The organism is Dermatophilus congolensis (genome assembly GCF_900447215.1).
GTDB classification, from domain to species: domain Bacteria; phylum Actinomycetota; class Actinomycetes; order Actinomycetales; family Dermatophilaceae; genus Dermatophilus; species Dermatophilus congolensis_A.
Genome location: NZ_UFYA01000001.1, coordinates 633,108 through 690,778 on the forward strand (window position 1 = coordinate 633,108; position 57,671 = coordinate 690,778).

The 57,671-nt window shown below is 59.9% G+C and carries 46 protein-coding genes and 4 pseudogenes (2 of these 50 cut by a window edge); 28 read left to right on the forward strand and 22 right to left on the reverse strand.

Annotation, left to right across the window (positions count from 1 at the left end; all coding sequences use genetic code 11):
* Positions 1 to 1,669 carry the 3' portion of an aspartate--tRNA ligase gene (aspS, locus tag DXZ77_RS02690; protein WP_115029735.1) on the forward strand. 155 nt of this gene lie to the left of the window's left edge, so only the last 1,669 of its 1,824 coding nucleotides appear in the window; its start codon lies beyond the left edge, outside the window; its stop codon occupies positions 1,667 to 1,669.
* 113 nt (positions 1,670 to 1,782) lie between these two features.
* Positions 1,783 to 2,415, forward strand: coding sequence for an HAD family hydrolase (locus DXZ77_RS02695; protein ID WP_181816002.1), 633 nt, complete (start codon positions 1,783 to 1,785; stop codon positions 2,413 to 2,415).
* A gap of 14 nt (positions 2,416 to 2,429) precedes the next feature.
* On the opposite strand, the gene DXZ77_RS02700 is transcribed toward DXZ77_RS02695, so the two are convergent.
* Together DXZ77_RS02700 and DXZ77_RS11995 are read right to left on the reverse strand one after the other, a co-directional pair.
* Complete coding sequence (locus DXZ77_RS02700) at positions 2,430 to 4,712, reverse strand: putative bifunctional diguanylate cyclase/phosphodiesterase (protein WP_115029739.1); 2,283 nt, start codon at positions 4,710 to 4,712, stop codon at positions 2,430 to 2,432.
* On the reverse strand, positions 4,705 to 6,951 hold the full coding sequence (locus tag DXZ77_RS11995; protein ID WP_181816003.1) for a putative bifunctional diguanylate cyclase/phosphodiesterase: 2,247 nt from the start codon (positions 6,949 to 6,951) through the stop codon (positions 4,705 to 4,707). The genes DXZ77_RS02700 and DXZ77_RS11995 overlap by 8 nt, the downstream gene beginning before the upstream one ends.
* Positions 6,952 to 7,112: 161 nt before the next feature.
* Here DXZ77_RS11995 and DXZ77_RS02710 point away from each other — a divergent pair, with 161 nt between their 5' ends.
* The 4 genes from DXZ77_RS02710 to DXZ77_RS02725 all read left to right on the forward strand — a co-directional run bounded on the left by DXZ77_RS02710 (position 7,113) and on the right by DXZ77_RS02725 (position 10,267).
* A complete protein-coding gene (locus DXZ77_RS02710) occupies positions 7,113 to 8,546 on the forward strand; it encodes a replication-associated recombination protein A (protein WP_258553093.1) in 1,434 nt (477 codons plus the stop codon).
* 44 nt (positions 8,547 to 8,590) lie between these two features.
* On the forward strand, positions 8,591 to 9,166 hold the full coding sequence (locus DXZ77_RS02715) for a DUF6226 family protein (protein ID WP_115029741.1): 576 nt from the start codon (positions 8,591 to 8,593) through the stop codon (positions 9,164 to 9,166).
* Between the two features lie 230 nt (positions 9,167 to 9,396).
* A complete protein-coding gene (locus tag DXZ77_RS02720) occupies positions 9,397 to 9,840 on the forward strand; it encodes an ATP-binding cassette domain-containing protein (protein ID WP_115029743.1) in 444 nt (147 codons plus the stop codon).
* Positions 9,800 to 10,267: an ATP-binding cassette domain-containing protein gene (locus DXZ77_RS02725; RefSeq protein WP_181816004.1), complete on the forward strand. Its 468-nt coding sequence runs from the start codon at positions 9,800 to 9,802 to the stop codon at positions 10,265 to 10,267. Before DXZ77_RS02720 ends, DXZ77_RS02725 begins: the two co-directional genes overlap by 41 nt.
* A 107-nt stretch (positions 10,268 to 10,374) precedes the next feature.
* Here DXZ77_RS02725 and DXZ77_RS02730 read toward each other — a convergent pair whose 3' ends face one another.
* The 11 genes and pseudogenes from DXZ77_RS02730 to DXZ77_RS02770 all read right to left on the reverse strand — a co-directional run bounded on the left by DXZ77_RS02730 (position 10,375) and on the right by DXZ77_RS02770 (position 22,359).
* Positions 10,375 to 11,424: an ABC transporter ATP-binding protein gene (locus tag DXZ77_RS02730; protein ID WP_115029747.1), complete on the reverse strand. Its 1,050-nt coding sequence runs from the start codon at positions 11,422 to 11,424 to the stop codon at positions 10,375 to 10,377.
* The gene (locus DXZ77_RS02735; protein WP_115032455.1) at positions 11,421 to 12,542 is read right to left on the reverse strand and encodes an ABC transporter ATP-binding protein; all 1,122 of its coding nucleotides are present in this window, start codon (positions 12,540 to 12,542) and stop codon (positions 11,421 to 11,423) included. Before DXZ77_RS02735 ends, DXZ77_RS02730 begins: the two co-directional genes overlap by 4 nt.
* A gap of 29 nt (positions 12,543 to 12,571) precedes the next feature.
* Complete coding sequence (locus tag DXZ77_RS02740) at positions 12,572 to 13,528, reverse strand: ABC transporter permease (RefSeq protein WP_115029749.1); 957 nt, start codon at positions 13,526 to 13,528, stop codon at positions 12,572 to 12,574.
* A complete protein-coding gene (locus DXZ77_RS02745) occupies positions 13,521 to 14,447 on the reverse strand; it encodes an ABC transporter permease (RefSeq protein WP_115029751.1) in 927 nt (308 codons plus the stop codon). Before DXZ77_RS02745 ends, DXZ77_RS02740 begins: the two co-directional genes overlap by 8 nt.
* Positions 14,448 to 14,585: 138 nt before the next feature.
* Complete coding sequence (locus DXZ77_RS02750) at positions 14,586 to 16,199, reverse strand: peptide ABC transporter substrate-binding protein (protein WP_115029753.1); 1,614 nt, start codon at positions 16,197 to 16,199, stop codon at positions 14,586 to 14,588.
* Between the two features lie 347 nt (positions 16,200 to 16,546).
* Positions 16,547 to 16,831, reverse strand: a complete 285-nt coding sequence (locus tag DXZ77_RS12655; RefSeq protein WP_371667045.1) for a hypothetical protein — start codon at positions 16,829 to 16,831, stop codon at positions 16,547 to 16,549.
* A 54-nt stretch (positions 16,832 to 16,885) separates the two neighbouring features.
* Positions 16,886 to 17,047 (reverse strand): annotated as a pseudogene (locus DXZ77_RS12660) (hypothetical protein); the annotation flags it as partial.
* On the reverse strand, positions 16,972 to 18,258 hold the full coding sequence (locus DXZ77_RS02755) for an ABC transporter substrate-binding protein (RefSeq protein WP_258553094.1): 1,287 nt from the start codon (positions 18,256 to 18,258) through the stop codon (positions 16,972 to 16,974). The gene DXZ77_RS02755 and the pseudogene DXZ77_RS12660, both read right to left, overlap by 76 nt.
* A pseudogene (locus DXZ77_RS02760) lies at positions 18,251 to 20,424 on the reverse strand (ABC transporter ATP-binding protein). Before DXZ77_RS02760 ends, DXZ77_RS02755 begins: the two are co-directional and overlap by 8 nt.
* Positions 20,421 to 21,371, reverse strand: a complete 951-nt coding sequence (locus DXZ77_RS02765; RefSeq protein WP_115029755.1) for an ABC transporter permease — start codon at positions 21,369 to 21,371, stop codon at positions 20,421 to 20,423. The pseudogene DXZ77_RS02760 and the gene DXZ77_RS02765 overlap by 4 nt, the downstream one beginning before the upstream one ends.
* Positions 21,371 to 22,359, reverse strand: a pseudogene (locus tag DXZ77_RS02770) (ABC transporter permease). The gene DXZ77_RS02765 and the pseudogene DXZ77_RS02770 overlap by 1 nt, the downstream one beginning before the upstream one ends.
* A gap of 557 nt (positions 22,360 to 22,916) precedes the next feature.
* Between DXZ77_RS02770 and DXZ77_RS02775 the strand changes: the two are divergent.
* The 8 genes from DXZ77_RS02775 (at position 22,917) to aroB (ending at position 32,753) form a co-directional block, all read left to right on the forward strand.
* Positions 22,917 to 23,177 (forward strand): hypothetical protein, encoded by a 261-nt coding sequence (locus tag DXZ77_RS02775; protein ID WP_115029757.1) that lies wholly within the window; start codon positions 22,917 to 22,919, stop codon positions 23,175 to 23,177.
* A gap of 153 nt (positions 23,178 to 23,330) precedes the next feature.
* Positions 23,331 to 26,021, forward strand: coding sequence for an alanine--tRNA ligase (gene alaS / locus DXZ77_RS02780; protein WP_115029759.1), 2,691 nt, complete (start codon positions 23,331 to 23,333; stop codon positions 26,019 to 26,021).
* A 32-nt stretch (positions 26,022 to 26,053) separates the two neighbouring features.
* A complete protein-coding gene (gene ruvX / locus DXZ77_RS02785; protein ID WP_115029761.1) occupies positions 26,054 to 26,566 on the forward strand; it encodes a Holliday junction resolvase RuvX in 513 nt (170 codons plus the stop codon).
* Positions 26,563 to 28,833: an endolytic transglycosylase MltG gene (gene mltG / locus DXZ77_RS02790; protein ID WP_115029763.1), complete on the forward strand. Its 2,271-nt coding sequence runs from the start codon at positions 26,563 to 26,565 to the stop codon at positions 28,831 to 28,833. Before ruvX ends, mltG begins: the two co-directional genes overlap by 4 nt.
* 1 nt (position 28,834) lies before the next feature.
* Positions 28,835 to 29,776: a shikimate dehydrogenase gene (locus DXZ77_RS02795; protein WP_258553095.1), complete on the forward strand. Its 942-nt coding sequence runs from the start codon at positions 28,835 to 28,837 to the stop codon at positions 29,774 to 29,776.
* A gap of 63 nt (positions 29,777 to 29,839) precedes the next feature.
* Positions 29,840 to 31,060, forward strand: coding sequence for a chorismate synthase (gene aroC, locus DXZ77_RS02800; protein ID WP_115032459.1), 1,221 nt, complete (start codon positions 29,840 to 29,842; stop codon positions 31,058 to 31,060).
* A complete protein-coding gene (locus tag DXZ77_RS02805; RefSeq protein ID WP_306746499.1) occupies positions 31,057 to 31,605 on the forward strand; it encodes a shikimate kinase in 549 nt (182 codons plus the stop codon). Before aroC ends, DXZ77_RS02805 begins: the two co-directional genes overlap by 4 nt.
* Positions 31,602 to 32,753, forward strand: coding sequence for a 3-dehydroquinate synthase (gene aroB / locus DXZ77_RS02810; RefSeq protein ID WP_115029765.1), 1,152 nt, complete (start codon positions 31,602 to 31,604; stop codon positions 32,751 to 32,753). The genes DXZ77_RS02805 and aroB overlap by 4 nt, the downstream gene beginning before the upstream one ends.
* Before the next feature lie 15 nt (positions 32,754 to 32,768).
* Here aroB and DXZ77_RS02815 read toward each other — a convergent pair whose 3' ends face one another.
* Positions 32,769 to 34,442 (reverse strand): peptide ABC transporter substrate-binding protein, encoded by a 1,674-nt coding sequence (locus tag DXZ77_RS02815; RefSeq protein WP_115029767.1) that lies wholly within the window; start codon positions 34,440 to 34,442, stop codon positions 32,769 to 32,771.
* 140 nt (positions 34,443 to 34,582) lie between these two features.
* Here DXZ77_RS02815 and efp point away from each other — a divergent pair, with 140 nt between their 5' ends.
* From efp to DXZ77_RS02830, 3 genes are all read left to right on the forward strand, one after another.
* Complete coding sequence (gene efp / locus DXZ77_RS02820; RefSeq protein ID WP_028327977.1) at positions 34,583 to 35,143, forward strand: elongation factor P; 561 nt, start codon at positions 34,583 to 34,585, stop codon at positions 35,141 to 35,143.
* On the forward strand, positions 35,143 to 35,643 hold the full coding sequence (gene nusB / locus DXZ77_RS02825; protein ID WP_084441436.1) for a transcription antitermination factor NusB: 501 nt from the start codon (positions 35,143 to 35,145) through the stop codon (positions 35,641 to 35,643). The genes efp and nusB overlap by 1 nt, the downstream gene beginning before the upstream one ends.
* Before the next feature lie 188 nt (positions 35,644 to 35,831).
* Positions 35,832 to 36,767 (forward strand): LysR family transcriptional regulator, encoded by a 936-nt coding sequence (locus DXZ77_RS02830; protein WP_181816005.1) that lies wholly within the window; start codon positions 35,832 to 35,834, stop codon positions 36,765 to 36,767.
* Here DXZ77_RS02830 and buk read toward each other — a convergent pair.
* The 8 genes and pseudogenes from buk to DXZ77_RS12665 form a co-directional block, all read right to left on the reverse strand.
* On the reverse strand, positions 36,757 to 37,818 hold the full coding sequence (gene buk / locus DXZ77_RS02835; protein WP_115029771.1) for a butyrate kinase: 1,062 nt from the start codon (positions 37,816 to 37,818) through the stop codon (positions 36,757 to 36,759). The genes DXZ77_RS02830 and buk overlap by 11 nt on opposite strands.
* Positions 37,815 to 38,714: a phosphate acyltransferase gene (locus DXZ77_RS02840; RefSeq protein WP_147279168.1), complete on the reverse strand. Its 900-nt coding sequence runs from the start codon at positions 38,712 to 38,714 to the stop codon at positions 37,815 to 37,817. Before DXZ77_RS02840 ends, buk begins: the two co-directional genes overlap by 4 nt.
* A 40-nt stretch (positions 38,715 to 38,754) precedes the next feature.
* Complete coding sequence (gene lpdA, locus DXZ77_RS02845; RefSeq protein ID WP_115029776.1) at positions 38,755 to 40,167, reverse strand: dihydrolipoyl dehydrogenase; 1,413 nt, start codon at positions 40,165 to 40,167, stop codon at positions 38,755 to 38,757.
* A gap of 5 nt (positions 40,168 to 40,172) precedes the next feature.
* On the reverse strand, positions 40,173 to 41,435 hold the full coding sequence (locus DXZ77_RS02850) for a dihydrolipoamide acetyltransferase family protein (RefSeq protein ID WP_115029778.1): 1,263 nt from the start codon (positions 41,433 to 41,435) through the stop codon (positions 40,173 to 40,175).
* 9 nt (positions 41,436 to 41,444) lie between these two features.
* Entirely contained in the window at positions 41,445 to 42,422 is a 978-nt protein-coding gene (locus tag DXZ77_RS02855; protein ID WP_115029779.1) for an alpha-ketoacid dehydrogenase subunit beta, read from the reverse strand.
* A gap of 2 nt (positions 42,423 to 42,424) precedes the next feature.
* On the reverse strand, positions 42,425 to 43,537 hold the full coding sequence (gene pdhA, locus DXZ77_RS02860) for a pyruvate dehydrogenase (acetyl-transferring) E1 component subunit alpha (RefSeq protein ID WP_115029781.1): 1,113 nt from the start codon (positions 43,535 to 43,537) through the stop codon (positions 42,425 to 42,427).
* Positions 43,538 to 43,725: 188 nt separating this feature from the next.
* Positions 43,726 to 45,411 carry a glucose-6-phosphate isomerase gene (gene pgi / locus DXZ77_RS02865; protein WP_115029783.1) on the reverse strand — a complete coding sequence of 562 codons (1,686 nt, stop codon included), beginning with the start codon at positions 45,409 to 45,411 and terminating at the stop codon, positions 43,726 to 43,728.
* 214 nt (positions 45,412 to 45,625) lie between these two features.
* Positions 45,626 to 45,905: pseudogene (locus tag DXZ77_RS12665) on the reverse strand (GrpB family protein).
* Positions 45,906 to 46,104: 199 nt separating this feature from the next.
* Here DXZ77_RS12665 and pyrR point away from each other — a divergent pair.
* The 11 genes from pyrR to gmk all read left to right on the forward strand — a co-directional run.
* Positions 46,105 to 46,701: a bifunctional pyr operon transcriptional regulator/uracil phosphoribosyltransferase PyrR gene (gene pyrR, locus DXZ77_RS02875; protein ID WP_115029785.1), complete on the forward strand. Its 597-nt coding sequence runs from the start codon at positions 46,105 to 46,107 to the stop codon at positions 46,699 to 46,701.
* Positions 46,701 to 47,657, forward strand: a complete 957-nt coding sequence (locus DXZ77_RS02880) for an aspartate carbamoyltransferase catalytic subunit (protein WP_115029787.1) — start codon at positions 46,701 to 46,703, stop codon at positions 47,655 to 47,657. The genes pyrR and DXZ77_RS02880 overlap by 1 nt, the downstream gene beginning before the upstream one ends.
* On the forward strand, positions 47,654 to 49,003 hold the full coding sequence (locus DXZ77_RS02885) for a dihydroorotase (protein ID WP_115029789.1): 1,350 nt from the start codon (positions 47,654 to 47,656) through the stop codon (positions 49,001 to 49,003). The genes DXZ77_RS02880 and DXZ77_RS02885 overlap by 4 nt, the downstream gene beginning before the upstream one ends.
* A gap of 41 nt (positions 49,004 to 49,044) precedes the next feature.
* Positions 49,045 to 50,355: a glutamine-hydrolyzing carbamoyl-phosphate synthase small subunit gene (carA, locus tag DXZ77_RS02890; protein WP_115032463.1), complete on the forward strand. Its 1,311-nt coding sequence runs from the start codon at positions 49,045 to 49,047 to the stop codon at positions 50,353 to 50,355.
* Entirely contained in the window at positions 50,355 to 53,687 is a 3,333-nt protein-coding gene (gene carB / locus DXZ77_RS02895; RefSeq protein WP_115029791.1) for a carbamoyl-phosphate synthase large subunit, read from the forward strand. The genes carA and carB overlap by 1 nt, the downstream gene beginning before the upstream one ends.
* Positions 53,684 to 54,568, forward strand: a complete 885-nt coding sequence (locus DXZ77_RS02900; protein WP_115029793.1) for a dihydroorotate dehydrogenase electron transfer subunit — start codon at positions 53,684 to 53,686, stop codon at positions 54,566 to 54,568. Before carB ends, DXZ77_RS02900 begins: the two co-directional genes overlap by 4 nt.
* The gene (locus tag DXZ77_RS02905; RefSeq protein WP_115029795.1) at positions 54,568 to 55,587 is read left to right on the forward strand and encodes a dihydroorotate dehydrogenase; all 1,020 of its coding nucleotides are present in this window, start codon (positions 54,568 to 54,570) and stop codon (positions 55,585 to 55,587) included. The genes DXZ77_RS02900 and DXZ77_RS02905 overlap by 1 nt, the downstream gene beginning before the upstream one ends.
* 40 nt (positions 55,588 to 55,627) lie before the next feature.
* Positions 55,628 to 56,494, forward strand: coding sequence for an orotidine-5'-phosphate decarboxylase (gene pyrF / locus DXZ77_RS02910; protein WP_115029797.1), 867 nt, complete (start codon positions 55,628 to 55,630; stop codon positions 56,492 to 56,494).
* A 1-nt stretch (position 56,495) separates the two neighbouring features.
* Entirely contained in the window at positions 56,496 to 56,843 is a 348-nt protein-coding gene (locus DXZ77_RS02915; RefSeq protein ID WP_115029798.1) for a chorismate mutase, read from the forward strand.
* 253 nt (positions 56,844 to 57,096) lie between these two features.
* Positions 57,097 to 57,414 carry an integration host factor, actinobacterial type gene (gene mihF, locus DXZ77_RS02920; RefSeq protein ID WP_028327960.1) on the forward strand — a complete coding sequence of 106 codons (318 nt, stop codon included), beginning with the start codon at positions 57,097 to 57,099 and terminating at the stop codon, positions 57,412 to 57,414.
* A 1-nt stretch (position 57,415) separates the two neighbouring features.
* Positions 57,416 to 57,671, forward strand: partial view of a guanylate kinase gene (gene gmk, locus DXZ77_RS02925; RefSeq protein WP_115029800.1) — the beginning only. Its footprint extends 302 nt past the window's final position; the window shows 256 of its 558 coding nt (coding positions 1-256); it begins with the start codon at positions 57,416 to 57,418; its stop codon lies beyond the right edge, outside the window.

Sequence of the window (57,671 nt, forward strand, 5' to 3'; positions counted from 1 at the left end):
TGAGGCACTCGCCGGGGGTGTTCGTGCCCTCCGCAACGAGTTCTGCATCCAAGTCACAGGGACAGTCACCCCTCGTGACGCTGAAAACGTCAACCCCGAACTGCCTACCGGGCAGATCGAGATTGTTGCTTCATCTCTCGAAGTGTTGAGCGAAGCAGCTCCACTACCTTTCCAGATTGATGAGCGCATCAATGTCGGTGAAGAAGCCCGGTTGAAGTACCGCTACCTTGACATGCGCCGCCAGCGCCAACACGACGCTCTCGTGCTTCGCTCGAAAGTGACGCACACCATCCGGGAAGTGCTAGCCGCCCACGATTTCTACGACATTGAAACTCCTACCCTGACGCGCTCAACCCCCGAGGGCGCTCGCGACTTCCTTGTGCCGGCTCGGTTGTCGCCGGGCTCGTGGTACGCACTGCCGCAGAGTCCGCAGCTGTTCAAACAGCTCCTCATGGTCGGTGGGATGGAGCGGTATTACCAGATTGCTCGCTGCTACCGCGATGAGGATTTCCGTGCTGACCGGCAGCCTGAGTTCACACAGCTCGACCTCGAGATGAGCTTTGTGGACCAGGAAGACGTCATCGCGATTGCTGAAGAAGTGATGGCAGCGGTGTGGAAGCTTATTGGGGTGGAGCTGCCCCGGCCAATGCCACGCATCACATGGCACGAAGCGATGGACAAGTACGGCTCAGACAAGCCTGACCTGCGCTTTGGTAACGAGCTTGTCGAAATGACTGAGTTCTTTGCACAGACACCTTTCCGGGTATTCCAGAACGAATACGTAGGTGCGGTAGTGATGCCTGGTGGTGGCTCGTTGCCTCGTCGCCAGTTCGATGCCTGGCAGGAGTGGGCACGTCAGCGTGGAGCAAAGGGACTGGCGTACGTCACGATCGGTGAAGATGGTGCGCTTGGCGGACCGGTCGCTAAAAACATTTCCGAAACAGAGCGTGAAGGGTTGGCCGCGAAAGTTGGCGCCAACCCAGGGGATGCAATCTTCTTCGCGGCGGGTGAGCGTGAGGCAAGCCAGGAGCTGCTGGGAGCGGCGCGTCTGGAGATTGCACACCGCACCGGCATGATCCCTGAAGATTCTTGGGCGTTCTGCTGGGTTGTCGACGCGCCAATGTTCAAACCGGTTGAGCGCGCTGTAGCTGAAGGCGATGTGGCTTTGGGTGCAGGTAAATGGAATGCGGTGCATCACGCGTTCACGTCGCCGAAGCCGGAGTTCCTGGACACCTTTGACACTGACCCGGGTTCGGCATTGTCGTACGGGTACGATTTTGTGTGTAACGGCGTGGAAGTCGGTGGCGGATCTATCCGTATTCACCGCCGTGATGTGCAGGAGCGGGTCTTCTCTGTCATGGGGCTTAGCGAAGAAGAAGCATCTGAGAAGTTCGGCTTCTTGCTTGAGGCGTTCAGCTTTGGTGCACCCCCGCATGGTGGTATTGCGTGGGGTATCGACCGGTTGGTGATGTTGCTCGGTGGTTTTGAGACCATCCGGGATGTCATTGCGTTCCCTAAGTCCGGAGGCGGTTACGACCCGTTGACCGATGCTCCTGCTCCGATCACGGTGCAGCAGCGGCGTGAGGCTGGCGTAGATGCCAAGCCGAAGAAGAAGGATGAGGCAAACGCCTCGGATGCTGCTTCGGCAGGAGCTGCTGCGGGTAACTGATGGGTGTGCTGTGCGGCTCGAGTCGAGGTCGACTCGGGCCGCACACGTGTGTCGGGCGCGTTCGGATGGGCGTGTCTGGGTGTTGGAATCTCAGAATTTCTGAAGGAGTTTTCGTGGCTGTTATTCACACGGTTTTGTTTGATGCTGATGGGGTGCTGCAGGCGCCGTCTGCAGAGTTGGCTAAGCGGTGGGGGCGTTATTCCATAAAGGACGGCCGGGAGGCATTAGCGGAGGAACTCTTTCGGATCGAGTTGCCGTCATTGGCGGGGCAGGAGCGTATTGAGGACGCGGTGGAGCGTTTCGTGGCTGAACGTGGGCTTCCTGCAGAAGCTGTGGAGGACATTCTTGCGGGGTGGGCCTCGATTGATGTTTTTGCGGAGTCGTTTGCTTTGGTGGATGCGGTGCGTGCGGCGGGGGTGAAGGTGCATTTGGCGAGTAACCAGCAGAGTTTTCGCCGTGATGTGATGTTGGGGCTTGGGTATGCGGATCACTTTGATGAGTTGTTTTTTTCGTGTGATTTAGGGGTGGCCAAGCCCTCTGCGGAGTATTTCCGGAGGTTGCTTGACCGGTTGGGGATTGGGCCGGAGGGGGTTTTGTTTATTGATGACAGGGCTGACAATGTGGCTGCTGCTCGCCAGGTTGGGTTGGCGGCGCGGGTGCATGCGCGGCATGACAGCCCGGATCAGGGGATTGGTGATTTGGTGTCGTTGCTGCGTGAAGAGGGACTGGTGTTTGAGCTGGGGTGAGTTAGGTAGGGGGGTTATTCGGCGATGGTGGGGGTTGCTTGGGTGAGGATGTCGGTGGGGGATTGGGGTATGGCGAAGTAGTTGCCTTGGGCCATGTGGCATCCGGCTTCTTCGAGGACTGTGGCTTGTTCTGCGGTTTCGACGCCTTCGGCGATAGCGGTGTCGAGTTTGAGTGCTTGGACTAGGCGGATCATTGCTCGGACTTGGGTGGCGCCGCGGGGGTCCTGTCCGATGCGGCTAATGAGGGAGGGGTCGAGTTTGACGCCGTTTGCGGGTGTGCGTAGAAGGGAGGTGAAGGAGGAGTGGCCGGTTCCGAAGTCGTCGATGACGACGTTGATGCCGGCGCGGCGGAGGCGGGCGAGGTTTTGGAGGGGGACGTTTGCTGGTGATCCTGGAGGTGAGGTGTGGGTGGGGAGGCGTTCGGTGACTTCGATGGTGAGTGCGGGGTGGGGCAGTCCGGTGGTGGCTAGTTCGGTAAATACGTCGTCTGCGTAGTCGGTGCGTTGTAGTTCGAGGGGGGAGACGTTGATGGCGATGGTGCGGTTGCTGTGTTGGGGGAGTTTGCGTAGGAGGGTGAGGTGGTGCAGGGCGGTGCGCAGGACGTGTTGTCCGATGGGGTGGATGAGGACGAGTTCTTCGGCGAGGGGGATGAAATCGGTGGGTGGGATGTCGCCGAGGGCGGGGTGGGTCCAGCGGGCGAGTGCTTCCCATCCGATGGTTTGGGTGTATGAGGGGCCGGCCATGATGGGTTGGAAGTGGACGGTGATTTGTTTGTGGTGGAGGGCGGTGCGGAGTGCTTCGCTGAGTTGTTTGCGTCGTTTTTGGCGTGCGCGGAAGATGTCGTCGAATACGGCGTATTGAGCGCGGCCTTGTTCTTTGGCGGAGTAGAGGGCTAGGTCGGCGCGTTCGAGGAGTTCGGTGGCGGTGCATTGTTCGGGTGGGGTGGTGATGGCGATGCCGATGGAGGGGGTGATGCGGTGGGTGGTGCGGGGGGCGAGGGTGAAGGGGGTTTCGAAGTAGGTGAGGATGCGGTGGGCGAGTTGGTGAGCGTCGGTGGGGGAGGTGACGGTGGCGACGATGACGAATTCGTCTCCGCCGATGCGTGCGATGACGTCGTCGGCGCGTAGTTGGCGGGGCAGGCCTGTGGAGATGCTGGTGAGGAGTCGGTCTCCGGTTGCGTGGCCCCAGGTGTCGTTGACTTCTTTGAAGTGGTCGCAGTCGAAGAAGAGGAGGGCGGTGGAGTGGTGGTGGTTGTTGTCGCGGTTGAGGCGTTGTTCGAGTACTTCGAAGAGGGCGGAGCGGTTGAGTAGTCCGGTGAGGGAGTCGTGTCGGGCGCGGTGTTGGCTTTCGTTTTCTGCGCGGGAGAGGTCGTTTGTGGTGCCGATGAGGCGTAGGTAGATGAGGATGAGGAGGAGGAGGGTGAGGGTGACGCGGACGGTGGTGTCGATGCGGTCGGTGGTGGGTAGGGAGATGTAGATGACAGCGGGGATGAGGGGGAAGTAGAGGAGTGCGTGGCGCCAGGGGTGGGGGGAGAGTGGTTGGGGTGGCATGGTCAGGTCGCGCATGGTGGCGATGGAGGGGTGTGCGCAGGCGATGGCGAGTAGTCCGTATCCGGTGGCGGTCAGTGCGGAGGGGAGGGTGTGGTTGGTTAGTCCTGCGTCGAGTCCGTATCGGGCCCAGGTGAGGTCGGCGGCGAGTTGGACGGTCATGGATGCGCAGACCCAGTACCAGGCGTGGATGTAGGTGCCGATGCGGTAGGCGATGTGGCCGGTGAGTACGACGATGGTGGCGTCGAGGACGGGGTATGCGGTCCATTGCAGGACTAGGAGGGGGTTGTCGAGGCTGGTGCGTAGGGCGGGGATGGTCCACAGGAGGAGGATGACGGAGGTGGTGACGGCGATGGCGTCGAAGACGGCGCGGTAGGTGAGTACTTTTCCGGCTTGGTTGTTGAGTTGGGCGAACCAGATTCCGAAGGAGAGGTATCCGAGGGTGAAGAGGATGTCGACGTGGGGGTTTCCGTCTGTGCGGGGCCATTGGAGGTCGATGATGCGGGCCGAGCCGAGGAAGAGGATGCCTAGGGGTACGAAGCCCCAGATGCGTAGGGGCATGTGTGCGTGGGTGAAGGGGGCGATGGCGATGGTGAGGAAGGCGATGGTCAGGGTGGTTGCGTGGGTGAGGGGTCCGATGCCGTAGGGGTTGTTGATGGTGATGATGCTTTGGGCGGTGAGGAGGGTGAGTGCAAGGAGGGTGAGGATGGGGTGGCGTTTGCGGTGGGGGATGGTGTGGGTTTTAGGCATGGGTGTGTCTCGCGATGAGGTTGCTTGGTGGTTCGGCTCGGCCGAAGTACCAGCCTTGGGCGTGGTGGCAGCCGAGGCTGGTGAGGATGTGGGCTTGTTCGGCTGTTTCGACGCCTTCGGCGGTGACGGAGGGGATGCCGAGGCTGGTGACGACTTCGATGGCTGCTGAGACTTGGGCGATGCCGTCGTCGGTGGTGTCGAGTCGTGCGGTGAGTGAGCGGTCAATTTTGACGGTGTCGGCGGGGGTTTGGAGTAGGGCGGTGACGGAGGAGTAGCCGGTTCCGAAGTCGTCGATGCTGACGGCTACTCCGGCTGCGCGTAGCTGGACGAGGGTTTTGTGTGCGATGGAGCCTTCGATGAGTGGGATGGATTCGGTGACTTCGAGGGTGAGTGCGGTGGGTGGGAGGTTGGTTTCGTGGAGGGTGGTGAGGACTTTTTCGACGAAGTCGGGGCGGCGTAGTTGGATGACGGAGACGTTGACCGAGACGATGGTGTGTTCGTATCCGGGGAGTGTGCGCAGGGTGTGTAGTTCGCGGCATGCGGTGCGTAGTACGTGGGCGCCGAGGGGTTCGATGAGGCCGATTTCTTCGGCGAGGGGGATGAAGACGTCGGGGGCGATGGGGCCGAGGGTGGGGTCGTTCCAGCGGGCGAGTGCTTCCCAGCCGAGGATGGTGGTGAAGTTGGGACCGGTCATGAGGGGTTGGAAGTGGACGGTGATGGCGTTGGTGGTGACGGCTTGGCGTAGGGCGGCGAGGGTGAGGCTTCGGGTTCGGGCGGTGGCGCCGAGGTCGTCGTCGAAGATGGCGTAGCGGGCGCGGCCGCGTTGTTTGGCGGAGTAGAGGGCGATGTCGGCGCGTGCGGTGAGTTCTTCGGGGGTGATGTTTTCGGTGGGGGTTGCGGTGGCGACGCCTATGGAGGGGGTGATGTTGTGGAAGACTCCGGGGGCGATTTCGATGGGGGTGTCGAAGGAGTGGAGGGTGGTGTGGGCGATGGTTTTGGCGTGTTCGGGGTGGGGGATGGGGGTGATGAGGATGAATTCGTCGCCGCCGTTGCGTGCGGTGATGTCGTTGGGGTGGGTGGTGCGTAGGCGGTGGGCGATGGTGGTCAGGACGACGTCGCCGGCGGAGTGACCCCAGGTGTCGTTGACGTATTTGAAGTGGTCGCAGTCGATGAAGAGCATGAGGGTGTGGTGGCCGTTGATGCGGTTGCGGCGTAGGGCGTTAGTGCAGGCATGGAGGAGTCCGGATCGGTTGAGTAGTCCGGTGAGGGGGTCATGGGTGGCGCGGTGTCGGCTGTCTGCTTCGGTGGCGGACAGTTTGGTCATGGCGCGGAGGAATCGGATGAACAGGAGGATGAGTAGGGCAGTGACGAGGCAAGTGCGCAGTATTTGGTCGGGGGTGTTGTTGCTGTGGATGGCGAGGCTGGCGACGCCGGGGATGGCGCTGAGGTAGAAGGCTGCGTTGATGCCGCGGTTGAGGGTGCGGTGGGTGTTGGTGGTGTGGGGGTGGGTGATGGTGAGGATGTCGGGGTGGGTGAAGGCGAGGGCCAGGGTGGTGGTTGCGATGAAGGTGGCGGCGTTTGACCAGGTGGGGATGGGTTGGTTGGTGAGTTGGGTGCTGGCTTTGATGGTGTCGCTGGCTAGGAGGATGCCGAAGGTTGCGGTGAGCCAGTGTGCGGTGGGGGTGTGTTGGTTGGGGTGGTTGGCGTGGGTGGCGAAGTAGGCGCATAGGAGGGCGTCGAGGGTGGGGTGGATGGTCCATTGGAGGGTGTTGATGGCGGGTGGGCAGTGGGGGAGTGCTAGGGGGATGGACCAGAGGATGAGGAGGGTGGCGATGGCTGCTGCGGCGGTGTCGAGGTTGATGATGGGGTGTGGGTGGGGGTTGTTGCGGGTGTGGTTGGTGAAGAAGAAGAGGGTGATGAGTAGGTAGCCGGTGAGGTGGAGGGTTTCGGTGAGGGGGTGGGGGGTGTTTGGGGTGGTGGTGTTGAAGATGGTGGCGAGGATGAGGGTGATGGTTCCTGCGATGAAGGTGGCCCAGTGGGTGGGGGGGTGGGGTTTTCGTCGGAGGGGGCTGAGGGTGGTGATGGTGAGGGTTGCGCATTGGGCGATGCTTAGGGGGGTGGTCATGAATGTGGGGTGGCGTAGGTAGGTGAGGGTGATGAGGGTGGTGGCGCCGAGGGCGATGGCGATGGCGAGGGGGCGGTGTGTGGGGCTGGTGTGTGGGGGTGTTGGGGTTTTCACTCGGTCTCCTCTCGCACCACCGTGTGACCGAGGTGTCGGTACTTCACAGGTCGTCTGGTGTGGTGGGTTTCTGAGGGGTACGGGGGTGAGTTGTGTGGTGTGCGTGTGTAGGTCGGTTGGCGGGGTGGAGGGGTGGTGGAGGTCGGTTTAGCCTGTCGGGTGTGAGTGATGATTTGTTTGGTGTAGCTGCTGAGGCTGGTCGTGGTGGGGTGGGGGCGGTGCCGTTGGCGGTGCGGATGCGGCCGCGGTCGTTGGATGAGGTGCGTGGTCAGGGTGATGTGTTGCGGGTGGGTAGTCCGTTGCGGCGGTTAGTGGAGGGTGCTGTTGGTGGTGGGGTGGGGCCGTTGTCGGTGATTTTGTGGGGGCCGCCGGGGACGGGGAAGACGACGTTGGCGCATTTGGTGGCTGGTGGTGAGCGCAAGTTTGTGGAGTTGTCTGCGTTGAGTGCGGGGGTGCGTGATGTGCGGGCGGTGATGGAGGCTGCGCGTCGGGATAAGGATGTCTGTGGGGTGGAGACGGTGTTGTTTCTTGATGAGATTCATCGGTTTTCGAAGGCGCAGCAGGATGCTTTGTTGCCGGGGGTGGAGAATCGCACGGTGATTTTGGTGGCGGCGACGACGGAGAATCCGAGTTTTTCGATTGTTTCGCCGTTGTTGTCTCGGTCGATGGTGGTGACGTTGACGTCGTTGTCGGATGAGGATGTTGCGGGTGTGGTGGGTGCGGCGTTGGTGGATGAGCGTGGTTTGGGTGGGGTTTTTGTGCTGGAGGAGGGGGCGTTGGGGCATGTGGTGCGGATGGCGGGTGGTGATGCGCGTCGGGCGTTGACGGAGTTGGAGGCGTCGGCGGGGGTGGCGTTGGATGATTTGCCGGCGGGGCGGGGGTATCCGACGGTGGATGAGCCTGCTGTTATTACGTTGGCGCATGTGGAGCGGGCGGTGGCGCGGTCTGCGGTGCGGTATGACCGGGCTGGTGGGCAGCATTATGACGTTGCGAGTGCGTTTATTAAGTCGATGCGTGGTTCGGATGTGGATGCGGCGTTGCATTATTTGGCGGTGATGTTGGAGGCGGGTGAGGATCCTCGTTTTATTGCGCGTCGGGTGGTGATTTCGGCCTGTGAGGAGATTGGGATGGCTGATCCGGGGGCGTTGCAGACTGCGGTGGCGGCGATGCATGCGGTGGCGCAGGTGGGGATGCCGGAGGCTCGGCTGATTTTGGCGCAGGCGGTTGTTCATAATTGTTTGGCGCCGAAGTCGAATGCGGTGTATTCGGCGGTGAATGCGGCGATGGCGGATGTGAAGGCGGGGCGGGGTGGGCAGGTGCCGCCGGCGTTGCGGGGGTCGGCGTTTTCGCGGGCGGCTGGGTCTGCGACGAGGCAGGTGGGGGTGGGCAAGGATGCGTATGTGTATGCGCATGATGAGGTGGATTCGGTTGCTCGTCAGCAGTATTTGCCGGATGAGTTGGTGGGGGTTGATTACTATCACCCCAAGCCTCATGGGTATGAGGAGCGGTTGGTGGGGCGGTGGGCGTGGTTGCGGGAGCGTTTGGGTAAGCCAGGGGCTGAGGGTGGGTCTTCGAATTCTTCGAGAGAGGGGTGATGGTGTCGTATTTTTGCGGGTGGTTGGGTGTTTAGGCTGGGTGGATGGTTACGTGGTTTGACGTGCGGGATGCGGTTGAGGCCCGCTATGAGGTGTTGGGGCCTTTGGTGTGGGATAGCCCGCATGAAGATGGTGATCCGTTGCCTGAGTCGTATGAGCGTACGAGTGATTTTCGTCGTTTTGAGGCTCCGGTGTTGCGGGTGCGGGCGTGGGTGGATGCTTTGGTTGGGTTGGGTGTGGCTTCTGCTGTGGAGGTTGGGTATGTGCAGCAGGGTGAGAAGAGGTTGCGTCGTGAGCTGGTGCGTGCGAAGCGTTCGGGGACTTTAGCGTTGTGGGTGACTACGGGTGTGCAGGAGCCGACGACGTTGGCTGTTGCTCATCCTCAGCTTGTGATTGAGTCTGAGCCGCGTTGTGGGTGTGATGGGTGTGATTTTGGTAGTGAGTCGTTGCTGGGGCTTTTTGATTGTGCGTTTGAGTCTGTGGTGACTGGTGATGTGACTGTGCGGCAGGATGAGCAGGATCGGTATGTGTATTTGTCGCAGTTCAGTAGTCAAGGTGGCGCGCATTTTCTTGACCATCCGTTGGTGGGGCAGAGGCATGGGGCGGCGTGGGTGGATTAATTCTCGTGGACGCGAAAGCATAGGAAATGCGTGAAGCATAGTAGCTGAAAAGCGCGCCTACAGGTCATGAAAAAGGATTTAGTCTTTAAGTCGCATGCCTGTTTACTGTCAATTTAGGATTCGAGTACGCCGTTAATGTCTGACGGGGTGCCTGTTAGGCTCGCGCTCTTTGTTCTTATAGTGGGGGCGGAGGGGGTCTGGGTAGGAATTTTTCTCTGAAGGGGGTTTTGATGGCAATTAGAGTAGAAAATATCAAAAAGACATTAGGTCGCAAAGAGGTTATTCGAGATATTTCTTTCACTGCTCCGACTGGGAAGATAACAGGAGTATTGGGGCCCAATGGAGCAGGTAAGACAACCACATTTAAGATTATGCTGAATATAATGAGTTCAGATAATTCTGAAAGCTGTGTTACTTATGGAGGTGATCGGCTCGCATCTTTCTCTCTTCCATTGACCAGGGTGGGATTTTCAATGGAAATCGACGCGATGGACAAAAGGAGAAAGGCAGTTGATCATTTACGGTCCTACGCGCCGCTGGCAGATTGTTCGGATTCTCGCATCGATGAACTGCTGGAACAAGTTGGGTTGGGGTATGCAAAAAAAGCAGCAGGTCGGCTCGTATTCCATGGGCATGAAGCAGCGGCCATCTCTAGCGATGTCCTTACTGGGTGACCCGGATTTCCTCATACTAGATGAGCCCACTAATGGCCTAGATCCTGATGGAATAATCTGGATAAGGGACTATCTAAAGAAGCTTGCAGATGATGGGAAGACTATAATCGTTTCTTCTCACCTTCTCAATGAGGCGCAAAAATTTATTGACTGTGTAGTTATTATCAAAGAGGGAAGTGTTGCCTATGAGGGGGATGTTTCTGACCTAAAGGAGGCGTGCAGTAAATACTCTGGTCGAGAAAACTTAGATCTTGAGGAATTGATGCAATTCTTGGAGGTGGGTTTCTGGGAAGATCTTTGGGGTTTCCCCTCTGTCTCAAATGACTGCTCTAGGGGTTATGGCTTTGGCGGCTATCTCAATTGCTCTAGTGGGGTGGGGTCAATTCAGGAAGAAAGAGTTTTAAGCACACGTGGGTTAGGTGCTTAGTGATGCTCGTGAATGATTTTTAGGGGTGCCTTTGGGTTTTAGAAGTGTGGTTTTGGGGTGACATGCCTTTACCTGTCACGTGTGGTGACAGGTAAAGGCATGTGGGGTTAGATTCCGGCAGGTTCACTCAAGGGTGGGGTGGGTTTGCTGTTGATGATGGCGTTTTCCTTGGCGTAGTGGCATGCGCTGCGGTGTGCGCCAGTAGTGGTGGTGTCTGGGCGGTCGATGAGTTCTGGGTCATCAGTGGCACAGATGTCGGTGGCGATGGGGCAGCGGGTGTGGAATCGGCAGCCGCTGGGTGGGTTCGCGGGGGAGGGGACATCGCCGGTAAGGATGATTTGGTTTCCTAAGCCGCGCACGGTGGGGTCAGGGACGGGCACGGCGGACAGGAGTGCCTGGGTGTATGGGTGGGTGGCGTGTTCGTAGATTTCTTCTTCGGTGCCGAGTTCAACCATCTTGCCCAGGTACATGACGCCGATGCGGTCAGAGATGTGGCGGACGACGGATAGATCGTGGGCAACGAAGATGTAGGCCAGCCCGAGCTCATCTTGGAGTCGTTCCATGAGGTTGACGACTTGGGCCTGGACGGAAACATCAAGGGCCGAAACTGGTTCGTCACAGACAAGTACTTTGGGGCGCAAGGCGATGCCGCGGGCGATGCCGATGCGTTGTCGCTGACCGCCAGAGAATTGGTGGGGGTATCGGTTGATGTGTTCGGGATTGAGGCCGACCATGTCGAGCAGTTCTCGTACGGCGGCTTTTTTGCCTTCTTTAGGGGTAGCGGTGGGGTGGATGTCGAAGGGTTCGCCGATGATGTCGCCGACGGTTTTGCGTGGATTGAGTGAGGTATAGGGGTCTTGAAAGACGATTTGGATGTCGCGGCGCATTTTTCGTAGGGCGGCGCCGGTGGCAGTGGCCAGGTCTGCTCCGTCGAAGTCAACGCTGCCGGAGGTGGGGTGTTCGAGGCGAACGAGCATGCGACCGAGGGTGGATTTTCCGCATCCGGATTCGCCGACGATGCCCAGGGTTTCGCCTTTGCGTAGTTCGAAGGAGACGCCGTCGACGGCTTTGACTTCTCCGACTTTGCGGCGCAGAACACCTTTGCGGATGGGGTAGTGCTTGACGAGGTCGTTGGCACGGAGGATGACGTCGTTCATCGTGTTTCTCCGTTCGTGGGGGTGGTTGAGGTGGGCACGGTGCGGATGCTGCCGGTGGTGGTGACTTCGGCGCGGGGGGTGAGTTTGCCCTCGAAGAGGGAGTCTGCGTAGTGGCAGGCCGAGGTGTGCGGGTGGGTGGGGTCGTCTTCGACGGTGTGCAGTTCTGGGCGGGTGCGGGTGCATTCGCTGGTGGCGTAGCGGCAGCGGGGTTGGAATTCGCAGCCGGGGGGCATGGCGAGCAGGTTGGGCGGCAGTCCACCGATGGCGGCGAGTTGTTCGCCTCGACCGTCCATGCGGGGGATGGAGTCGAGGAGACCTTTGGTGTAGGGGTGTGCGGGGTAGGCGTAGGCGTCGAAAACGTTGGCCTGTTCCATGATGCGTCCGGCGTACATGACGGCGATGCGGTCGGCGACGTCGGCCACGACCCCTAGATCGTGGGTGATGAGGATGAGGCCCATGTGGCGTTCTTCTTGGAGTTCGGCCAACAGGCGCATGATTTGGGCTTGGACGGTGACGTCCAGGGCGGTGGTGGGTTCATCGGCGATGAGGACTGCTGGGTCTAGCGCGATGGCCACGGCGATCATGATGCGTTGGCGCATTCCGCCGGAGAATTGGTGGGGGAATGCTTTGACGCGTTGTTTTGCGCCGGGGATGTGGACGCGTTCCATGAGTCGGATGGCTTGGTCGAGGGCGTCTTTGCGGTTCATGCCGCGGTGGACGCGGAGCATTTCAGCGATTTGCCAGCCGACGGGGAAGACAGGGTTAAGGGCTGATAGGGCGTCCTGGAACACCATAGAGATGTCAGGTCCGCGTAGTTTGCGGCGTTCGCTTTCGGGCAGGGTGAGGATGTCACGGCCGCGGTAGCGCACGGATCCGGAGGCGATGCGTGCTGGTGGTGTGTCGAGGATGCCCATGATGGCTTGGGCGGTGACAGATTTCCCGGATCCGGATTCGCCGAGGATGGCGAGGGTTTCGCCTTCGGCGACGCTGAATGAGGCGCCGTTGATGGCGTGTGCGACGCCGTCGTCGGTGTGGAAGTCGACGTGGAGGTTATCGACTTCCAGGAGGGTTTGGCCGACGTTGCGGTGGGTGGCGTGTTTGGTGTGTGTGGTGGTCATGGGCGGGGCTTCTTTGCGCTTGGGGGCGGTCATCGGGCCTTGGGGTCGAACGCGTCACGGACGGCGTCGCCGAGGAGGATGAAGGCCAGGACGGTGATCGACAAGAACAGGCTCGGGAAGAGCAGGATGTGGGGTGCGGCGTAGATGGCGTCGGTGCCGGTTGAGATTGCTAGTCCCCAGCTGATGGCGGGGGAGGTCAACCCGATGCCGAGGAAGCTCAGGGTTGCTTCGGCGGCGATGAAGGTGCCTAGGTTGATGGTGGAGACCACCAGGGCGGGTGCGAATGCGTTGGGCAGTAGGTGGCGGAAGATGATGCGCCCTGTTCCTGCCCCGAGGGCGCGGGCTGCCATGACGTATTCGCTGTCTTTGATTTGGAGGATGGCTCCGCGCATGAGTCGGGCGATGCTGGGCCAGCCGAAGAGAGACAAAACGAGGACCACTTTCCCTACGACGACCCAGAAACTGGCGTCGGGTGGGTTGGGGAAAGAGGTCATGAACAGGATGCCGCCCAGCAGCATGGGGATGGCGAAGAAAACATCGGTGACGCGCATGAGCAGGGTGTCCCAGATGCCGCCGAAGTAGGCGGCGAGGGTGCCGACGATGGCGCCGATGAGGAGGGTGGCGATGGTGGTGAGGACACCGACGAGGATGGAGGCGCGCGCGCCGTAGATGGTGAGGGTGTAGATGTCTGCGCCTTGGATGTCTCGGCCGAACCATGCCTCGGCGCTGGGTTCGGCGCGTGATTGGGATAGGTCGGCGGCGTAGGGGTCGCCGTGGGCGAAGAGGCTGGGCGCTATGGCCATGAGCACGAGGGTGATGATCATGATTGTGGAGACCCAGAACAGGGGGCGTCGGCGCAGGTAGAGCCAGGCGTCGGAGGTCAGGGACCGTGCGGGGGCCTCTGCGGTGGTGGTGGGTTTCATGGTGGGTTCCTGGGCGACGCTGCTGGGGGTGGTGCCGGTGGGGGTGGTGTTGGTGTCAGTCATGGCTGATCCTCGGGTCGAGAACGCCGTACAGCAGGTCGACGATCAGGTTGACGAGCAGGAAGACCAGGACGAGCATCGTGACGGCTGAGACGACGGCGATGCCGTCACGGTTGGCGATGCTTTCGAAGATGTATCCGCCTACTCCGGGGATGTTGAAGATGCGTTCGGTGACGATGGCCCCGCCTAGGAGGGCACCGAAGTCGGCGCCGATGAAGGTGATGACTGGGATGAGTGAGTTGCGCAGTACGTGGATACCAACGACGCGTTTTTGGGTGAGGCCTTTGGCGCGTGCGGTGCGGGCGTAGTCAGCGCGGAGATTTTCGACGAGGTTGGTGCGGGTGAGTCGGGCGACGTAGGCGATGGATAGGGATCCGAGGACGAATCCGGGCAGGAGGAGCTGGTACCAGCCGGGTTCGTAGCCGACGGTGACGGGGAACCATTGGAGTTGGATCCCGAACACGAGTTGCATGATGGGGGCGATGACGATGATCGGGATGGAGATGACGAATAGGGTTCCGACCATGACGAGGGCGTCGATGAATCCGCCTTTGCGGATTCCAGCCAGGATTCCGGCCAGGACACCGATGATGATTTCGACGGTGACGGCGACGATGGCTAGTTGCCCGGTGACTGAGTAGCGTTCGGTGAGCTCTTCGCTGATGGGGTTGCCGAAGTAGTTCTTTCCGAAGTCGCCTTGGAGTACATTTCCTCCCCACTTCGCGTATTGGATGATCAGGGGGTCATCCAGGTTGTGTTGGGCGCGGAATTCAGCAACGAATTCGGGTGAGCATGGGCGCTCACCGCATTTACCGACAGTGGGGTCTCCGGGTAGTGCGAAGACCATCGCGAAAATGAGGAAGGTTGCGCCCAGTACGACAGGGATCATCTGTAGTAGTCGGCGCAGAACATAGGTGCCCACAGTTTTGGCTCCTGCTCTGTGGCGGTGTGTGGTGTGGCGTGGTGGGGGTGTAGGCCGTGATGGTGCGGCTTTGTGGGGTGCCGCGTCGTTGTAGACGCGGCACCCCGGAGGTGCGCGGGGGTGTTACTGGGGCTGTTGTCAGCCTTTAACTTTGAGTGAGGCCCAGTCGATGGTGCCTTTTTTGGTGATTTTGATGTCGCTGATGCGGTCGCTGTATACGACTTGGCGGATGTAGTCGAACATCGGGATGCTGGGCATGTCGTTGGCGAGCATGCTTTCTGCTTCTTGGTATTCCTTGTTCGCTTCTTCCAAGGAGGGCGCTTCGACGGCTTCAGCGAGTTTCTTGTCGAATTCGGGGTTGCTGTATTTGCCGTCGTTGCTGGATCCGCCGGTGGAGAACTGGGGGGTGAGGAAGTTTTCGATGGAGGGGTAGTCCATCTGCCATCCGGCGCGGAACATGCCTTTCATTTCATGTTTGGTGATTTGGGTGCGGAATGTTTTGAAGTCGACTACGGGGGTGGAGACGCAGTTGATGCCGAGGTTCTGCTGGATGTTGTTGCAGACGGCTTTGGTCCAGGGGCCGTGGTCGGAGTCGGCGTTGTAGCTGAAGGTGAGGGTGCCTGTGTAGCCACCGGCTTCTTCGAGGAGTTGTTTGGCTTTGGTGGGGTTGTAGGTGCAGTATTCGCCGCAGCCGCCAGCTTTGTGGCCGTCAACGGCTGGGGGGACCCACCCGGTGGCGGGGACGCGAGCGCCAGCGAAGATCTGTTTGCTGATGGTTTCGCGGTCGATCGCCATGGATAGCGCTTGGCGCAGTTTGGGGTTTTGGATGCTGGGGTCGGTTTCTTTGGGCGCGAACGCGATGGTGCCGTTGCCGGCGATGGGCGCCGAGATGTTTCGGTTTTTGAAGTCGTTTTTGTACTTCTCGTTGATGAGGGATGACTGTGGCGGGTCGTTGTCGATGTCGAGGTTGCCGGCTTGGGCGTCTTTGTAGGCAGCGTCAGAGTTCTGGTAGATGCGGAACGTGACTTTGCCGACCTGGGTTTTGTCTGGGCCGTCGTAGTGCGGGTTTTTCGCCAGCACGATTTCTCGGTTGGGGGTCCAGTTTTCGACCATGAGGGGGCCAGCAGAGATGGGTTTTTTGCCGTATGCCTCGGTGTCTTTGAAGAAGACGTCGGGTAGCGGCATGAAGGGGGCGTGGCCGAGGCGGACTTCGAGGTTGGCGATTTTTTGGGTGGTTTCGATGGTGAAGGTGTGGTCGTCAACAACCTTCAGGCCGCTCATCTCTTTGGCTTTGGGCTGTGCACCTTTGTCGCCTTGGAGGTCTTCGTAGCCTTTGATGGGTTCGAAGAAGTAGGAGTTGATTTGGGCGTTGGGTCCGTATGCGCCCCAGTTCCAGGCGTCGACGAAGTTTTTGGCTTTGACTTCGGTGCCGTCGGAGAATTTGCGGCCTGGTTTGAGTTTGACGGTGAAGTGCTGATTGTCCGTCGTCTCGATGGATTCGGCCATGTCTTTTTCGGGCGCTCCGCTTTGTGCGCTGTATCGCACGAGCCCGGAGGAGACCGCGTCGAGGACGTCGCCGCCGCATACCTCGCTGGTGGAGGTGGTGATGAGGGGGTTCTGGGGGTTGCAGCCGCGCATGGTGACTGCCCCGCCTTCCACCTTTGAACCGTTGGAGCCTCCGCCGCCGCAGGCGGCCAGAAGCGTGGTGAGGGAGAGGCCGACTGCGAGGGCGGCGCGTGTGCGGATAGGCATCTGCACTTCCTTTCTGCGTCAACGGGGAGCGCATCGTTGCGTTCTCCGAAGGGCGCCCGGGTGTCGTTGATGACATCGGGCGCGGTGCCGCGGGGGCACAGGATGAGGGCGCGCCGGGGCATATGTGGGGTGACCAGCGGACGCGCAAAAATTCATCCGATTGCGTAAAGGTACGCTATGTCCGCTTTTTGTCCACTCCGATTAGTGCGACGGCACGCCGGTGAATGTGGTTATTGGGGTGTTATGCCTGATTTTGGGCGTAAAGACGGCCAAGAAATCCAGTGTCCGAAATATGGTCACGGGGATTCCTTGGCTGCAAAGAAAGGACCCTCAAGCAATAAGTTGGGTCACCCTTTCTTGAAGCCTTTCTGCCATCCGACTTCTTCCCATTTCGGGGTCAGTTCTTGGAACAAACTGGGCCCCCAGTTGGCTAGCCCTTCACGCGTGGCGGTGATCTTCGGTCCATTCCATAGCGAAAGTTGACCGTACGTTGCGGCCATCCATTCCTTTTCCACAGCGTTCATCTCTTTGGCTTGTTCTTCTTCATCTGTGATGGACCCAAGCTTTTTGAGACGGGTATCAATCTCTGGGCTGCCTGCGGCAGAGAAGTTGCTACTGGAATCGGAGCACATTGATTGACACATTCCCCCCAGGGGGCTGTTCGTACTTGCCGTCCATGCCATGGGGAGGAAGTCGAAGTCTTTCTTTTCGACTGTGCTTCCAAACTGTGCGGACGGGCGGATATCGAGTTGCAGGTCGATACCAATGGCTTTCAGCTGGGACTGGACGGTCTGCGCCAGCGCTGCTTGCAGTGGGGCATCGCCAAAAGTTGTGTAGCGAACCGACAGCTTCGTGCCATTTTTCGCGACGATCCCGTCGGCCTGGGAAGATACCCCGCATCCTGCAGCGTTTTCCGTGCAGCCTGCGGGTCGAACTTCACTGGCATATTGTTCTCAGCTCGTGGGTCGAAGGAGAAGAACAACCCAGACTCGACCGGTTTCTCGGTGTAGTCGATCCCATTGAATCGGATTTTCCGTAGCTGCTCCCGGTCCAATCCCTGCCAGATGGCTTTACGCACAGCTATGTCTTTGAGGCTCGGTGAGTTCGCGTTGAAAATATAGACGTTGTTGTACAGCAGCTGGCTGTGGCGTAATTCCATCCCAGCAGTGCCACGGATCTGCTCCAACCGTGCCTTATTTGCTACATCCGTGGCATCGATCTCCCCATTTTTGAACGCCAGAATGGTTGCCGACTCCTCCATCTGACGAAACACCACCCGATCCAGCATCGGTGCATTTCCCCACCACTTGTTATTAGGGACGATGACGGCAGTCCTGCTCTGATCATCAATTTCCTTGATGACAAACGGTCCAGAACGCAGCTCTGGATGCGGATCCGTCTTCATCAGGGTGTTAAAAGTTTCTGGATCTTTCGCCACCTTCGGGTGGATCAAAGATGCAAAAATCTCAGTGATCGGATTGAAAGGCTTTTTGAAAGTCACAACCACCTGCTCAGGGGTATCCCCCTTCTCTACCGACTCGATGTCCTCATAGCCAGCAGTGGCGCCAGAGTTGTTGTACTTACCCTCATCTACCGATGCACGCTGAGACTTCCACGTGGCCTCAAAAGCAGTCCAATCGATCTTGGTCCCGTCATTCCAGATCGCCTTCGGATTGAGGTCGTAAGTGACCACCTGTTTGCCGCCGCTGACCTCCACATGCGGCATCTTGATGAGGTACTCAGTGCGGGCACTGGCCCCTTGCGGCGAATAGATAAACAGCATCGGATCTGTGGCTGCTGTGATCTGACCCCAACTATGATTGTTGCCATCGGTGTGCAGACCGTTGTAGTTCGTTGGAAAAGTCTTCATCACGAAAACGGCGGTGCCGCCCTTATCCATATGAGCCCGATCCTGCGGATTACGTTGCACCAACGAAGCAGGATCATGACTACCCACCGAACTCTTCGAATCCTGCCCACCCCCACCAGCACAACCAGAAACCCCCAGCACAGCAGCCATCACGATCGCCACTGCCATAGTGCACCTGCGTTTACTCACGGCATTGTCCTTCCCCGAACAGGCCACCCACACCAGCGTTACTTCCCCCACCTACCTGCTCCCCAACACGCAAACGATCAGGGAAAAAACAAGGCTGTTGGTGATCGCCAGCACCAACAGCCTCCAACGCAGGCTCAGCCTCACGACACCGCTGCCGCTGCTGCTCATCCAGCAGCTCCACCACCGGACACCGCGAGGCAAAATCACACCCCACCGGCCGGTTCAACGGACTAGGCAAATCACCCCGCAACACAATGCGCTCACGAGTCCGCTCCTTCACCGGATCAGGAAGCGGAATAGCCGAAAGAAGCGCACGCGTATACGGATGCCGTGGATTATCGAAAACCGAATCCACATCCCCGATCTCCACAATCTTGCCCAGGTACATCACCGCAACCCGGTCACTGATGTGACGCACCACAGCCAGATCATGGGCCACAAACAAATACGAAATACCCAACGTCGCCTTGAGCCTGTCCAGCAGGTTGATCACCCCAGCCTGCACAGACACATCCAACGCCGAAACCGGCTCATCCAACACAATCACTTTGGGGTTCAACGCCAGCGCCCGCGCGATACCGATGCGCTGACGCTGACCACCTGAGAACTGCGAAGGAAACCTGTTCAAATGGTCCGGCTCCAAGCCCACCGTGGCCATAAGCTCACGAGTGCGCTGCTGCCGCTGATCCTCAGGCATTCCAAAAGCCCGCAACGGCTCACTGATCAACTCATACACCGTGAACCGCGGGTCCAAAGCCCCCATCGGATCCTGAAACACCAACTGCACATTGCGCCGCAATGCCGTGATCTCAGCCTTACGCCGCAACGACGCAACCGGCTTACCCAACACAACGATCTTGCCAACCGTGGCCGGATCCATCTCCATGATCTCAAGCAACGTCGTCGACTTACCGCACCCAGACTCACCCACGATGGCCAGGCACTCACCCTCACGCACATCGAAAGAGACCCCATCAACGGCCTTCACCTCGCCGACTTGACGCTTAAACAAAGCCCCCTTCTTCAGCGGGAAATGCTTGTGTAGGTTCTCCACCTCCAAGAACGTCTGCCGCTGCTGCCTAGGCACCCCCTCCAACGGTGAATGCGCCACCGCAGGAACCGGGAACACATCCGTGGCGCCCTGAATGTCACGCAAATACTCATGCCGCACACACGCACTCATATGCCCCGGCTCCACCATCACAGCCGCAGGTTCACCATCACCACACGCATCAACCACCAACGGGCAGCGAGGCGCAAACGGACACCCCGTCGGGTCATGAATCAAATTAGGCGGATTTCCCTCAATCGGCACCAACGAAGCTTTCTCCCGCCGATCAACCCGCGGAATCGAACCCAACAAACCCAGCGTGTACGGCATCCGCGGCCGGTAGAAAATGTCATCCACCTGACCCTTCTCCACCGGACGCCCGGCATACATCACCATCACGTCATCAGCGATGCCCGCCACGACACCCAAATCGTGCGTAATCATCACCACCGCCGCACCAGTCTCCCGCTGCGCCACTTTCAACACATCTAAAATCTGCGCCTAGATCGTCACATCCAGCGCCGTCGTCGGCTCATCAGCGATGATTACGCGCGGATTGTTCGCGATCGCAATCGCGATCACCACCCGCTGGCGCATCCCGCCAGAAAACTCATGCGGGTAGGAATCCACGCGCGAGCTCGGGCTGGGAATCCCCACAATCTCGAGCAACTCAATCGCGCGCGCCCGAGCTGCCTTCGCCGACAGCGATTGATGTGCCTGCAACGCCTCAATAATCTGCTGCCCCACCGTGAACACCGGCGTCAACGAACTCAGCGGATCCTGAAAAATCATCGCGATATCACGGCCACGATGCGCCGACATCTGCCGATCAGACAGGCCAATCAATTCTTTGCCCTGGTACGTGATCGACCCCGAAATCTTCGCGCTGTCAGGCAAAAGCTCCATCATCGCCAGCGAGGTCACTGACTTACCCGACCCGATTCGCCAACAATCCCCAAAACCCGGCCCGGGAACAGATCAAAATCCATGCCGCGTACCGCATGCACCACCCCAGCCTCGGAAGGAAACCGCACATGCAAATCCCGCACCGACAAAACCGCCTGCTCCTGCGGAGAAGACACAGTGTGCTCAGCAGACAAAACAACGTTACTCATGCTCGGCCTCCGGACTTGCTGTTGGGGCCGAGAGCGTCACGCAGACCATCACCGACCAAAGACAAGGACAAAGTGATCCACAGCAGACACGCCACCGGACCCCAGAACATCCACGGATAAGCAGACAACTGACTGGCTGACTGCCCAATCAGCTGGCCAAGAGAGACATCCGGCGGCCGTACCCCCACACCCAGGAAGCTCAGCGACGTCTCGGCGATGATCGCCCCGAACGTTCCCAACACAATGTTGAGAATCAAATACGAGCCAATATTCGGAATGATGTGCCGCCGGATAATCTGCCAATCCGACACACCCATGTACCGCGCACACGCAACGAACTCACGCTCACGCAACGACTGCGTCGTGGCTCGCACCACACGCGCCAACCCCATCCAGCCAAACAACGTCAAATACAGCGCCAACTGGAAAGCATTCCCCTGACTGGAGCCCATCAACACCGCGATGACCAGGAAATACGGCATCAAAATCAGCATCTCCAACAGCCACATGCCTATCCGCTCACGTGTGCCACCCCAGAAAGCAATCGCCGTGCCATACACCGCCCCGATTAGCGGAGCGAGCACGCCCACACACAAAGCGATAAGCAAAGACTTTCCAGTACCGCGCACCAACATCGCCCACAGATCTAACCCGCCAGCGTTGGTGCCAAGAATATGGCCGCCTTCACCAGGGGCAGCCCCCAAATTCATCAGGTCCTGATCGGTGTACGAAAACGAGTTGATGGTGTTCCCAGCAAGTGCGAAAACCACGACCAAGCCCAGCATCACCAGGCCAACGATCGCTCCTTTGTTCCGCAACAGTCGGCGCAGAATGAGCGTGGACTTACGCGTGATCGCATGCTCCGGCTGAACAGAGCCCACAGGCGCAGCAGCTCCGCCAGGCAGAGGTGCCGGGGGCTCAGTGCAGGTGTGTGCATCGCTAGTCATCAGGCGACCCTCGCTCTCGGATCCACGATCGCCACCGACAAGTCAGCGCAGATAGCACCGATGGCGAACATCACTCCACCGAAAGCCACTCCGGCCACGGCTGCGTTGACGTTTTGTGTCGACGTAATTGCATCGAGGGTGTACCGGCCCAGGCCCTCCCAAGCGAACACCGCCTCGATGATGAATGTGCCGGTAAAAATGCCAGGAATCTGGAAGGCGATCGACTGCGCCACCGGGATGAAAGAAGTACGCAGAGCATGTTTACGCACCGCTTGGGACTTCGTGAGCCCTTTCGCGCGGGCCATACGCACGTAATCAGCGTTGATGTTGTCCAAGAGCAAAGACCGCTGCAGCAACTGATAGCTGACGTAAGCAACAATCGTCAGCGCCACCGTAGGAAGAACAAGGTGCTGCGCTATGTCGACAACACGTTCCACCGCCCCTTCGGGCTGCGGCACCGAATACATGCCAGAGACGTAGAGCAAACGCGTTCCCACGGCGTCGTTGAGATCGATACCAGCCATCTGCACAGTCAGGTAAATCACCGGTGCCGGGATGCAACTAATGACGTAGCTCAGCGTCGTAACTGAACGGTCTGAGAAGGAATACTGCCGCGAAGCGGCGAACACGCCTAGAGCAATGCCGATGACGATCGACAACAGTGTTGCCAGTAGCACGAGGCGCCCAGAAATAACTGCTCTGGTAAGGAATTCTTGGTTGATGCTAGAGCCGTCTGGCCCCATGCCCCAGTCGAAGTGAAAACCACGTTTTTCAGCCACACCAGGTAACGCTGGAACGGGTTCAGGGTTGGATCCAGCCCAGCTTCCTGCAGCTGCGCGGTGACTTGTTCCATGGTGGGGCGTGGAGTGCGCTGCAGTAGCGCTGTTTCGGGTTTCATGACTGTCACGGCGGCCAAATACGCCACCGGTGTCGCCACAAAAATCATCACGAAGTAGTTTGCTAGGCGCCTGAAAAGGTATTTCAGCACGTCGCCACCTCCGGGATTGGATGGCAGACCCCAGATACAACCAGCAAATAGCGGGGCATGGGCGACAACCCTTTCTCTCACGGGACAGAGCCCTGTCTCGAGGTGCACCCCACCTGTGGAACGGCGACGGTGCCGGAAAGTAACGGATCTTCCGGAGGGTTTTTCGGTGCGTTTGCTACGGCGTGATACTGCCGGCGGGCACACCGAAAAAGGGCGAATTAGGCCTAATGACTAGCTTGTTCGGGCCTCGCCCGAAGATCTGATCCCCAAAAGGTAAGCGATGAGCGCCTGTGTGGTGCACGTAACTCAAACTCTGTGCGGACGCAGGAGTGCTGTTGCGACAAACCCTGCACGTAGTGACCTGATTCACATATTGCGCAAATTAAATACCCGGCTGTGAGATATACAGGCCGAGAAAACAGTCCTCAATTTTTATTTGATTACTCGGACGAGTGTCCCGGACGAATGTACGAGTTACCGCGACACGCCAGTGAAAGCGCGGTCAATCTGAATTACGCCAATGTCATTAAGAATCGGGAACCTCAGGAGGTTTTCCCATGACTTTGGTACACACCACAACTGTCTCCACAAACGCCCGTGCTTTCCTTCAGTCGGCCTACACGGACCGGCTGCATATTCCTGCACCAGTTGTCCCACCAGTTGGACGCCACCGCACGCTCGGTACCTCGGCATGGCGAACAGCGCTGCGTGAACTCATCGGGTGGGCAACCTTGGGGCTGTGGGTTCCTGGCCTCAATCGCGCTGCAAATGCAGCCTGGCGTCCCTTCCGTACCGCCCCAGGACGCCACCGCGCCTAACCTTTTCCCGACTCGCTTTGCGGTTGTCGTCAGGTTGCTTTGGGGTTGCCCAGGGGAGCGGCGGCATACTAGTGCGATCGTTGTTGTTGCACGAAGGGCGCTACCTACCGGAAAATCCGGCAGCGAACGCACCGCGAGTGAAGGGTTGTGTCGATGGAAACCGCAGAGATCCGGCGTCGCTGGCTCCGATTCTTCGAGAGCAAGGCGCACACCGTGGTGCCCAGTGCACCCCTGCTATACGACGACCCCAACCTCCTGTTCGTCAACGCTGGAATGGTCCCCTTCAAGCCCTACTTCCTCGGCGCCGAAACCCCTGCCTATACCCGCGCCACCAGCGTGCAGAAATGCGTACGCACCGGAGACATCGACGAAGTCGGTAAAACCACCCGCCATGGCACGTTCTTCCAAATGAACGGCAACTTCTCCTTCGGTGACTACTTCAAAAAAGAAGCCATCGAATTCGCCTGGGAATTCGTCACTGGACCTCAAGAAGAAGGAAACCTCGGCTTCGACCCCGAAAAAGTCTGGGTCACCGTTCTGGGTCCTGGGCATCACCCCGACCACCCCGAAGGCGACATCGAAGCCCGCAACTACTGGCGCGCAGTAGGTATCCCCGACGAACGCATCCAAGGCCGCAGCCTCAAAGACAACTACTGGCATATGGGCGTCGAAGGCCCCGGTGGCCCCTGCTCCGAGATCTACATTGACCGCGGCCCCGAATACGGCCCCGACGGTGGCCCTGAAGCTGACGAAGACCGCTTCCTCGAAATCTGGAACCTCGTCTTCCAAACCGAACAAATCACCGACGTCACCGCCAAAGACAAATTCACCGTCGAAGGCCTCTTGCCCTCCAAAAACATTGACACCGGCATGGGGTTAGAACGCGTCGCCTTCCTCATGCAAGGCGTCGACAACATGTACGAAATCGACGAGGTTTACCCCGTCATCGCCGCCGCTGAAAAACTCTCCGGCCGCAAATACGGCGCAGACAATGACGCCGACGTTCGCTTCCGCGTTGTTGCCGACCACGTCCGTTCCTCCCTCATGCTCATCGGAGACGGCGTTGCCCCCGGCAACGAAGGCCGCGGCTATGTTCTGCGCCGCCTGCTACGCCGCGCCATCCGCTCCATGCGACTCCTTGGCGTCACCGACCCAGTTCTACCCGAACTTTTCCCCGTCTCCGTGGCCCAAATGGAGAAGTCCTACCCCGAACTGCGCCGCGACTGGGACCGAATCTCCAACGTCGCCTTCGAAGAAGAACACGCATTCCGCCGCACCCTTACCGCCGGCACTGCGATCCTTGACACCGCAGTCGCCAACGCCAAGAGCCAAGGACGCACCCAACTCTCCGGCGCCGACGCGTTCAGCCTGCACGACACCTACGGATTCCCCATCGACCTCACCCTGGAGATGGCATCCGAACAAGGCCTGTCCGTTGACGAAGAAGGCTTCCGCTCCCTCATGAACGAGCAGAAGCAGCGCGCCAAAGCTGACGCCAAAGCCAAAAAGATGGGTCACACAGACCTGCACCTGTACCGAGAAATCGCCGACACCATGTCCGCGCCCACGGAATTCCTCGGCTACACCGAGACCACCGCTCCCGGACGCATCATGGGCGTTCTCAGCGACTCTGGATCGGTCCGCAGCGCCTGCGAAGGCGACGAGATCGAACTCGTTCTCGACCGCACCCCCTTCTACGCCGAATCGGGTGGACAGCTCGCCGACAAAGGCATCATCGAAGTCGACGGAGCCCGCATTGAGATCACCGATGTACAGCGCCCCGTCACTGGCCTAGTCGTCCACAAGGGACGAGTGCTCGCTGGTGAATTCGGTGTCGGACAGACCGCCACCGCCATCGTCGACGCCGCACGCCGCCGTGACTCCTCCCGCGCTCACACCGCCACCCACATCGTCCACCAGGCACTGCGTGACAACCTCGCCAGCACCGCCACCCAGGCAGGCTCTGAAAACATGCCTGGGCGCCTGCGGTTCGACTTTTCCTGGAACAACCCCATCGACCCCGACACCTTCGCCACCATTGAAGAACAAATCAACCGCGTGATCCTCGGCGACGAAGCCGTCGAAGCTGCCACCATGCCCAAGGGCGAAGCACTCGCCTCAGGGGCCCTGGCAATGTTCGGCGAGAAATACCCCGAACACGTCCGCGTTGTCAGCATCGGAGACTGGAGCCGCGAACTTTGCGGCGGCACCCACGCCATGCGCGTTGGCCAACTCGGCGTTGTCAAACTTCTCAGCGAACAATCCGTAGGCTCTGGAGTGCGCCGCGTCGAAGCCCTCGTCGGCATGGACGCATACGGCCACCTGTCCACCGAATCGCTGCTTCTTTCCCAAATCAGTGACCTTGTCAAAGCCAAGGGCGAGAATATCCCCGACCGGATCGCCGCCCTCATGGCCAAACTCAAGAGCACCGAAAAAGAACTCACAGCCATGCGTGCAGCCCAGCTACGCGCAGCTAACGCCAACCTCGCCAACGACGCAATCGACATCTCAGGCGTCGCCGTTCTCACCCATGACCTGGGAGCTGACGCCGGAGCTGACGATGTCCGCTCCCTCGTTCTAGACATCCGCGGACGCCTCGGCGAAGACAAACCCGCCGTCGTAGCGCTCACTGGCGTGGCCAAAGAACGTCCGCTTATCGTTATTGCCACCAACGAGGCAGCCCGCAAAGAAGGCATCAAAGCCGGAGCGCTCGTCAAAACAGCCGCGACCATTCTCGGTGGCGGCGGTGGCGGCAAACCCGACATCGCCCAAGGCGGCGGCACCGACACCACCAAAATCGCTGACGCGCTCGAAGCCGTGCGCCACGCGATCGCCACCCGCTGAACCAGTAACACAACACAACCGGGAGCGGCACAGTGCGGTCTGGAGTACGTATCGGCGTTGACGTCGGCGCTGCACGCGTCGGCGTAGCTACCTGCAATCACGAGGCAATCCTCGCGGTGCCGGTCGACACCTACCCACGAGAGGGTGTCCCCGCAAAAGGGGACACCCCTGCCATTCCCGATGCCCTCGAACGCATCGTTGCGCTTGTTGGTCAGTGCGAACCCATCGAAATCATCGTTGGCCTCCCCATGCACTTATCTGGAGCCGAGGGACAGTCGGCACACGCTGCGAAAACGTTTGCACAAGCTCTCGTCGCACGCGTTAAGCCCATCCCTGTTCGACTCATGGACGAACGACTTACTACGGTGGATGCTCACCGCGCACTGCACTCGAGCGGCCGGGCCGCGAAAACGCACCGGTCAGTCGTCGATCAAGTCGCGGCAGTCATGATCTTGCAAAGCGCATTGGACGCCGAACGCGACTTCAACCGCGTTCCCGGGTCCATCATCGGGGGCCGAAAACCTAGGCATAGGAGACGTACATGAATTCGCAGTATCCCGAGGATCCTTACAATCCCCGGCCTGCCGAGGAATTCGTCACCCGCGCCTCACTCCGCGCCAGCCGGAACCAGCGCAACAAGCGCCCTAAACGCGCAACACGTCGAAGCTACGACGAAGAGCCACGACGCGACACCTACTACGACGAACCGCCGCGCCGCAGCCGCCGTTCCGAACCGGAACCTACCGAACCCATCCGATTCGTTCAACGCTCCTCACGTACTCAACGTCACGAAGAGGAAAAACCTTGGACCTCGGCTCACTACACCGACGACTCCACCCAAGAGCTCGATCCTCTCGAAGAACTTCTTCGCCGCACCCGCCAATACGAAAACCCTGACCGCAGGAAACGTGGCATAGACACCGGCGAACTCATCCGCAGCACAGAAGAGCTCACTCGTAGCCGACGCCGCCCCGAGACAGACAACGAACCCAGTCGTCGTAGTCGTCGCGGCTATGAGGCCCCAGATCCTGGGATGCGCGCCGGATTTGACGATGAGGAGCCCATGCGGCCTCGGCGGGGTTTTGACCCCGAAACACCTCGTTCTTCTCGGGAACAGGAGCAACCCAGTCGTCGTAGTCGTCGCGGCTATGAGGCCCCAGATCCTGGGATGCGCGCCGGATTTGACGATGAGGAGCCCATGCGGCCTCGGCGGGGTTTTGACCCCGAAACACCTCGTTCTTCTCGGGAACAGGAGCAACCCAGTCGTCGTAGTCGTCGCGGCTATGAGGCCCCAGATCCTGGGATGCGCGCCGGATTTGACGATGAGGAGCCCATGCGGCCTCGGCGGGGTTTTGACCCCGAAACACCTCGTTCTTCTCGGGAACAGGAGCAACCCAGTCGTCGTAGTCGTCGCGGCTACGACGCTCCAGAGCCCAGCGACCGTCGCGGATTCGACGACGAAGAATCTCCTGCGTCGCGTGGGTTCAGTAGGCGTGAGCGTAAACGGCAGCGCGAGCGTGAAGATGTTGAGCCCGAGGCCGAACCACGCACCCCCAGCCGCCGTCGCGGATTCGACGACGAAGAATCTCCTGCGTCGCGTGGGTTCAGTAGGCGTGAGCGTAAACGGCAGCGCGAGCGTGAAGATGTTGAGCCCGAGGCCGAACCACGCACCCCCAGCCGCCGAATCGAACAAGGCATGCGCGGGGAACAAGGCCGCCGCGTTCAACAAAACCTGCGCCCCGATCAAGGACGACGCATCCGCCGCAACGACAAACCACCACAGCGACGCGGAAAACGCCTCCTAACAATCGTCGCGGTACTCCTCCTTGTGGCAACCGTGACCCTCGGAACCACCGTCTATCGCGCATTCAGCACCCCCGACTACGACGGTGAAGGAACCGGTTCAGTCAACATCGTTGTTGCTCCAGGACAAAGCGGATCCCAAATCGGCAACACCCTGGAGAAAGAAGGCGTCGTCAAATCTGCCCGCGCCTTCATCAAAGCGCTAGAAAACAACCCCGGCAAAGAAATCCAGCCTGGAACCTACGCCCTAGCTAAAGAGATGTCTGCTGATAGCGCTCTTGAAAAAATGCGCAGCACCGGACGAGCCGTGCACCGCGTCACCATCCGCGAGGGGCTCTGGAAAGCTCAGGTCTTCGAGGAACTCGCCAAAGTAACTAACCACAAACCAGCGGACTACGCAGCAGTTGAAAAGCAGAACGAAAGCGACCCCAGCATCCTCAAACTGCCTGCCTCAGCCAAAGGCAACGTTGAAGGCTACCTATTCCCAGCCACCTACGAGTTCGACCCCGGAACAACACCGGCACAACAACTACGCCAGATGGTCAACCACACCCTGGAACAGTTGAAAAACCTTGGCGTACAAGAAGCAGACGCCGAACGGATGATCACCTTGGCTTCCATCGTTGAAGCCGAGGCACGCCTTAATGAAGACCGGCCTAAGGTTGCTCGCGTCATCCTCAACCGTCTTGCCAAACCGATGCGCCTGCAGCTGGACTCCACCGTCAGCTACGGCGTGCAGAACCGCTCTATCACCACCACAGACGCCGAACGCGCCAACAAGAACCCTTACAACACGTACGTCAATGACGGCCTGCCCGCCGGACCTATCGGCAACCCTGGAGCCCAGTCGATCAAAGCCGCCATCCAACCGGCCGAAGGCCCCTGGCTTTACTTCGTCGCCATTGACCCAGTCAAAGGAACCACCGTGTTCTCCAACACCAAAGCCGAACACGACAACGCTGTGCGCCAGTTCCAGCAGTGGTGCCAGCAACACCCAGGAACCTGCTGACGTGCCCGGCTGCGGCGTGCTCCCACCCGAAAACTTCCTCACGGTCATCGACACCGCTCGTGAAGAAGAAGATCTGGTGCGCGCCGCAGCCGGAACCCATGGCCCCAACGTTGCTGCCGTTCTTGGCTCACCCATCGATCATTCTCTCTCCCCACTGCTACATCGAACTGCTTACAGCGAGCTCGGTTTTAGCGATTGGCGGTTTCAGCGTTACGCCGTCGGTGGCCCTGGTGAACCAACTTTGGCGCATTACCTCTCTACCGTGCACGCCAGCCACAGCCGCTGGCGGGGTATGGCAATCACGATGCCTTTGAAGGAAGATGCACTGGCTGCAGCCGACCTTGTCTGCGCACGTGCAGCTGACCTCAGAGCAGCTAACACTCTCATTCCGTATGGCCGCGGCTGGGCAGCAGACAACACAGACATCGTCGGTGTAGAGAGCGCTCTCCGAGAAGCTGGGATCCGGTACGCCGAGTACGCACTGATCATTGGCTCTGGTGCCACGGCCCGAGCCGCTTTGGCGGCGCTGGTTTCCTTCGGGGTTGAGCACGTCACATTCGCTGTGCGCTCTCAGGTGCGACCTGCCACTACCGACTTAGCCAAACGTCTTGAAGTCAACATTGACACCCTGGACCTCACTGACACGGTGAGCCTGCAGCGATGCGTTAATGAAGCCGAAGTGACTATTTCCACTCTTCCCACGGGTGCTGATCTCAGCTTGCCGCCCCGGGGCGAAGACCCGATTCCAGGCGTCGTGATGGATGTCGTTTATGCCAACTGGCCCACCTCTTTGGGCGCCTGGGCACAGGCGGCTGGCGCACGCGTTATTTCAGGGCTTCCCATGTTGCTCCACCAAGCTGCGGCCCAAGTGCGAGCCTTCACAGGGCACACACCGAATGTCGCACATATGCGTCAGGCTTTGGAGCAGGCTGTCACGTTGTAGCTGTCCGCCCAATCCCCGAGTAAGCGTCCGGGGGAGTGCACCAGCCGTGACACCATGAGTTTCATGCGTTGGTTGACAGCAGGTGAGTCCCATGGCCCTTCCCTGGTGGCCATCCTTGAAGGAATGCCAGCGGGCGTGGAAGTGACCTCACACGATGTTGAGGCAGCGCTTGCGCGTAGGCGTTTGGGGTATGGGCGAGGTGCACGCCAGAAGTTTGAAAAGGATGCATTGCGCGTGCTTAGCGGTGTGCGTCACGGCGTCACGTTGGGGTCTCCCATTGCTGTGGAGATAGGTAATTCGGAGTGGCCGAAATGGGAGACGGTAATGTCTCCTGATCCGGTTTGTGCTGATGCGTTGGTGCGTAGCGATGATGCCAATGCGCCGAAGGAGTTGGCTCGTAACAAGCCGCTCACTCGTCCTCGGCCGGGGCATGCTGACCTGGTTGGTATGCAGAAGTATGGGTGGGACGATGCGCGAAATGTGTTGGAGCGTTCTTCTGCGCGTGAGACTGCAGCCCGGGTGGCTTTAGGTGCTTACGCCTCGTGTTACTTGCAGCAGGTAGCGGATATTCGTCTTGTTTCTCATACCGTTTCGATTGGTCGTGCGGGCACTGCTGATGGGGCAGCTTTGCCGACTCCTGATGATGTGGATGCCCTTGATGGTGATCCGGTGCGTTCTTTTGACGCTGTGGCCTCCGAGGCGATGGTGCAGCAGATCGATGCGGCTCGTGGCGCTGGTGACACTCTTGGTGGGGTTGTTGAGGTGCTTGCCTATGGGTGCCCTCCTGGTCTTGGGGCGCATGTGCATTGGGATCGGCGGTTGGATGCGCGTCTGGCTGGGGCGTTGATGGGGATTCAGGCTATTAAGGGGGTGGCGGTTGGCGATGGTTTTGATAGTGCCGCTCGGCTTGGTTCGCAGGCGCATGATGAGATGGAGCGTGATAGTGCTGGGGTGATTCGTCGTCGTACGGGGCGTGCCGGTGGTCTTGAGGGGGGGATGACCAATGGTGAGGTTTTGCGGGTGAGCGCTGCGATGAAGCCGATCAGTACGGTGCCGCATGCGTTGGATACGGTTGATATCACTGGTCAGGGGGCGGCGAAGGCTATTCATCAGCGCTCGGATGTGTGCGCGGTGCCCGCGGCGGGGGTGGTTGCTGAGGCGATGGTTGCTTTGGTGCTTGCTGAGGCTGTTGCGGAGAAGTTTGGTGGGGACAGCGTGGTGGAGGCGCGGCGTAATGTGAGGGGATATTTGGAGGCTATGCCTGCTGGGAAGAGGACGTGGTGACTGAGCAGATGTGTGTTGATTCGTCGCTCATTGTTTTAACCGGGCCTCCGGGAGCGGGTAAGTCCACGGTGGGGCGGCTGTTGGCTGCGCGTTTGGGTGTTGATTTCGCTGATACGGATGTTCTTGTTACCCAGCGGGCTGGCAAGGATATTGCGGATATTTTTGTTGATGATGGGGAGGCGGCTTTTCGCGCGGTGGAGCGTGAGGTGGTTGCTGATGCGTTGGCGCATCGGTGTGGTGTGTTGGCGTTGGGTGGGGGAGCGGTGCTTGATCCGGTCTCGCAGGTGTTGCTGCGGGATCGGTGTGTGGTGTTTCTTGATGTGTCGTTGCGGTATGCGGGTAGGCGTACTGGGTTTGATCAGGGGCGGCCGTTGTTGGCGTTGAATCCGCGGGGGCAGTGGCTTGCGTTGATGGAGCAGCGGCGTCCGATTTATGTGGATGTGGCGACGGTGAGGGTTGATACCGATGGCAAAGAGCCCGATGAGGTGGTTGAGGCTGTTGTTGCGTTGTTGTCTGATGAGTTGAATAGCGGGGGAGTGCAATGAGTGTTGATGGTGTGCGGTGTGAGGGTGCTCGTAGCGTTATTCATGTGGGGCCTGCTGCGGGGGCGGGGGCGTATGACGTGGTGGTGGGGTGGGGGTTGGCTGCTGAGGTGGCTGCGTTGGTGATGAGTGCCGGTGGTGGGGGTGTGGTGGCTGATCCTGCTGCGAATCGTCCTGGGCGGGCGTTGGTTGTGCATGCTGGTGCGGTGGAGGGGTTGGCGCGGGAGATTGCTGGGCAGTTGCGGGGTGGGGGTGTTGAGGTGCTTGTGGTGTGTGTGCCTGATGGTGAGGCGGCTAAGACGGTGGGTGTGGCTGCGGATTTGTGGTCGCGGATGGGGCGGGCGGGTTTTACGCGTTCGGATGTTGTTGTTGGTGTGGGTGGTGGGGCTGTGACGGATTTGGCTGGGTGGGTTGCGGCGAGTTGGTTGCGTGGGGTGTCGGTGGTGCAGGTCCCGACGACGGTGTTGGGGATGGTGGATGCGGCTGTGGGGGGTAAGACGGGGATTAATACGGCTGAGGGGAAGAATTTGGTGGGGGCTTTTCATCCGCCATTGGGGGTTTTTGCTGATTTATCGGTGTTGCGGACGTTGCCGAAGGCGGATGTGGCGGCGGGTTTGGCTGAGGTGGTTAAGGGTGGATTTATTGCTGATCGGCGGATTCTTGAGTTGGTTGAGCAGGATCCTCTGGGGGCGGTGGATCCGGAGTCTGGGGTGTTGCGGGAGTTGGTGGAGCGCAAGATTGCGGTGAAGGCGGGGATTGTGACGGGGGATCTGCGTGAGGTGGGGGAGCGTGAGTTCCTTAACTATGGGCATACGTTGGCGCATGCTATTGAGAATCTTGAGGGGTATACGTGGCGTCATGGGGATGCGGTGTCGGTGGGGATGGTGTTTGCGGCTGAGTTGGCTTGTGCTGCTGGGTTGTTGGATGCGGCTGTGGTGCGGCGGCATCGGGATGTGTTGTCGGGTTTGGGGTTGCCGGTGGGGTATTCGGGGGCTGGGTTTGCTGATGTTGTGGAGGTGATGGGGCGAGATAAGAAGACGCGGGGGTCGACGTTGCGGTTTGTGGTTCTTGCTGGTGTGGGGGTTCCGCGGCGGCTTGTGGGGCCGGATGAGGGGCTGTTGCGGGAGGCTTTTGCTGCGGTGTCGGGGTGAGGTGTGGGGGGTGGGTTATTGCGGGGGGCGGGTGATGTGCGTGTAGACGGGTACGCCGGTGGGGTCGGTGACGACGCCTGTGACGGCGGAGGTGGAGGTGGTGGTGGCGTTGAATGACCATAGGGGCAGGCTGGGTAGACCACGCAGGATGTAGCGTTCGGCTTCTTGGTGGGCGGCCATGGCGGCGGAGTTTTTGGTTGCTGCGTTGGCTAGGCGTAGGTGGAGTTCGGCGAGGGGGTCGGTGTAGGAGTTCCAGTTTTCTTGGGCGTCGGGGGAGTAGCGGGGGACGAGGAAGGCGCCGAGGTCGCGTTGGCGCATGCGCCAGGTGCGTAGGTAGGGGCCGTTGATTTTGCCGTTGCGGACTGCGTTGGCTAGTGCTTGTTCGTTGGGGTAGGGGCGGGTGTCGCAGGTGATGGGGAGGGTTTCGACGAGGGCGGAGCAGATGGCGCCGGCGGATACGGCTTCGGTGCCGTTGCTGAGGTAGGCGATGGTGATGTTGTGGGGTGAGTTGGGTGACCAGAGGGCGCGGGCTTGGTCGGGGTCGTGGATGCAGAGGGTTCCGCAGATGTCGTTGGAGTAGCCGTCGACGACGGGGGATGCTAGGTCGGTGGCGGGGGTGGTGGCGCCGTCGTAGTTGGTTTCGGCGATGGTGTTGCGGTCTAGGGCGGCGCCGATGGCTGCTTTGCGGTTGCGTCCTTCGATTCCTTGCCATTCGGGGGTGGTGGGGAAGTCGAGGGTTTGGTTCATGCCGACGGGTTGTTGTGCGACTTGGAGTTTTGCGTCGGTGGCTTCTTGGATGCGGTTGGGGGGTAGTTCGTCGATGACGTCGAGTTTTCCTGCGCGTAGGTCGAGGTAGGCGGTGTCGAGGTTGTCGTAGGTGTGGAATTCGATTCCGGTGTTGGCTACTTGTTGGGGGCTCATGTAGGTGGAGTTGGGGCGCAGGGTGTAGGTGCCTTTGCCGGTCCAGGGTTTTTCGAGGCGGTAGGGGCCGTTTCCGGTGGGTTTGGTGGCTAGGGCGGTGGGGTCGGTGCGTTGTTTGGCGGGGAAGGGGGCCATGGTGATGTCGGCGGAGAGTTTGTTGAAGCGTGGTGTGGGGGTGGTGAGGGTGATTTGGAGGGTGGTGGGGTTGATGACGTTGAGGCCGCTGAGGGGGTCGGTGTTTTTGGGGTCGTGTTCGTCGTAGCCTTCGATGAGGGTGAGGGGGGTGGCTACTCCGGTGGTTTTGGTGCGGGTTGCGGTAAGGGTCCAGGAGGCGGCGATGTCTTCGGCGGTGATGGGGGTTCCGTCGGCGAATTGGGCGCGGGGGTCGATTTTGGCGGTCCAGGTGGTGTGGTTGCTGGTGGTCATGGTGTTGGCGAGGCCGGGGACTGCTTTTCCTTTGGGGTCGATGGAGTAGAGACCGCGGTAGATGAGTTGGGCGATGCGGCGGGTGGCGTCGTCGGTGATGTCGGCGGGGAAGAGTGAGGGGCCTGCGGCGCGGGTGTTGGTGCGGATGGGTGTTTCGGGGGCTACTGGTGGTGGTGTGATGGGGGGTTGTGAGGGTGCGGTGGGGGTGGGGCTGGGGTGGGTGCAGGCGGTGGTGAGTAGGGTGCATGCGAGCGTGACGAGGATCCGCCGGTGTGCGCGGCGGCGGGTGTGGGGTGTTGGGATGGAACTGGGTCGTTCTTGTGTGTTCCCCCGGTTTCGCATGTAGCCACCTTGCCACGGGTGGGGTGGTGGAGGTGGAGGGCGGGGTGTTGTTGGTGGAGTCTGCGAAGGGCCGGTGGCGCGGATAGACTGGTGGGCCGAGAGTTATTCGGACATCATTTTCGAAGAGAGAGTCGACTTACGTGGCAACGACGAACGATCTGAAAAACGGCATGGTGCTGGTGTTGGACAACCAGTTGTGGACTGTTATTGAGTTCCAGCACGTGAAGCCGGGTAAGGGTCCGGCTTTTGTCCGTACCAAGCTCAAGAGTGTGACGAGCGGTAAGACGGTCGATAAGACGTTTAACGCTGGCACGAAGGTCGAGACCAGCAATGTCGACAAGCGCTCGATGCAGTACTTGTACAAGGACGGCGACGACTACGTTTTCATGGATGGGAAAACGTATGACCAGTTGACGGTGCCGGGCAGCGTTGTTGGTGACGCGGCGAAGTACATGTTGGAGAACATGGAAGCCACGGTTGCTACGCATGAGGGTTCGGTGTTGTTTATTGAGCTTCCTGCGTCGGTGGAGTTGGAGATCACGTATACGGAGCCGGGTTTGCAGGGCGACCGGTCCACTGGTGGGACTAAGCCTGCGACGTTGGAGACGGGTGCTGAGATTCAGGTGCCGTTGTTCCTGGAGACCGGTACTCGTGTCAAGGTCGATACGCGTGATGGCTCGTACTTGAGCCGTGTGAACTGATGTCGCAGAGCTCTTCGGAGTCTGTTCGCAGTGGTTCGGGGGCGGGTAAGCGTTCTCGTTCGGGTAAGCCTGGCCAGGGGTCGGGTACGTCTGCGCGCAGTAAGGCTCGTCGTGAGGCTTTGGATATTTTGTTTGAGGCTGAGCAGCGGGGTAAGCGTCCGTTGGAGATGCTGGCTGAGCGGGTGGCGCATCCGGCGCGGGTGAATCCTCCGCGTGCGTTTGCGGCGCAGATCGTCGAGGGTGTGGCTGATCATTGGGCTGCTATCGATGATGCTATTTCGACGTATTCGCAGGGTTGGGCGTTGGATCGTCTTCCGGCGGTTGATCGTGCTGCGTTGCGGGTCGGGACGTGGGAGGTTCTGTACCACGATGAGACACCTGATGGTGTTGCCGTGGCGGAGGCTGTTGCGTTGGTGGCTGATTTGTCGACGGATTCGTCTCCGAGCTTCGTGAATGGTTTGTTGAGTCGTATCGTCGAGGTGAAGTCCACGTTGATGTGATCAGCGTGGTGTGTCAGGAGGGGCGTGCGCTGGTGGTGCATGCCCCTCCTGGCGTGTGCTGGTGATGTTGCAGGTGGATGTGTTGGTGATGTTGCGCTCGTAGGATTGCGGAATTGTGTTGCCGCGGCAGTGTTCTTTGAGGGTTGTTGTGGTGTGGGCGTGGTCAGGATTGCGGGGAGGTTGCCCAGGTGGATATTCGTCAGTTGCGCTATTTCCTTGCTGTGAGTGAGCGCAAGTCGTTGTCGAGTGCGGCGCGTAATTTGTATGTCACTCAGCCGACGTTGACGGTAGCAATGAAGAAGTTGGAGACGGATGTGCGGGCGAGGTTGTTTGTTCGTACTCCGGGGTCGGGGTATGAGCTGACGGAGGCGGGGCGGCGTTTGTATGAGGAGGGGTCGGAGATTGTGCGGCGGGTGGATGCGGTGGTGGATGAGATTCGGGCGATGGGGCAGCAGTCGCGTCCGCAGCTGCGGGTGGGGTTGACGGTGTTGTTTGCGGTGCAGCATATGCCGGCGATTTCGGCGTTTATTGCGGGGCACACCGATGTTGAAGTGACGTTGGTGCAGAGCGGTTCGATGCAGTTGCAGAAGGCTTTGGTGGCTGATGAGATCGATGTGGCGATTGTGAGTCACCCGATTGTGGAGCCGGAGATTACTGTGTTGTCTTTGCCTGAGGGGGCGGGGTCGTACAGGGTATCGGCGGTGATGCGTTCAGATAATCCGTTGGCGGGGCGGGAGTCGGTGACGTTTGCGCAGCTGCGTTCGGAGCGGTTTTGTGCGTTGTCGGAGCGGTTTGTGTTGGGGCGGGTGTTGCGTTCGCGTGCTGCGGAGGTGGGGTTTACACCTGCGGTGGTGTTGCAGGATGACAGTTGGGAGGTGCTGTTGAATGCGGTGCGTTCGTTGAATGCGGTGGCGTTGTTGCCTTCTGAAGTGGAGAAGATGTCGGTGGTTGAGGGGTTGTCGTGGGTGCCGTTGGACGATAAGGCAAACCGTTTTCCGATTGGTATTGCGACTCATGGCGCAGCGCAGCGCAATGGGGTGGTGGATGAGTTTGTCACGATGATTCGTCAGTGTGGGCGTTCGGCTGTGCTGCGCTCGGGGGTGGGGGATGAGGTTACGGGGTGAGGGTGTGGGCGTGTTCTTCGCCGTTGAGTACGCGTAGGGCTCCGGCAGCGAGGGCGGCCATTTCTGCTTCGCCGGGGTAGGGGTGTAGTGGGGCGATGAATGCGGTGCGTTCGGCGACGAGTGTGCACAGGCGGTTGGAGTGGGCCATGCCTCCGGTGAGGATGATGGCGTCGACGAAGCCTTTCATGGTGGTGGCTAGGCATCCGATTGCTTTGGCGATGTTCAATGCCATGGCTTCGAGGATGAGGGCGGCGTGGGTGTCGCCGTTGTCGATGCGGTCTTCGAGGACGCGTAGGTCGGTGGTGTCGGCGTGGGAGCGTAGTCCGGCTCGGGAGCGGACGAGTTGGGTGAATTCTTCGACGCTCATGGTGTTCAGGAGGGTGGTGACGGTTTTGAGGGGAAGGCCGCCGGAGCGTTCGGCGGAGAATTGGATTTCGTCGTCGGAGATGAAGTCGATGACGGTGCCGTGTTGGTGGGCGCTGGCGGAGCTGCCGCCGCCGATGTGGACGACGATGATGTCGCTGTTGGGGTAGCCCTTGCCGAGTTTGTTGGCCAGGTCGATGGCTACGGCGCGCATGTTGAGGTGGTGGCCGATGCTTTCGCGGTGGATTCCTGCGATGCCGGTGATGCGGGCGACGTCGGATATTTCGTCGACGGTGACGGGGTCGTAGACGTAGGCGGGGGCGTGGGGGATACCGAAGGCGGCTGCCATGATGCGGGCGAGGGGGCCGCCGAGGTTGGAGGCGTGTTGGAGGGTGGGGCGGTTGCGGACGATGTCTTCGAAGGTGTCGTCGACGGTGATGGCGCCGGGGGCGACGGGGCCGATGAGTCCGCCGCGGCCGACGACGGCGTCGAAGTTGTTTTCGCCGCGGTCGCGCAGGATTTTTTCGATGTCGTTGGCGCGGGTGTCGAGTTGGTCGATGACATGGGTGGTGTGTGCGAAGTGGTGGGGGTCGTAGGTGATTTCTTCGCGGAAGAGTTCGGTGGTGTTGTTGTAGACGGCGATTTTGGTGGAGGTTGCTCCGGGGTTGATAGCCAGGATGTGTTTCATGCGTGGTCTCCGAGGATGCGTGCTAGGGCGATGGAGAGGTATTTCTCTTGGGCGGATGAGCTACGTGAGACGAGGATGATGGGTACGGCGGCGCCTAGGACGAGTCCGGCCATGGTTCCGTTGCCGAACATGCTGAGGGATTTGGCTACGGCGTTGCCAGAGACGATGTCGGGGGCGAGGAGGATGGAGGCGTCGCCGCGGATGCGGCCTTTCCAGCCTTTTTCTTCTGCGTGGCTGGGCAGGAGTGCTAGGTCCAGGGATAGGGGTCCTTCGATGGTGATGTCGTTGGTGGCGTGGTTGGTGGTGAAGGTGGTTTGAAGTTCGGCGGAGGGTAGTCGGGGGATGGGGGTTTCGGCGGCTGAGAGCAGGGCGACTTTGGGGTGAGGCTGGCCTAGGAGTCGCATGATGTGGACGGCGTGGTTGATCAGGGGCATCATGTCTTCTTCGCGGGGGACGGTGACCATGCCGCCATCGGTGATGGCGATGATGCGTCCGACGGTGGGGTTGTCGACGAGCATGACGTGGGATAGCAGGGGGCTGGTGCGGATGCCGGTTTCTCGGTCGACGACGGGTTTGAGGAATGTGCCGGTGGAGATGTGCCCTTTCATGAGGGCGTCGGCGTTGCCGGTGCGGGCTAGGCGGACGCCTTCGTTGGCGGCGTGGGTGTCCTCGGCGATGTCGATGAGGTCGTATTGGTCGGGGGTGAGGCGGTGGGCGAGTGTTTTTTCGATGCTGGTTGCCTCGTCGATGAGGGTGGGGTGGATGAGGTTTTTGTGGGTGGCTTGGATGATGCTGTCGAGAACGTGTTCGTCGGCTGCTTTGACGACGGCGACGCGGGCGGCGGGAGTGGTGCTGTCTTGGCTGATGTTGATGAGGTCGTTCATTGTGATCGACACGGGGTGAAGCTCCTTGTGAGTTGTGTGTCGTGTGTGGCTTTTACTGGTGGATGGGGCGCCCTAGCGCGATTTCTGCGGCGTCCATGATGGCTTCGGTGGTGGTGGGGTGGGCGTGGATGGTCAGGGCCATGTCTTCGAGGGTGATGAGGTTTTCTATGCCGAGGGTGACTTCGCCGATGAGTTCTGAGACGTTGGGGCCGACCATGTGGGCGCCGATGAGGCGTCCGGTGGTGGTTTCGGCGATGAGTCGGACGAATCCGGTGGGGTTGTTCATGGATAGGGCTCGTCCGTTGGCGGCCAGGGGGAAGGTTGCGCTGGTGGTTTCGATGCCTGCGGCGGTGGCGGTGTCCGCGGTGTGCCCGACGGTGGCGATTTCGGGGGTGGTGTAGCAGACGGTGGGCATGGCGGCGTAGTCGACTGCTGCGCTGGCGTCGCCGCTGAGCGCTTCAGCGGCGATTTTTGCTTCGTAGCTGGCTTTGTGCGCCAGGGGTGCGCCAGCGACGACGTCGCCGATGGCGAAGATGTGTGGGTATGAGGTGCGGCCTTGGTTATCGACGTTGATCAGGCCGTGCTCGTTCATGTCCAGGCCGATGGCATCTAGGCCGATGCCGTCGGTGTTGGGGGTGCGTCCTACTGTGACGACGGCGTAGTCGGCGGTGATTTCGGTGGTGGTGCCGTTGTGTTCGTAGGTGATGGTGACGCAGGTGTCGTTTTCGCTTCTTGCGGTGGCTTTAGCGCCGGTGATGATCTGGACGCCTTTGGCTTGCATGTGTTGTGTCACCGGTTGGGTGAGGTCGTGGTCGAATCCGTTCAGGACGCAGTCCATGCCTTCAAGGATGGTGACTTTGGTGCCGAAGTCGGCGTAGGCGCTGGCGAGTTCCATCCCGATGTAGCCTCCGCCAATCATGATGAGGGAGTTGGGGACCTGGGGAAGGTTGAGGGCGCCGGTGGAGTCTAGGACGCGTGGCCCGAAGGGGACGCTGCTGATTTCGATGGGGCGCGATCCGGTAGCGATGATGCAGTGTTTGAACCGGTAGGTCTGTCCGTAGACGTCGTCGAAGACGACGCGGATGTTGTGGTCGTCGATGAAGTGGGCTTCACCGGTGACCACTTCGACTTTGTTTTTTTTCAGTAGTCCAGCCACACCGCGGGTGAGTTTGCCGACGACCTGTTCGTTTTTCCAGCGTTGGGTGGCGGCGAAGTCCAAGGTGGTTTCGGTGTTGGTGACACCGAAAAGGTCGGGGGTGCGTGAGGCTGCGTAGTGGTGCCCGGCTTGGATGAGTGCTTTTGAGGGGATGCATCCGACGTTGAGGCAGGCTCCGCCGATGGCGTCGCGTTCAACGCACACCACGTTGTGACCGAGTTGGGCTGCACGGATGGCGGCTACGTATCCGCCGGGTCCTGAGCCGATGACGATGACGTCTGTTTCTGATGCGAAATCTCCGACAACCATGGTGTTCAGCTTTCGGCGAGGAGGAGGTCTGGGTTGTGTAGGAATTCTTTGAGGTCATTGAGTGCCTTTTGGGCGTCGACCCCGTCGATGAGGCGGTGATCGAAGGCGAAGGACAGTTTGCACACGGGGCGCAGAACGGGTTTGCCTTTTTTGTCGGGGAGAAATTCGTCCTCGAAGCGGCCGATGCCGAGGATGGCGGCTTCGGGGGCGTTGATGATGGGGGTGGACCACACGCCGCTGGTGGCGAAACCACCGACGTTGGTGACTGTCATGGATCCGCCACTCATGTCGGCGTTGGTGAGGGTGCCTGCTTTAGCGCGGTTGCTGAGTTCGGTGATTTCTCGGGCGATGTCGAAGAGGGATTTTCGGTCTGCGTCTTTGATGATGGGAACGAATAGGCCACGGTCGGTGTTGGTGGCGACACCGATGTTGAAGGTGTCGTAGTAGATGAATTCGCCAGCTGCCATGTCGACGCGGCCGTTCATGAGGGGGTTTTTCTTGAGCATGGCCACGCATGCTTTAACGATGTAGGGCGTGTAGGTGAGTTTTGCTTTGCGGGTGGCTGCGGTGTCTTTGAGCCGGTTGCGGTGGGCCACGAGTGCGGATACTTCGACTCGGTCGAGGATGGTGACTACCGGCACTGTGGTCACTACTTCGGTGAGTGCGCGGGCTGCGGCTTTGCGGATTGCGGACATTTTTTCGCGGCGTTGCCCGCTGCTGACAGTGGCGGGCAGTGGTGTCGATTCTGCCGCTGGGGTGCTTTTTTCTTTGGTGGTTGGTGCCGGGGTGGCTGGTTGTATGGAGGCACCGTTGGCTAGGTAGGCGTCGATGTCTTCGCGGGTGATTTTGCCGTGGTTTCCACTTCCGGTGATGCAGGTCAGGTCGACGCCTTTGGAGCGGGCGTAGCGGCGCACTCCGGGTACTGCCAGGGTGCGTATGTCTACGCTGCTGGTGGTGGCACTCGCCGGTGGTCGGGGCGTGGTTGTGGTTGGGGTGGTTGCGGGGGTGGGGGTTCCTGAGGTGGGGGTGTTGTCGTTGGTGAGGATGTCGGCGATGACGCTGCCGACGAGTGCTTTTTGTCCTTGGGGTACGTGGAGTTTGGTGATGGTGCCGGTGACGGGGCAGGGCAGTTCAGCGACGACTTTGTCTGATTCGACTTCGACGAGGATGGAGTCTTCGGTGATGGTGTCGCCTTCGGCGACGAACCATTTGGTGATTTCGGTTTCGTGGGTGCCTTCGCCGATGTCGGGCATGGTGAATTGGTACATCGGTTCTCCTCAGAACTGGACGGTTTTGCGGGCCGTTTCGACGATGTCGGCGGCGTTGGGCATCCAGATGGATTCGGCCATGCCGAAGGGGAAGGTGGTGTCGGGGGCGGTGACTCGGCCAACGGGCGCGTCGAGTGTCATGAAGGCGCGTTCGGTGATTTCGCTGATGAGTTGTCCGGTGATGCCGCTTTGGCGTTGTGCTTCTTGGCAGGCGATGGCGCGGTGGGTTTTTTCTACTGATTCCAGGACGGTGTGCATGTCGATGGGGGAGACGGTGCGTAGGTCGATCACTTCGGCGTTGATGCCTTCGTTGGCGAGGGTGGTTGCTGCGTTGAGGGCTTCGTGGACCATGAGGCCGTAGGCGATGATGCTGATGTCGGTGCCTTCACGCACGATGTTGGCTTTGTCTAGGGGGACGGTGTAGTGGCCGTCGGGGACTTCGCCTTTGACGGTGCGGTACATGCGGAGGTGTTCGAGGAAAAAGACGGGGTCGTTGTCTTCGATGGCGGAGATCATGAGGCCTTTGGCGTCGTAGGCGGTGGCGGGGATGACGACGCGTAGGCCGGGGATGTGGGACAGGAGTCCTTCGATGTTGTCTGAGTGCAGTTCGGGGGTGTGTACTCCGCCGCCGAAGGGGGCTCGGATGGCCATGGGCATGGAGCGGGTGCCGCCGTAGCGGTAGCGGAATCGGGCGATTTGTCCGGCGATGGCGTCCATGGCTTCGAAGACGAATCCGCCGAATTGGAGTTCGGGTAGGGGGCGCCAGCCTTCGTTGGCGAGGCCGAGGGCCAGGCCCATGATTCCAGATTCGGCGAGGGGGGTGTTGAATACGCGGTCTTGGCCGTAGGTGGCTTGGAGGCCGTCGGTGATGCGGAAAACGCCGCCGTTGTGGCCGACGTCTTCGCCGAAGATGAGGGTGGTGGGGTCTTGGGCGAGTTTGAGGTCTAGGGCGGCGGTGATGGCTTGGGCGAGGGTCAGTTCAGCCATGATCAGTTGTTCTCCTTGGCTTGGTAGACCGCGATTTGTTCGGTGATGTTCTGGGGTGGGTTTTCGTACATGTTGGTCAGGAAGGTGCTGACTTTTTGGGCGGGGATTTTTCCCATGTCGGTGATGGCTTGTTTGACTTCGGCTTTGACTTGTTCGTCGATGTGGTGGGCCATGTCCTCGTTCCAGAGGTTTTTGCTGGTGAGATGGGTGGCTAGGCGGGTGACGGCGCTGCGGGAGATCCACATGTCGACTTCGTCGTCTTCGCGGTAGCGTTTGGGGTCATCGGACATGGTGTGGGCGCCGGTGCGGTAGGTGAGGGCTTCGATGAGGACGGGCCCGTTTCCTGCTAGTGCGTATTCGCGGGCTTGTTTGACGGCTAGGTAGAGGGCGATGGGGTCGTTGCCGTCGATGCGTAGGGAGGGGATGCCTGCGGCGACGCCTTTTTGGGCGATGGTGGCGGCGGCGGTTTGTTGGGTCAGGGGGGTGGAGATGGCCCATTGGTTGTTTTGGACCACGACGATCAGTGGTGCTTTGTAGATGCCGGCGAAGTTGAGTCCTTCGTAGAAGTCGCCTTGGGAGGTGGCTCCGTCACCGCAGTAGGCCATGACAACGTGGTTGTCGCCTTTTTTCTTTTTTCCTAGGGCTACTCCGGCGGCGTGGGGGATGGATCCGCCGACGATGACTTGAGGTGTCCAGGCTTGGAATTCGGGTTTGTAGGTGTTGCCTTCGACGTGTCCGCGCCACCAGAGGAATGCTTTCCACATGGGCAGGCCGTGTTTGATGAGGGGGGCGATGTCTCGGTAGGTGGGGACGAGGAAGTCGCCTTTGTCGAGGGCGGCGAGTGTGGCGAATTGGCTGGCTTCTTGGCCGCCGCCGGGGGCGTAGTTGGCTAGGGTTCCTTGCCGGTTGAGCATGGTGATGCGCACGTCGAATGTTTTGGCCCATTGCAGGTCTTTCATGAGCTGCACGAGGGTGTTGTCGTCGATTTTTTGCGCGGCTTGGGGGTCGACGATGGTGCCGGTTTCGTCGAGCACTTGGATGATGGGGAAGTCTTCGGCGTAGGTGGTGACCAGGTGGGCCAAGTCGATGTTGGTCAGGGAGTGGGTGGTTGTCATGGGCTGCGCATCTCCTGCTTGTCGAGCGACCTTGTCAAGCACTGTATGAGCAGGGGACGTGGCTGATCCTGGGTTGGGGCGAGGAGTTTATAGCGGTGTTTTATGTACCTATGAGTCTGGGCGTGGGCATGAGTGCGGCCGGGTAGGTGAGTTCAGGACTTGCCTACCCGGCCGTGGTGGTTGCTGGGTTAGTTGCTGCGGTGGGCTTGGTAGTACTCGATGAGGGATTTGGTGGAGGAGTCTTGGTCGGCGAGGGCTTGGGCATCGCCGCCGACGGCGGGGGTGATTTGGGTGGCGAGTTGTTTGCCGAGTTCTACTCCCCATTGGTCGAAGGAGTCGATGCCCCAGACGATTCCTTGGGTGAAGGTGATGTGTTCGTAGAGTGCGATGAGTTGGCCTAGGACGCTGGGGGTCAGGGCGGGGGCCATGATGGAGGTGGTGGGTTTGTTCCCGGTGAATACGCGTGCCGGGACGATGTTTTCGGCGGTTCCTTCGGCGCGGACTTCGTCGGCGGTTTTACCGAAGGCGAGGGCTTTGGTTTGGGCGAAGAAGTTGGCGAGGAAGAGTTCGTGGACGTCTGCGCCTGCAGCGGTGCTGTCTTTGAGGGGGTGTGCGGGGGTGGCGACGGCGATGAAGTCGGCGGGGATGAGTTGGGTGCCTTGGTGGATGAGTTGGTAGAAGGCGTGTTGTCCGTTGGTGCCGGGTTCGCCCCAGAACACTTCGCCGGTTTCGGTGGTGACGGGGGTGCCATCCCAGCGCACAGATTTTCCGTTGGATTCCATGGTGAGTTGTTGCAGGTATGCGGGGAATCGGTGGAGGTATTGGGCGTAGGGAAGGACGGCGTGAGTGCTGGCGCCGAGGAAGTTGCGGTACCAGATGTTCAGCAGTCCCATGAGGGCTGGGACGTTGCTGGCTAGGGGGGTGGTGCGGAAGTGTTCGTCGATGGCGTGGAATCCGGCGAGGAAGTCACGGAAGTTGTCTGGCCCTAGGGCGATGGCTAGGGCGGTGCCGACTGCGGAGTCGACGGAGTAGCGGCCGCCGACCCAGTCCCAGAATCCGAAGGCGTTGTTGGGGTCGATCCCGAAGGCGCTGACTTTGTCCAGGGCGGTGGAGACGGCGACGAAGTGTTTGGCGACGGCTTCGGAGCGGGAGTTCTCGGAGCCGTCGATGGCGCCGTTGGTGGTGAGGGTGTCAAGGAGCCAGGTTTTGGCTAGGCGGGCGTTGGTGAGGGTTTCGAGGGTGGTGAATGTTTTTGAGGCGACGATGATGAGGGTGGTTTCGGGGTCGAGGTCGTGGAGTTTTTCGGCGCCGTCGGTGGGGTCAATGTTGGAGATGAAGCGGCAGGTGAGGCCTTTTTGGGTATAGGGCAGGAGGGCTTCGTAGGCCATGACGGGGCCGAGGTCAGAGCCTCCGATGCCGATGTTGATGACTGTTTCGATGCGTTTGCCGGTGACGCCTTTCCAATCACCGGAACGGACTTTGTCGGCGAATGCGTAGACGCGTTCGAGGGTGTCATGGACATCGGCGGTGACGTTTTGGCCATCCACGGTGAGGCTGGTGGTGGCGGGGGCGCGTAGGGCGGTGTGTAGGACTGCTCTGTCTTCGGTGATGTTGATGTGTTCGCCTGCGAACATGGCGTCGCGTCGTTCGGTGAGGTTGACCTGTTCGGCGAGGTGGATCAGGGCGGTGAGGATTTCGTCGGTGATGATGTTTTTGGATAGGTCGACGTGTAGGTCGGCGGCGTGGAAGGTGAAGCGTTTGGCGCGGTTGGGGTCGTGTGCGAACCAGGCGCGTAGGTCGGGGGTTGTTGTTTCCTTGAGCGTGGTCAGCTCGGCCCAGGCTGTGGTTGCGGTTGCGTCAACGGGGGTGGTCATGCTGTGCACCTTCCGGTCGTTTCGTTCGTCGGTGCCCAATCGGCCGCTCGAAACGGTGTGAGAGGTCGGGGGCGTGAGCCGCGCATAGATGTGGCTGCTCTCGTTCTCCAGCCTAGTTGCAGGACAGGGAAAGTTACTGAAGTGCTTCGGGGGATTGAGCAGGAGGATGGCCTGCCGGTCTGCCGCGCTGAGGTAGACGTTGCGGCGTGGCTGTTCATCCGGCGCCCAGAAGGCTTCTCGTTCCGTTACCCCCGAGATCACCGCGGTGGGTATACCCGGCTGCTTCCAGCTTGTCGATCGCGGCAGGAATCTCCTCGTCGCTAGCGACGAGGATGTCGATGTCCAGGGTAGGTTTGGCGGCCTGGCACGGACGTGGATCCCACGTGCTCGATGGCTTCCACTTGCACCCCGGTCAGCGTGGCAGCGAGGTCGGCAGCAACCTGCTTGAACTGCTCAGCCCATCGCGGGTCAGCTGTTACGACTATCACGCTCATGTCCCCGAGTTTCCCACGTGCGCCGTCCTGTTAGCGCAGCCTGAGCAGGCCTGACCTCGACTGCGACGTGACGCCAGGTGTGTGGCGTGATTTGCGCCCAGAGATGCCCCATGCACATGTATGGTGGCCTCGTTGACAACCCGTTAACTGACATCCTTTAAAGACCGTCCCGTGAGGCGGGTAAGGAGGTCTGTTCGCCATGGCGTCAGACAACAAGCATGCCCTGAAACAGGGTGAATCAGATCCGGCTATCGCCGAGACATTCCGCACAGTTCTTGGGCCAGATGAAATCGCCCGCGCTTTGCGCCGCATGGCCCACGAAGTCCTCGAAGCAAACAAAGGTAGTGAGGACCTCATCGTTCTCGGTATCCGCACTCGCGGAGTTCCTTTGGCTTGCAGGCTAGCCACGTTGATGACTGAGGTTGAAGGCCGCCCAGTCACAGTGGGCAACCTGGACATCACGCTCTACCGCGACGATCTGCGCAGCAACCCGACTCGCTCCCTAGAGGGCACGTCGATCCCCACCGGAGGTATCGATGACAAAGTCGTGGTTCTCGTAGACGACGTTCTCTACTCGGGCCGTACCATCCGTGCAGCTCTGGATGCGCTCAATGACTTGGGGCGGCCTCGCGCAGTCCGCTTGGCAGTCCTGGTGGACCGTGGCCACCGTGAGCTGCCCATTCGGGCAGACATCGTTGGTAAGAACCTGCCCACCTCCAGCAAAGAACGCGTTGCCGTGACGGTCTCAGAAACCGATGGGATCGATGAGGTCCGCATCTACGGAGGCGAGGCCTGATGCAACTGCCACACTTGCTCGACACCGAGGGTTTAAGCCGTCAGACCATCACGACCATCCTCGACACTGCCGAGGAGATGGCGCAGGTGCAGCAGCGGGAAGTGAAAAAACTTCCGGCACTGCGTGGACGCACCATCGTCAACATGTTCTTCGAGGACTCCACACGTACGCGGCTGTCTTTTGACCTTGCCGCTAAGCGCCTGTCCGCAGACACGATGGCTTTCACCGCCAAGGGCAGCTCTACTTCCAAAGGCGAGTCACTGCGCGACACGGTTCTTACCCTTAAAGCGATGGGTGTCGATGGGTTTGTCATTCGTCACTCCGTCTCCGGGGCACCCAAACTCGCGATGGAATGGAGCGGCCTGCCGGTTCTGAACGCTGGTGATGGGCGCCACGCTCACCCCACCCAAGCACTGCTCGACGCATTCGCGATGCGGCGAGCCTTGGGCGACTTGGAAGGCAAGCACGTCGCCATCGTTGGTGACTTGCTGCACAGCCGGGTGGTCCGCTCGAACCTGTACAGCCTGGCTGCTTTGGGAGCACGGGTCACCTTGGTCGCCCCGGGCACGCTATTCCCCGACGGGGTCCGTGACTGGGAAGTGATGGGTACTCCCGGTTTCACCTGCACCACTAACTTCGATGAGGTTGTCGAAGGCGCCGACGCCATCATGATGCTGCGTGTGCAGCGTGAGCGCATGAGCGGTGGATTCTTCCCCTCCGAGAACGAATACACCGACAGGTGGGGCCTGACGCGCGAGCGACTGGCCCGCATGAAAGACAACGCGGTGATCTGCCACCCCGGCCCCATGAACCGCGGACTGGAAATCTCACCGGAGGCCGCTGACGCAGCGAACTCCCTCATCCTCGACCAGGTCTCGGCAGGTATCTCCGTGCGCATGGCCGTGCTCTACCACATCTTTTCCGGCGACCAGATGAGTGCAGGGGAGTCCCGATGACCAGCACGAACAGCAACAAGCGCACAGTCGTTATCACGAACGCTTCCCTGCTGGGAGAACGCAGCGCCGACTTGGTCATCACCGACGGTGTGATCAGTCAGATCATCGAGCCAGGCACAGCCAACGTCTCTGACGCCTTGACCATCGACGCTACCGGTCTCATCGCTCTTCCTGGCCTCGTCGACCCGCACACGCACCTGCGTGAGCCGGGCCGCGAAGACGCAGAGACCATTCTCACTGGTACCCGCGCTGCCGCAGTGGGTGGCTACACCGCCGTCATGGCGATGGCCAACACCACCCCGGTCACGGACACCGCAGCCGCTGCTGAGTGGGTCCACGACGCCGGTGTCGCCACGCCCTACTGTGACGTGCACCCGGTAGGCGCTGTCACTAAAGGACTCAACGGTGAAGAGCTAGCCGAGCTTGGATTGATGAATTCTTCCCGCGCTGGCGTCACCATGTTCAGTGACGACGGTAAATGTGTCGCTGACCCGGTGATCATGCGTCGAGCGTTGCAGTACGTCGCTGCTTTCGATGGCGTGATCGCTCAGCACAGCCAAGACCCGCGACTAGCTCCTGGATCTTCCTGCTGTGACGAAGGCCCCGTTTCTGGCCGGCTGGGGCTGCCTGGATGGCCCGCAGTCGCAGAAGAGTCGATCATCGCCCGCGACATCATGCTCGCTAAGTCCGCGGGCGCTCGCCTGCACGTGTGCCACCTGTCCACTGCTGGGGCTGTTGAGCTGGTCCGGTGGGGTAAGGCGCAGGGAGTCAACATCACTGCCGAAGCAACGCCTCACCATCTGGCACTGACTGCTGATCTGCTTGAGTCGTATGACTCCGTCTATAAAGTGAACCCGCCGCTGCGGTCGATGAAAGACGTTGAAGCGCTGCGTGCTGGGCTAGCAGACGGAACGATCGATATGGTCGGCACAGACCACGCTCCACACGCATTGGTCGATAAGCAGCATGACTTCGCGGTTGCCGCTAACGGCATGCTTGGCCTTGAAACCGCCCTATCTGTGGTCAGTGACGTGCTCGTCCACACGGGGGCTATGACATGGGCTGATGTTGCCCAGTCGATGTCTGTGCGACCTGCTGCTTTGGCTGGCCTGTCCGATCAAGGCCGCCCCCTGGAAGTGGGGGAGCCGGCCAATATCGCGCTGGTTGACCCGCAATCCACGTACACCGTTGACCGTGAGGAGAGCGCCAGTATTTCGCGTAACAACCCGTGGCATGGACGCACCTTGCGTGGCCGTGTCCGCCACACCCTGCTGCGCGGCGTGCCTACCTTCCTCAACGGTGAACTCGCCGACCTGCAGGTAACCCCTCGAGGAGGGTGCGCGTGAGCGAGAAGACCGCCACTTTCTCTCTTGACGCCGGGGCGGCCATTCTCACTGAATTACAGCGAAGCCCGGCCGTCCTCGTTCTCGAAGACGGCCGGATCTTTCGCGGGCGTGCCTACGGAGCTATTGGCTCCACCACCGGCGAAGCTGTCTTCAACACCGGCATGACCGGTTACCAAGAGACACTCACAGACCCCTCATATCACCGGCAAGTTGTTGTGATGACGGCCCCGCATATCGGCAACACCGGCGTCAACGACCACGATGTCGAATCACGACGAATCTGGGTGGCTGGATACGTAATCCGTGAGGCCGCCCTTCGCCCGAGTAACTGGCGTAGCCAACGTCACCTCGAGGACGAATTGCGTGAGCAAGGAATCGTCGGTATCTGCGGTGTCGACACCCGAGCGATTACCCGCCACTTACGCACTCAGGGTGCTATGCGTGTCGGTATTTTCTCCGGCACTGCCGCTGAACACAGCGACACGGAACTGCTAGAACAGGTCCGATCTGCGCCGCAGATGGCCGGGTCGGCCCTCGTCGATGAGGTCACCGTCGCAGCAGCCGTGGAGTACTTTCCCGAAGGTGAACCTGCCTTTGTGGTGGCGCTTGTAGATTTGGGTATCAAAGACATGAGCATCCGTAACTTCACGCGGCGTGGCGTGAAAGTTGTTGTGCTGCCTGCGAGCGCAACTTTCGATGATGTGATGTCTGTGCGCGGTGTTCACACCGAGCATGGCCCCGATGGGGTGTTCTTTTCTAACGGTCCGGGAGACCCCGCCACCGCAGACCACCAGGTCGATCTTCTCCAACAGGTTTTGCGCCACCGCATTCCCTACTTCGGGATCTGTTTCGGTAACCAAATCCTGGGCCGGGCTCTTGGGTTCAGTACCTACAAGCTGCGGTTTGGTCACCGTGGCCTCAACCAGCCGGTGAAGGTGTGCGCTACCGGCAAGGTCAATATCACTGCACAAAACCATGGTTTCGCTGTTGATGCCCCGATTGATGAGGACGTCACCGCTGCGGCGAATGCTTCCTACGGTCGTGCCCGGGTTTCTCACGTGGGCCTTAACGACAATGTTGTCGAGGGGCTGCAATGCTTGGATATCCCAGCGTTCTCCGTGCAGTTCCATCCCGAGGCAGCTGCTGGGCCCCACGACAGCCAATATGTTTTTGACCAGTTCATCGCTCTCATGGGGCAGGTGCACGGTGTCGAAGAAGTAGCCGCCGAGACCAGGATCATTGATCCCCTTATCGCCCAGATCAAAGAGGGCGTACATCAGCAGCCTCATCACCTGAGCGCCGGTGAGGCTGGCCAGGCAGCAGCGACCACCACGGAAGGAAAGGGTCACTGATGCCCAAACGTGATGACATCAAATCCGTTCTCGTCATTGGTTCTGGGCCGATTGTTATCGGGCAGGCCGCCGAATTTGACTACTCCGGTACACAGGCGTGCCGGGTGCTGCGCGCTGAAGGGCTGCGCGTGATCTTGGTTAACAGCAACCCGGCCACGATTATGACTGACCCGGACATCGCTGATGCCACATACATCGAACCCATCGAACCGAGCATTCTCGAACGCATCATCGCCAAAGAGCAGCCAGATGCGATCCTGGCTACTCTCGGTGGGCAAACCGCGCTCAATGCAGCTATTGCTTTGCACGAAAACGGCGTCCTCGACACATACGGCTGCTCCTTGATCGGGGCGAACGTAGAAGCTATCCAGCTCGGGGAAAACCGTGAGCTGTTCAAAAGTGTGGTCGAAAAAGTCGGTGCCGAGTCCGCGGCGTCACTCATCTGCCACACCATGGACGAAGTCCTTGCAGGTGCAGAGCAGCTCGGCTACCCCCTCGTTGTTAGGCCTTCCTTCACCATGGGTGGACTGGGGTCAGGCTTCGCTTACAACGAAGAAGACTTACGCCGCATCGCTGGGGCTGGTTTGGATGACTCACCCACCACCGAGGTCCTTCTCGAAGAGTCCATCCTGGGCTGGAAAGAATACGAACTCGAGGTCATGCGTGACCACGCTGACAACGTCGTCGTGGTGTGCTCAATCGAGAACGTCGACCCGGTCGGGGTGCACACAGGTGACTCCATCACTGTTGCTCCCGCGCTGACCCTCACTGACCGCGAATACCAACGCATGCGTGACATTGGTATCGCCGTCATTCGTGAGGTCGGTGTTGATACCGGTGGCTGCAACATCCAGTTCGCGGTGAACCCCGTTGATGGGCGAATCATCGTGATTGAGATGAACCCGCGTGTTTCACGGTCTTCAGCGTTGGCTTCTAAAGCCACGGGATTTCCGATCGCGAAAATCGCCGCGAAGATGGCGATCGGGTACACCCTCGATGAGGTGCCTAACGACATCACGGAGAAAACTCCGGCTAGTTTTGAGCCGACACTCGATTACGTGGTCGTTAAGGTGCCGCGTTTCGCTTTCGAGAAATTCCCCGATGCCGAAGACGTTCTCACCACCACGATGAAATCTGTCGGCGAAGCGATGAGCTTGGGCCGTAACTTCACCGAGGCGCTGCAAAAGGCGCTGCGTTCCACTGAACGCCAAGGGGCAGGGTTCCATTGGCGCCCGGGCACAATTCCTTCTCGGGAACAGGCCATGTGCCTACTGGAACAGGCGGCGATCCCTCGCGATGGCCGTATCGAACTGGTCCAACAGGTTCTGCGCGCCGGAGTCAGTGTTGAAGAGGTATTTGAGGCAACCAAGATTGACCCGTGGTTCCTTGACCAGATCGCGCTGCTCAACGCGGTAGCTGAGCAGGTGGCGCGTAGCCAAAATAGCAGCGGCACCATCGACCCGCAGATTCTCCGGTTGGCGAAACGTCATGGATTTTCTGACGCCCAGCTCGCCGAAATCCTCAGCACTGATGAAGCAGTGGTGCGGGGGGTGCGTCATGCCCTGGGAGTACGCCCGGTATACAAAACAGTCGACACTTGTGCGGCAGAATTTGCTGCCAGTACGCCGTACTACTACTCCACCTACGACTGCGAAACGGAAATCGCCCCCCGTGAACAACCGGCGGTAATCATTCTCGGGTCGGGCCCAAACCGAATCGGTCAGGGAATCGAGTTCGACTACAGCTGCGTGCACGCCAGTTTCGCGTTGCGGGATGCCGGATTCGACACGGTCATGGTCAACTGCAACCCCGAGACCGTCTCCACGGACTACGACACCTCGTCGCGGCTGTATTTCGAACCGCTCACTCTCGAAGATGTCCTCGAAATCATCCACACCGAACGCCAGGCTGGCCCGGTAGCTGGAGTGGTCGTTCAACTGGGTGGACAAACCCCACTGGGGTTGGCGGCTGCGCTCAAAGCTGAGGGAGTACCGATTGTTGGTACCTCACCAGAAGCTATCGACCTCGCTGAAGACAGGGGGGCGTTCGGGCGGGTTTTGGAGGCAGCAGGGCTGCCCGCGCCGAGCAATGGCACCGCCTACAGCTCAGGCCAAGCCGTGGAGATCGCTGCGGGTATTGGATATCCGGTTTTGGTTCGTCCGAGCTATGTCCTGGGTGGTCGCGGTATGCAGGTGGTGTATGACGACCCGACCCTGATTGAGTACGTCGACCGTGCCACGTTCACTGACACCGAGCATCCTGTCCTTATTGACAGGTTCCTCGATGACGCAATCGAGATAGACGTTGATGCGCTTTTCGATGGGCACGAAATGTATCTCGGCGGCGTGATGGAGCACATCGAAGAAGCCGGAATCCACTCTGGTGACTCTGCCTGCGTGTTGCCGCCGATTACTCTAGGTCCTAGCGAAATCGAACGTATCCGAGAGTCCACTCGGCTGTTGGGAGAAGGCATCGGTGTACACGGCCTGTTGAACGTGCAGTTCGCGTTGACCCAGGACATCCTCTACGTGCTAGAAGCCAACCCTCGCGCTAGTCGCACGGTTCCTTTCGTCGCTAAGGCCACAGGGGTCCCGCTGGCAGCAGCTGCTTCCCGAATCATGTTGGGCGCCACTATTCAACAGCTGCGTGAAGAGGGAATGCTCCCACAGGTAGGGGATGGATCCACCCTCACCGCCAATGCGCCGCTGTCAGTTAAAGAAGCCATCTTGCCATTCAAACGGTTCCGCACTGCCCAAGGTCGAGTTGTTGACTCTGTGCTCGGGCCGGAGATGCGTTCGACTGGTGAAGTCATGGGAATTGATGCCACGTACGGCGCCGCGTTCGCTAAAACACAGATGGGGGCGCTCGCGGGACTGCCTACTGCGGGTAGGGTTTTCGTTTCGGTGGCTGATCGGGATAAGCGTGCCATGATTTTCCCGATCAAACGCCTTCATGAGATGGGCTTCTCACTTCTTGCTACTGAGGGAACGGCGCAAGTGTTGCGACGGAACGGAATCCCCACCGAACCCGTTCGTAAACACAGTGAGGGTCGTGGACCTGGCGGCGAGCCAACAGTCGTGGAGGAGATCTTGGCGGGTAACGTCGACATGGTCGTGAACACCCCTGGCAGCGGTAAGGCTCGGGCGGATGGGTACACGATCCGCACGGCAGCTACGAGTCAAGGGCTCCCTATCATTACGACGGTGCAGCAGCTCGGTGCGGCAGTGCAAGGCATGGAGGCCCTGATGGCTGACTCGATCACGATCGGGTCTATCCAGGAGCACGCGGTGAGGCTGAATCAGGCTCAGCCGGTAAGAGAGGAGCGCGCATGAGTGCGCGACGCACGGTTCACGTCGAGGCTCGACTGGTAGCGACGAGACCAGCGGGTCATTACCAGTACATGACGTTCACTGCGCCAGGCTTGCCCGATCTGGCTAAGCCCGGGCAGTTCGTTGGTATCACTGTGGGTGGGCAGATGAGTGGCGCGTTGCTGCGTCGTTCTTTTGCCCTTCATGCGGTCAGTCCTGCTGCGGATCGTTCTGAAGAAGACATTCTGGACATTGTTGTTTCCCCCGCGGGTAAGGGCACGGACTGGTTGGCCAACCTGGAGGTTGGTTCGTACGTGGATTTGGTGGGTCCGCTCGGTAGGGCATTCCCGTTGCCGCGTGAGCGGGTCAATTGTGTGCTTGTTGGTGGCGGTTATGGCAGTGCGCCGCTGTTTTGGTTGGCGGCGGCGCTGCGCGAGCGCGGCTGTCATGTCGAGTTCATTCTCGGCGCGGCCACGAATGACCGTCTGTTCGGAGCGGATAAGGCTGAACGGTATGCCGATGGCGTCACCATCGTCACGGACGATGGTTCTCGTGGGCAGCAGGGGTGGGTTTCTGATCCACTTCCTGAGGTTATTCGCCGTAGTGATGCGTCGGTGGTGTACGCCTGTGGCCCGATGGGCATGCTTGAGTCGGTGACGCGGGTTGCTGGCGAGATGGGTGTGATCGCGCAGGTCTCTGTGGAAGAGGCCATGGCGTGCGGTATCGGTGTGTGCATGACCTGCACGATGCCGGTGACTGGGTCCGATGGGGTGACGCGGATGGTGCGTAGCTGCGTGGAAGGGCCCACTTTCCGCGGGGATCGGGTTCGTTGGGATGCGTGGAATGACGGGTACTGCCAAGTTCCTGCTGATGCGGTTGGTGCCCCAGGAAATGGAGGTCACTGATGTTTTCACGCAAACGTGACGCTGTGGTTGTTGATGAGACACCGGTCGCCGCGCGGGAGGCAGCCACTGAAGTTGACCTGACTTCTCAGCTGGGGCCATTGACGCTTGCGAACCCGGTCATGACTGCTTCTGGGTGTGCCTCTAACGGGCGGGAGTTGCACAACTTCTTCGACGTCTCCGCACTGGGGGCGTTTGTCACCAAGACAGTCCTTGCTGACCCGCGTTCGGGGCGGGGAACACCGCGCATGGCTGAGACTCCTTCAGGCATGCTCAACTCGATTGGTTTGCAGGGCCCGGGCATTGAAGCGTTTTGTGAGAAAGATCTTGCTTGGCTTGCCTCAGTGGGAACACAGGCGTTGGTGTCGGTTGGCGGCAATGATGCCCGTGAGTACGCGCAGGTAGCCCAGACTCTGCTTGCCTGTGAGCACGCTGGAGCGGTTGCGGGTATTGAGCTGAACATTTCGTGCCCCAATGTTGCTAACCGTGGGCTCGTCTTCGCTTGTGATCCGGTTTCTGCTGCCGAGGTTACTGAGCGGGTGCGGCGCGTCGTTGGTGAGACTGTTCCGCTGTTCGTCAAGCTCAGTGCCGATGTCACTGACCTGGTTGAGATAGCGCGCTCTGTGGTGCACGCTGGCGCCGACGGCTTGACCATGATCAACACTCTGCTCGGTATCGAAATCGATACGGTGCGGATGCATCCCCACTTGGCTGGTGTTACGGGCGGGCTCTCAGGCCCGGCTGTGCGCCCAGTAGGAGTGCGGGCAGTGTGGCAGGTCGCTAATGCCATGCGTGATGGCCGTATACCTCCTCGTCCCATCATCGGAGTCGGTGGTGTGCGTACAGGCGCCGATGCGCTTCAGTACCTTGCTGCGGGTGCTGCGGCTGTTCAGGTCGGTACGGCCGTCTTCAATGACCCTCATGCGCCGGTGCGGGTGATTGAGGAGTTGGCGGCGGAGTTGGATGCGCGTGGATACACGACGGTTTCGGAGGTTGTTGGCGCCGCTCTTCCGCTTTCGTAATTGATCTGCCTATCTGAGCCCTATCTGCCCCGGAGAGTAAATGATGAGCACCACCGCTTCTTTTGGCGTGCGCTTGCGCGCAGCAATGAAACAGTACGGCCCGTTGTGTGTCGGTATTGATCCGCATCCGGGGCTCCTAGAGAAATGGGGCCTGAGCGATGATGTGCACGGGTTGGAGGTTTTTGCCGCGACGTGCGTTGAGGCTTTTGGTGGTTACGTCGCTGCGGTTAAGCCCCAGTCTGCGTTTTTCGAACGGTTCGGTAGTGCAGGTGTTGCCGTCCTGGAAGACACTTTGGCTGGCTTGCGCCAGGCGGGGACGTTGTCGATTCTCGATGTCAAGCGTGGCGATATTGGGTCGACGATGGCTGGATATGCCCAGGCATATCTGGGTGAACAATCTTCGTTGCGGGCTGATGCGGTGACGGTCAGCCCGTACTTGGGGTACGAGTCACTGCGTCCTGCGCTGGATTTGGCTGAGCAGACCGGTCGGGGAGTGATCGTGTTGGCGTTGACTTCGAACCCGGAAGGTAAGTCGGTGCAGCATGCCAGTACTGCTGATCACAGTGTTGCTGGTGCCATTGTTGCTGGTGCTGCTGCCGATAATGCCGCGGCGCGTGACTGTGGTGAATTGGGCCGAGTTGGTTTGGTTGTTGGTGCCACGGTCGGTAACGCTGTTGCCGATTTGGGCATTGATTTAGCTGCGGCGAATGCTCCGATTTTGGCTCCTGGTATCGGGGCACAGGGGGCTACTGGTGTAGATGTGCAGCGAGTGTTTGGTGCAGCTTGTTCGAATGTGTTGGCTAATTCCAGCCGCGGTGTGCTCTCTGTAGGCTCTGATGTGAAAGCTTTGCGCAGCAAAGCTATTGCGACCGCTGAGGAGCTTGCTGAGACGTTGCGGGCGCAGTGAGATGACCCAGGAGTCGTGTTCTGCCGCGAGTGAACCCGTTGGTCCTGCTGCTGACGGTGAGGGGCTCCCTCCTGAGCTGCTCGAGATTCGCCATTCGATTGACAATATTGATGCGGCGATTATGTATTTGCTGGCAGAGCGATTTAAGTGCACGCAGCGGGTAGGTGTGCTCAAAGCCGATTTCAACCTTCCTCCTGCTGACCCAGAGCGGGAAAAAGTGCAGATAGAGCGGTTGAGGGCCTTGGCTGTGGCTGCCAAGTTAGACCCAGGTTTTGCTGAGAAATTCCTCACTTTCGTCGTTGATGAGGTCATTCGGCACCATAAAGCCATCGCCGCAGGTGAGGCGTGAGGGGGTCTAGATGGCTTATCTCCTTGCGCAGGTCGCGGGGCGTCGATAAGTTTCCTTGTGATAGACAGCCTTGTGCGGGTGTGAAGTCGCTCGGTTTGGGGAAATCCGACCGGAAGGCTTTCCGCACATGGGATTGTATGTACAAAATTTGCATACAATCGCGCCGGAGCCGGTCACAGACTCCGCAGTGCCAGTCAATGACAAATCACCCCTCACCTGATGAACGGTGGGGGCTTCAGTCGAGGAGAGACACGTGGCTCTACCCCAGCTCACCCCCGAGCAGCGCGCCGCAGCACTCGAGAAGGCCGCAGAGGCCCGCCGGGAGCGCGCCGAAGTTAAGCACCGCCTGAAGAGCTCTCAGGGGTCCCTGACCGAGGTTATTAAGGAGGGGCAGACCAACGAGATCATCGGCAAGATGAAGGTTTCCGCTCTGCTCGAGTCCATGCCTGGAGTCGGGCGTGTGCGCGCCAAGCAGATCATGGAAGAGATCGGCATTTCTGAAACTCGTCGCGTCCGTGGACTTGGCGCCAACCAGGTCACGGCCCTGCTGGACCGCTTCGGCGAGAGCTGAGGTGTCAGACAGGCGGCGTCTCGTCGTTTTGGCGGGGCCGACAGCAGTAGGTAAGGGCACCATCGCGGCCTATATCCGCGAGCATCACCCTGAGATTCTGCTTTCGGTTTCCGCCACCACCCGCCCTCCGCGTGAGGGCGAGGTGGACGGCGTTCACTACCACTTCCTCGATCAAGAGGATTTCGCCGCTCGAGTCGAGGATGGGGAGTTCCTCGAGTGGGCGGTGGTGCACGGTCAGGCAAGCTACGGAACCCTGC

What these genes read in the sequence shown, in the direction of transcription:
- DXZ77_RS02700 (WP_115029739.1), bottom strand. Translation starts at nt 4,712, where the DNA reads ATGCCTAAAACCCACACCATCCCCCACCGCAAACGCCACCCCATCCTC.
- DXZ77_RS02715 (WP_115029741.1), top strand. Translation starts at nt 8,591, where the DNA reads ATGGTTACGTGGTTTGACGTGCGGGATGCGGTTGAGGCCCGCTATGAG.
- DXZ77_RS02720 (WP_115029743.1), top strand. Translation starts at nt 9,397, where the DNA reads ATGGCAATTAGAGTAGAAAATATCAAAAAGACATTAGGTCGCAAAGAG.
- DXZ77_RS02725 (WP_181816004.1), top strand. Translation starts at nt 9,800, where the DNA reads ATGAAGCAGCGGCCATCTCTAGCGATGTCCTTACTGGGTGACCCGGAT.
- DXZ77_RS02730 (WP_115029747.1), bottom strand. Translation starts at nt 11,424, where the DNA reads ATGAACGACGTCATCCTCCGTGCCAACGACCTCGTCAAGCACTACCCC.
- DXZ77_RS02735 (WP_115032455.1), bottom strand. Translation starts at nt 12,542, where the DNA reads ATGACCACCACACACACCAAACACGCCACCCACCGCAACGTCGGCCAA.
- DXZ77_RS02740 (WP_115029749.1), bottom strand. Translation starts at nt 13,528, where the DNA reads ATGACTGACACCAACACCACCCCCACCGGCACCACCCCCAGCAGCGTC.
- DXZ77_RS02750 (WP_115029753.1), bottom strand. Translation starts at nt 16,199, where the DNA reads ATGCCTATCCGCACACGCGCCGCCCTCGCAGTCGGCCTCTCCCTCACC.
- DXZ77_RS12655 (WP_371667045.1), bottom strand. Translation starts at nt 16,831, where the DNA reads ATGTGCTCCGATTCCAGTAGCAACTTCTCTGCCGCAGGCAGCCCAGAG.
- DXZ77_RS02765 (WP_115029755.1), bottom strand. Translation starts at nt 21,371, where the DNA reads ATGACTAGCGATGCACACACCTGCACTGAGCCCCCGGCACCTCTGCCT.
- DXZ77_RS02775 (WP_115029757.1), top strand. Translation starts at nt 22,917, where the DNA reads ATGACTTTGGTACACACCACAACTGTCTCCACAAACGCCCGTGCTTTC.
- alaS (WP_115029759.1), top strand. Translation starts at nt 23,331, where the DNA reads ATGGAAACCGCAGAGATCCGGCGTCGCTGGCTCCGATTCTTCGAGAGC.
- mltG (WP_115029763.1), top strand. Translation starts at nt 26,563, where the DNA reads ATGAATTCGCAGTATCCCGAGGATCCTTACAATCCCCGGCCTGCCGAG.
- aroC (WP_115032459.1), top strand. Translation starts at nt 29,840, where the DNA reads ATGCGTTGGTTGACAGCAGGTGAGTCCCATGGCCCTTCCCTGGTGGCC.
- aroB (WP_115029765.1), top strand. Translation starts at nt 31,602, where the DNA reads ATGAGTGTTGATGGTGTGCGGTGTGAGGGTGCTCGTAGCGTTATTCAT.
- DXZ77_RS02815 (WP_115029767.1), bottom strand. Translation starts at nt 34,442, where the DNA reads ATGCGAAACCGGGGGAACACACAAGAACGACCCAGTTCCATCCCAACA.
- nusB (WP_084441436.1), top strand. Translation starts at nt 35,143, where the DNA reads ATGTCGCAGAGCTCTTCGGAGTCTGTTCGCAGTGGTTCGGGGGCGGGT.
- buk (WP_115029771.1), bottom strand. Translation starts at nt 37,818, where the DNA reads ATGAAACACATCCTGGCTATCAACCCCGGAGCAACCTCCACCAAAATC.
- lpdA (WP_115029776.1), bottom strand. Translation starts at nt 40,167, where the DNA reads ATGGTTGTCGGAGATTTCGCATCAGAAACAGACGTCATCGTCATCGGC.
- DXZ77_RS02850 (WP_115029778.1), bottom strand. Translation starts at nt 41,435, where the DNA reads ATGTACCAATTCACCATGCCCGACATCGGCGAAGGCACCCACGAAACC.
- DXZ77_RS02855 (WP_115029779.1), bottom strand. Translation starts at nt 42,422, where the DNA reads ATGGCTGAACTGACCCTCGCCCAAGCCATCACCGCCGCCCTAGACCTC.
- pdhA (WP_115029781.1), bottom strand. Translation starts at nt 43,537, where the DNA reads ATGACAACCACCCACTCCCTGACCAACATCGACTTGGCCCACCTGGTC.
- pgi (WP_115029783.1), bottom strand. Translation starts at nt 45,411, where the DNA reads ATGACCACCCCCGTTGACGCAACCGCAACCACAGCCTGGGCCGAGCTG.
- pyrR (WP_115029785.1), top strand. Translation starts at nt 46,105, where the DNA reads ATGGCGTCAGACAACAAGCATGCCCTGAAACAGGGTGAATCAGATCCG.
- DXZ77_RS02880 (WP_115029787.1), top strand. Translation starts at nt 46,701, where the DNA reads ATGCAACTGCCACACTTGCTCGACACCGAGGGTTTAAGCCGTCAGACC.
- DXZ77_RS02885 (WP_115029789.1), top strand. Translation starts at nt 47,654, where the DNA reads ATGACCAGCACGAACAGCAACAAGCGCACAGTCGTTATCACGAACGCT.
- carB (WP_115029791.1), top strand. Translation starts at nt 50,355, where the DNA reads ATGCCCAAACGTGATGACATCAAATCCGTTCTCGTCATTGGTTCTGGG.
- DXZ77_RS02900 (WP_115029793.1), top strand. Translation starts at nt 53,684, where the DNA reads ATGAGTGCGCGACGCACGGTTCACGTCGAGGCTCGACTGGTAGCGACG.
- DXZ77_RS02905 (WP_115029795.1), top strand. Translation starts at nt 54,568, where the DNA reads ATGTTTTCACGCAAACGTGACGCTGTGGTTGTTGATGAGACACCGGTC.
- pyrF (WP_115029797.1), top strand. Translation starts at nt 55,628, where the DNA reads ATGATGAGCACCACCGCTTCTTTTGGCGTGCGCTTGCGCGCAGCAATG.
- DXZ77_RS02915 (WP_115029798.1), top strand. Translation starts at nt 56,496, where the DNA reads ATGACCCAGGAGTCGTGTTCTGCCGCGAGTGAACCCGTTGGTCCTGCT.